The organism is Methylobacterium sp. 1030 (genome assembly GCF_040544715.1).
Taxonomy (GTDB): Bacteria; Pseudomonadota; Alphaproteobacteria; order Rhizobiales; family Beijerinckiaceae; genus Methylobacterium.
Genome location: NZ_JBEPKM010000005.1, coordinates 278,800 through 335,435, shown reverse-complemented (window position 1 = coordinate 335,435; position 56,636 = coordinate 278,800). Strand labels below are relative to the sequence as shown.

Here is a 56,636-nt window from a genome sequence, read left to right as displayed (position 1 = left end):
CGCGACCGGGTAGGCGACCGGCCCCGGCAGATTGCCGGCCAGGGCGTCGAGGGCGTCGCAGGGCCACGCGCCGCGCGTCGCGTCGAGGAAGCTGCGGCCCTGCTGGCTCGTCTCCAGGTGCAGCTCGCGCGACGGCGCCAGGGCCAGGGCGAGGTCGTTGACGGCGACCAGCGCGGCGCCGTCCGCGGACAGCGCCGCCGCGTGGGCGTGGGCGGCCAGGATCAGGTCGTTGCGCAGGGCGCCGCGCTCGCAGACGTCCCGGAGCCACGCGGTCAGGCTCGCCTCGTCGCGGACGTCGCCCGCTTCGACCGCCCATTCGAGCCCGTGCGAGTAGGCGTAGGCCCCGACCGGGTAGCCGGGCGACAGCCACGCCATCAGGCGCAGCGCCTCCAGGGCGTCAGCCCGCGGCATGGTGGTGCTGGTGGCCGCCATGCGGGTGGTCGTGCCCGTGGTCGTGCCCGTGGCCGCCGGAATAGGCGCCGCCCTCGGGCCGGAACGGGCGCACCACCGGCTCGGCGGTGCCGCCGAGGCCCCGGACCATCTCGGCGAGGACGTGGTCGTGCGCGATCCAGACCGCGTCCGGGCCGATCTCGGCGGCGATGTGCCGGTTGCCGATGTGCCAGATCAGGCGCTTGAGGGCGTGATCGCCGGCGGCCCGGATCTCGAGCAGGCGCTCCGGCGCGGCCTCGACCCAGACGAGGCGTCCGTCCTGCAGGACCAGGGCGTCGCCGTCCTCCAGCACGGTCGGCTCCGGAAGGTCCAGCAGGAAGCTCAGTCCCCCGGCGCCGCGCATGGCGACGCGGCGGCGGTGGCGGTCGCCGTGATCGAGGACGACGCGGTCGACGATCTCGCCACCTGACAGGGCGTCGCGGCGGAGGATGCGGGTGGCGCGGATCATGGTTGACGGATCGGGCTGGATACTCGGGCGCGGTCAGACAACGTCCGTCTCCGGCGTGCCCGGATAGAAGCCGAGCTCACGGATCTGCTCGATCGCGTAGGGACAGGATTTCGGAAAGACGGATCCGGGCAAGCCCGTCTCGCTCGCGGCCCCGAGGACAGCGACGGAATAGGCCTTCGCGAGCACCGCATCCGGCCAGGACTGGAGGCTGGGGCTCATGTCGATCAGGTCATCGATCCGGATGCGCTGCTCGAGGATGGTCGCGCGCCAGCCGTACTTCCGCTTCTCCGGCTGGAATTCCCACTTCAGCAGGTGCAGCAGCAGGATGGCGAGACGGCTCCGGATCTCGGCTTTCTGGGATCCGCCCAAGCTCTCGATCTCCTCGGCGACGTTGGCGCGGTCCAGATCCGGCCAGCGCCCGGCCCGGAGCAGGGCTGCCTGCTCCTCGGTCCAGAGGCAGAGATCGGTCGTGTAGAGGTCGTCCCTCGCCGGAAGCTGGGCGATCTTCGTCATCGCGGCTCTCCTGCCACCGAGCCCATCCTATCTCAGAACAGGAAGTAGCGCTGCGCCATCGGCAGCACCTCGGCCGGCTCGCAGACCAGCAGCTCGCCGTCGGCGCGCACGTCGTAGGTCTCCGGATCGACCTCGATGACCGGCGTGGCGTCGTTCAGCACCATGCTCTTCTTCGAGATGCCGCCGCGGACGTTCTCAACGGCGACCAGCTCCTTCTGCACGCCCAGCCGCTCCCGCAGGCCGTCCTCCACCGCCGCCCGCGAGACGAAGGTGAGGGCGGTGGCGAAGGGCGCCCGGCCGTAGGCGCCGAACATCGGCCGGTAATGCACCGGCTGCGGCGTCGGGATCGAGGCGTTCGGGTCGCCCATGGGCGCGGCCGCGATGCTGCCGCCCTTCAGCACGAGGTCGGGCTTCACGCCGAAGAAGGCCGGCGTCCACAGCACGAGGTCGGCGAGCTTGCCGGGCTCCACCGAGCCGATGTGCCGGGAGATGCCGTGCGCGATGGCCGGGTTGATCGTGTACTTGGCGACGTAGCGGCGCGCGCGCAGGTTGTCGGTGCCGGACGCGTCGCCCGGCAGGGCGCCCCGCTGGCGCTTCATCTTGTCGGCGGTCTGCCACGTGCGGATGATGACCTCGCCGACCCGGCCCATCGCCTGGCTGTCGGAGGACATCATCGAGAGCGCGCCGATGTCGTGCAGGATGTCCTCGGCCGCGATGGTCTCGCGCCGGATCCGGCTCTCCGCGAAGGCGAGATCCTCGGGGATCGACGGGTCGAGGTGGTGGCACACCATGAGCATGTCGAGATGCTCGTCGATCGTGTTCCACGTGTAGGGCCGCGTCGGGTTGGTGGACGACGGCAGCACGTTCGGCAGCCCGGCCACCTTGATGATGTCCGGCGCGTGGCCGCCGCCCGCGCCCTCGGTGTGGAAGGCGTGGATGGTCCGGCCCTTGAAGGCCGCGATCGTGTCCTCGACGAAGCCCGATTCGTTGAGCGTGTCGGTGTGGATCATGACCTGGATGTCGTGGGCGTCCGCCACCGACAGGCAGGTATCGATCGCCGCGGGCGTGGTGCCCCAGTCCTCGTGCAGCTTCAGCGCGCAGGCACCCGCCCGCACCATCTCGACGAGGCTCTCCGGACGGGACGCGTTGCCCTTCCCGGCGAAGGCGAGGTTCATCGGGAAGGAATCCGCCGCCTCGATCATCCGGGCGATGTGCCAGGGGCCCGGCGTGCAGGTGGTGGCGAAGGTGCCGTGCGCCGGGCCGGTGCCGCCGCCGAGCATCGTGGTGACCCCCGAGCAGAGCGCCTCCTCGATCTGCTGCGGGCAGATGAAGTGGATGTGGCTGTCGAAGCCGCCCGCCGTCAGGATCTTGCCCTCGCCGGCGATGACCTCGGTGCCCGGCCCGACCACGATGTCGACCCCCGGCTGCACATCCGGGTTGCCGGCCTTGCCGAGCCGGAAGATCCGGCCGCGCACGATGCCGACATCGCACTTCACGATGCCCCAGTGGTCGAGGACCACCGCGTTGGTGATCACCGTGTCGACGGCGCCGTCGGCGTTGGTGGCCTGGCTCTGGCCCATGCCGTCGCGGATGACCTTGCCGCCGCCGAACTTCACCTCCTCGCCGTAGGTGGTGAAGTCGCGCTCGACCGTGATCTCCAGGCTCGTGTCCGCGAGCCTGATGCGGTCGCCGACGGTCGGGCCGAACATGTCGGCGTAGGCCGAGCGCGGCAGGCTGGCGGGCTTGGGCGTGTTGGCCATGGTCAGAGCTTGCCCATCACGTCGCCGCGGAACCCGTAGACGGTGCGCCCGCCGGAGAGCGGCACCAGCGCCACTTCCCGCGTCGATCCCGGCTCGAACCGCACGGCGGTGCCCGGCGCGATGTCGAGGCGCTTGCCGCGGGCCTGCTCCCGCGGGAACACGAGGCCCGGATTGACCTCGAAGAAGTGATAGTGCGAGCCGACCTGAATCGGCCGGTCCCCGACATTGGCGACCTCGATCACGGTCCGCTCGGCGCCGGGGTTGAACACGATCTCGCCGGGCAGCGTCGTCACCGCGCCGGGGATGTCGGACGAGGCCGCGCCCCGAATCGGGTGATGCACGGTGACGAGCTTGGTGCCGTCCGGGAAGGTCGCCTCCACCTGGATGTCGTGGATCATCTCGGGCACGCCCTCCATGACCTGATCGGCGGTCAGCACGGAGGCGCCGGCCTGCATCAGGTCGGCCACGGTGCGGCCGTCCCGGGCGCCCTCGACCACGAAGTCGGTGATCAGCGCCACCGATTCCGGATGGTTGAGCTTCACGCCGCGGGCGAGGCGGTTGCGCGCCACCTGCGCCGCCATGGCGATGAGCAACTTGTCCTTCTCACGGGGCGTCAGCAGCACGGGCAACCTCGTCGTCGCGGCGGCCGGAGCAAGGATCATGCGCGCGGCGCGGTCAAGGGCGGGCGTCGGCCGTTGCAGAACCCGGACCAGCGGCCGTCGCGGGCCGCCTGAATCAGGGAGGCGTCACGGCGTCATGGCGATGAAGCCGGCGAACAGGTCGGGGAGGGCCGCGCCCTTCACCGCACCCGGCAGGTCGCGGGGATGGATGAACTCGTCGCGGAACCAGGGATAGCGCTTCGGATCGAAGGAGGCCCGCAGCCAGTCGATCGTCCGCCGCACGCGGGTGATCCGCTCGGCGTCCGGGTGATAGGTCAGCCAGATGTCGACGCTGAAGCGGCCGAGATTGTCGACCGGGACGACCTGGGCGCCGATCGCGCTGGCATAGGTCGGCAACAGGCCGATCCCGGCCCCCTTGGCGATGGCCCAGTAATACGCGCTGCTGACGTTGATCTTCAGGGTGATCGGGACCTTCGCGGGGAAGCCCGGCACCGTGCGCACGTAATCCTCGAGGGCGACGGTCTGGCCGCCGTCCTGCACCACGATCCGGTGGCGCTCCAGGTCTTCGGGGCGCGCCGGGAGCCCGTAGGTCTCCTCGTAGCTCCGCGCGGCGTAGGGCACCATGTGGATCCGGCCGAGCTTGACGATGCGCAGGTCCGGGCTGGTCGGCCGCGTCAGCTGGATCGCGACGTCGGCCTCCAGCCGCAGGACGTCGGCGGATTCCATCGCGCAGCGCAGGTCGACTGTCAGGCGCGGGTTGGCGCGCTGGAACTCGACGAGCCGCGGCGCGAGCCAGAAGGCGCCCAGCCCCTCCGTCACGGCGATCCGCACCTCGCCGGTCTCGGCGAAGGGCGCGCCCTCGCCGGTGCGCACGAGGCTGAAGGCGGCCGCCTCCATGCGGCCGGCGGCCTCGAGGATCGCGTGGCCCTCGGCGGTGAGGCGGATGCCGTCGACGTGGCGGGTCAGCAGCGGCGCGCCGATCAGCGCCTCGAGATCGTCGATCCGGCGCCGCACCGAGTTCACCGACAGGCCGAGCTTCGTCGCCGCCGAGCGGAAGCTGCCGGACCGCTGGAGCGCCAGGAAGACCCGGATGCTCTGCCAGTCGGGCATCGGGTCCCGGATCGCCTCCGCCTGTTCCATCGACGGAACACCCCTGTTTCAAATTTTGCACATACAGCCAGAGCGCTAGATGCGAAGTGCTTAACCGTCAATCCGTACCCGAATGTCAGGTCATCCGATGACGGTGCACATTGCTCGCGCGCAGTTCGTGGCCAAGGACGCCGATCAACTCGGTACAGCGCTAGTCTCTCCCGAGCCGCGGCACGCGCTGAATGCGCTCGAGGTCGGCCGAATTGCCCGGCACCTCGTCATCTTCACGCCGACCCCGGACGATCTGGCGCGGCTGATCGCGTCGGCGCGCGCGGATCTGCCCGATCTCGCGCCCCTGCGCACCGTCCAGCGGGTGATGTCGATCAATCCCGACAGCGTCCTGGCGATCGCCCAGCGCCACCGGTTCGACGCCGCGGATCCGCGGGGCGAGGGGTTCGTGGCCTGCCTGATGCTGAACGCCGACGGCCTGGCGGCGCTCAAGGCCGGGACGCTCGACGCGTCCGATCCGCCCGCCGCGATGCTGGCCGGCCAGCACGAACGCCCGGCCGGGATCTACGTCTGGGCCGTCTACGCGCGGCGGCGCCTCTCCGGCGGCGTCGGCCTCGTCTTCGACCGTCTGTCGAGCCCGACCTACCGGGGCGTCGACTTCTACGCCCGCGCGGCCACCCCCGAGGGGGCCGACCTCCTGACGACTCTCGGCTTCACGGCACAGACCTCCGCCCGCGGCGCCCTGTACCATTTCGCCCGCGCGCCGAAGGCGGAGCCGGCGCCCCCGTACGACACCCACCGGTCCGGCGGGACCGGCATCAGCGTCGCGGTCGCGCGGAACATGGAGGACCTGTCCCGCGTGATCGCCCTGCGCGCCGCCGTCTACATGGCGGAGCAGGCCTGCCCGTACGAGGAGGAATTCGACGGCAACGACCTCTCGGCGACGCACCTGATCGGCTACGTCGGCGACGAGCCGGCGGGCTGCCTGCGCATCCGGTTCTTCGCGGATTTCGCCAAGATCGAGCGCCTCGCGGTCCGGGCCGAGTTCCGCAACACGCGCCTGTCCTTCGCGCTGGTCCGCGCCGGGATCGAGCTGGCCCGGGTCAAGGGCTACCGCCAGCTCTACGGCCACGCCCAGAAGCGCCTCGTCGGCTTCTGGAGCCGCTTCGGCTTCCGCGTCTTCGAGGGCGCGCAGGAGCTGGTCTTCTCGGATTTCGACTACGTCGAGATGCTGATGGAGGCGGAGCCGCACCCGCAGGCGATCGGCCTCGGCGCCGACCCCTACGTCATCATCCGGCCGGAGGGGCGCTGGCACCGGGCGGGCGCCCTCGACCGCTCGCGGAGCCGCGCCGTGACCCGCCCGTCCGTCGACCGGGCGGTGGCCGCGCGATGAACCGGCCGATCAACCCGGCGCTGTATCGCCGGCCGCGCAGCGTCCCCGCCCTGGTGCTGGTGGACATGCAGCAGGAATACGAGATCGCGGGCCGCCCGCTCGCCCTGGCGGGGATCGAGCCCGCGCTCTCCAACTGCCGGCGCGCCCTCGCGCATGCCCGCGCGAGCGGCATGCAGGTCGTGTACGTCCGCTGGATCGGCGCGCCGCTGTTCCAGGCGGGCAGCCGCTTCGTCCGCTGGATCGAGGGGTTCGAGCCGCACGGCTGCGACATGATCTTCGACCGGGACCGCCCGTCCTGCTACGCCAGCCCCGCCTTCGCGGACGCGATGGAGCGGGGATCGCCGCCGCTCGTCATCGCGGGCTTCGCCGGCGAGTCGTCCTGCCTCGCGACGGCGGTCGACGGCTTCCACCGCGGCCAGGACGTGACCTTCCTGTCCGACGCCTCCGCGAGCCACGACCTCGACGGGATCTCCGCCGACGAGATCCACCGGTCGGTGAGCGCGGTGATGCGGGTGTTCGGCGACGTCACCGACACGCAATCCTGGATCGCGGCCTCGGCGCCTTTCAGGCCCCTGCCCACAGCTTCGAGACCCACGCACGCCAATGACTGACCGAAGCCAGAATCACGGGATTCCGGAGGGGGTCCCGGCCGGCGACGATGTGGACCTGCGCCTTGGCCGGCACGCGATCGAGCTGCTGCAGGCGGCGCGCGAGGCCGGCGAGCCGACGCTGATCGCGCAGGCCGAGGCCATGGCGATGGCGGTCGGCTTCGTGCTGGCGAGCCGGCTGCCGGGCGGCGCGCCGGAGACCGCGTGATCAGTCGGCGCCGTCCTCGCCGCCGATGAGGCGCATCGCGCGCAGGCGCGCGGTCCGCTCGTCCTGGGCGCGCCGGTCCGCGGCGAGCGCCCGCCAGAGCACGACGAGCTCATGCTCGAGAGGCGAATCGACGGTTTCGTCGGCATCGCGCGCGATATTGGCGTGATCGAAGGCGTCCATGTTCGAGGTTCCGCGCCTTGAGATGCGGTCCGCTAACAGGACAGGATCGCGATCGTCCAGCCCGAAAGTTGAGCAGATCCTGTACAAGCCGACGGGATCGTCACGCGCGGCGCAATCCATCGCCGGCAAACCGAACACCGGATCGTAGATCGGCGCGGATGGGGAGGCTGACGGCGGTCGATCGACCGGGGCGATGATCCGGCTGGACCGAATTGCATCCGGAGCCGCTGTTTCGGCGCCTGCCCGGACATGAATTCAATAATCTATTGACGATAATCGATGAATACGCGACCGGCCACGCAGCCCGCCGCCTCGAACAGTGTCCGCACGGGGCCGCGCACGCCGCGAGCCCTCAGAAACATCTCGGACACCGAACTGTGACAATCCCGACCGGTATCGGCCAGGGCCCGGGCACCGCACGGGTGCGTCCGATCGGACCGCGAGCACCTCAGGCCCGGGTTCGCGTCAGCGCGGCGATGATGGATTCGACCACCACGATCTGCTCCTGCACGGCGACCAGCCGCGGCCCGGCATCCGCGCCGTCGCCCAGCACGAAGGTGCCCTTCTGCCGCCGCGCGTCGCGCAGCTTGCGCACCGACGCGACGATGATCTGCCGCTCCTCGATCAGCGCGTCGCGCAGTTCGTTCAGGCCGTCCAGTTCCAGGGTCGAGGCCATGCGGCGTCCCGGTCTCACATCCTCGGCGCGGCGTCGGCGGCCGTCCCGCGCGGGCACGCCGGGCGCCTGTCGTCCGCGCGGGGCGTCGGGCCCCGCGGCGCGGCCCACTCTCGGCGGCGGTAGCACGCTTTCCGCTCACGGAACATTGCCGCGATCCGGGGAGCGCCGCGATGTCCGGCGCGGCCATTGTATGCTATTGAATGCAAAATTATCCCGGCCCGCGAAGCGGTCGGATCAACGGGCGGATAGCGGCGCATGCTGAGTGAGGACGTGCACGACCGCGACGGGTCTCGCGCGGACGAGACGGTCACGGACCGGCGCCACGGCGACGCGCGTCGCGCCGCGACCAAACCGGCGAAGAAGCGCTCGGGCGCGGCCGGCCTGATCCTCCTGCTGCTCGCCGTCGCGGGCGGCGGCGCCTACGGCTACACGCGCCTGAATCAGCCCGCGGTGAAGTCCCGGGCGGCGGCCCCGCTGCCGGTGCCCGTCACCCTCGGCACGGTCGAGCAGGGGCCGTTCGCCCTCGTGTCGAACGGTCTCGGCACCGTCCAGGCGTACAACACCGTTCAGGTGCGCACGCGCGTCGACGGCGAGATCCAGCAGGTCGCGTTCCGCGAGGGTCAGACCGTCCGCAAGGGCGACGTGCTCGTGCAGATCGACCCGCGGCCCTACCAGGCGGCGCTGGATCAGGCGAAGGCCAAGAAGGAGCAGGACACGGCCAACCTCGGCAACGCGAAGGCGGACCTCGTCCGCTACACCGGGCTGGGCGCCTTCGCCTCCCGGCAGCAGACCGAGACGCAGACGGCCCTGGTCGCCCAGCTCACCGCGCAGGTGGCGTCCGACCAGGCGGCCATCGACAACGCCACGACGCAGCTCGGCTACGCCACGATCCGCGCGCCCATCGACGGCGTCACGGGCTTCCGGCAGGTCGATATCGGCAACATCGTCAACGCGGCCGGCCAGACCCCGATCGTGACGATCACCCAGGTCGAGCCGATCTTCGTGGTGTTCACGGCCCCGGAGGATCAGCTGCCCGCCATCACCGCGGCCCTCAAGGCCGGTGACGTGCCGGTGGAGGCCTGGACGTCGGACGGGCTGACCAAGCTCGCCGACGGCAAGCTCGCCCTGTTCAACAATCAGGTCGACACCGCGACGGGCACGATCCGCCTCAAGGCCGTCTACGAGAACAAGAACCACGCGCTGTGGCCGGGCCTGTCGGTCTCGACCAAGATGCGGGTCGGCACGGTCGCGGTCGCCACGACGGTGCCGGACGACGCGATCCAGCACGGGCCCGACGGGCTGTTCGCCTTCGTGGTGGACGATGCCAGCCGGGCGCATCAGCGCGCGCTGAAGGCGGGCCGCTCGGATTCGGGGCGGACGCGCGTTCTCAGCGGCGACCTCCGGCCCGGCGAGCGGGTGATCGTCGCCGGCCAGTACAAGGTGCAGGACGGCAGCCTCGTGGCCGATCCGCACGCGGCCCACACCGCGCAGGCGGAGGCGGTCCAGTGACGCGCGCCGGACGCCTCACGGCGGGCGCGTCCCCGCGCGGGGCCCGGCCATGAAGGGCGGCATCTCGGCACCGTTCATCCGGTTCCCGGTGGCGACCACGCTGATCATGGTCGGCATCCTGTTCCTCGGGATCGTGGCCTATCCGCTGCTGGGCGTCGCGCCGCTGCCGCAGGTGGATTTCCCGACCATCCAGGTGACCGCGCAGCTCCCCGGGGCCAGCCCGGAGACGATGGCCTCGTCGGTGGCGCAGCCCCTCGAGCGGCAGTTCTCGCAGATTCCCGGCGTGTCGCAGATGACCTCGACGAGCTCCCTCGGGATCTCGACGGTCACGGTCCAGTTCGACCTCAACCGCAACATCGACGGCGCCGCGAGCGACATCCAGGCGGCGATCAATGCCGCCAGCGGCCAGCTCCCGAAGAACCTCCCGACCCCGCCGACCTACCGCAAGGTCAATCCGGCCGATTCGCCGATCCTGCTGCTCTCGGCCACCTCCGACAGCATGCCGCTGATCGACGTCGACGACGCGGTCGACGTCCAGCTCGCCCAGCGGATCAGCCAGATCTCGGGCGTCGCGCAGGTCTTCATCGGCGGCCAGCAGAAGCCCGCCGTGCGGATCCAGATCGACCCGGCCAAGCTCGTGGCCAAGGGCCTGTCGCTGGAGGACGTGCGCGCGCAGCTCACCCTCACCACGGTCAACAACCCGAAGGGCAGCATCGACGGCGGCAGCCACAGCTACACCATCTACGCCAACGACCAGCTCACCGCAGCCCACAACTGGAACGACGTCATCGTCGCCTATCGCGACGGCGCGCCGCTGCGCGTCCGCGACATCGGACAGGCGGTCGCCGGCCCCGAGGACACCAAGCAGGCCGGCTGGACCAACGGCAAGCGCGGCATCTTCCTGGTCGTGTTCAAGCAGCCCGGCGCCAACGTCATCGACACGGTCGACAGCATCAAGGCCCAGCTGCCCCGCCTGACCGCCACACTGCCGGCCGCCATCAAGGTCGGCATCCTGAGCGACCGCACGCAGACCATCCGCGCCTCGGTCGAGGACGTGCAGTTCACCCTGCTGCTGACGATCGTGCTGGTCGTCGGGGTGATCTTCGTCTTCCTGCGCAGCTTCTGGGCGACCGTGATCCCGAGCGTGACCGTGCCGCTCGCGCTGCTCGGCGCCTGCGCGCTGATGTGGATGGCGGGCTACACCCTCGACAACCTCTCGCTGATGGCCCTGACGATTTCGGTCGGCTTCGTGGTCGACGACGCCATCGTCGTGCTGGAGAACATCAGCCGCTACGTCGAGGAGGGGATGCGGCCCATGGAGGCCGCTTTCAAGGGCGCGGGCGAGATCGGCTTCACCATCGTGTCGATCTCGGTGTCGCTGATCGCCGTGCTGATCCCGCTCCTGCTGATGGGCGGCATCATCGGAAGGCTGTTCCGCGAGTTCGCCGTGGTGCTGTCGATGACCATCGCGGTCTCGGCCTTCGTGTCTCTGACGCTGACCCCGATGATGGCCTCGCGGCTGCTGAAGTCCCACGACGCCGAGCGCCACGGCCGCCTCTACCGCATGAGCGAGGCCGCCTTCGACTGGCTGCTCGCGGTCTACGCCGACGCCCTCGACGTCGCGCTGCGCTTCCGCCGCGTCACGCTGCTGGTCTTCTTCGCCACGCTGGCGCTGACCGGCTACCTGTTCGTCGCCATCCCGAAGGGCTTCTTCCCGCAGCAGGACACCGGTTTCATGATCGGCGTCACCGAGGCGTCGCAGGACATCTCCTTCTCGGCGATGAAGGCGCTGCAGGAGAAGGTCGGCGCGATCGTCCAGGCCGATCCCGCGGTCGCCACCGTCGGCATGTCGCTCGGCGGCAACGGCCAAGCGCTCAATTCCGGGCGCATGTACATCACGCTGAAGCCCCGCGACGAGCGCGACGTCAACGCCTTCCAGGTGATCGGCCGGCTGCGCCCCAAACTGGAACGCGTCGAGGGCATCCGGACCTTCATCCAGGCGACCCAGGACGTGCGCACCGGCGGCCGCACCTCGCGGACGCAGTTCGAGTACACCCTCCAGGACCCGGACATCGCCGAGCTGAACACCTGGGCGCCGCGCATCCTCGACAAGATGAAGACGCTGCCGGAGCTGCGCGACGTCGCCACCGACCAGCAGACCCGCGGCACGACGCTGACGCTGTCGATCGACCGGGACGCCGCCTCGCGCTACGGCATCACGCCCCAGCTCATCGACGACACGCTCTACGACGCGTTCGGCCAGCGCCAGATCGCGCAGTACTTCACGCAGCTCAACAGCTACCACGTCGTCCTGGAGGTTCTGCCGGCGCTGCAGGGCAGCGTCGAGAGCCTCGACAAGATCTACATCAAGGCGCCGATCGGCGGCGGGCAGGTGCCGCTCGCGGCCTTCGCCCGCTGGACGACGGTTCCGGTGGCGCCGCTGGCCGTGAACCACCAGGGGCAGTTCCCGGCGGTGACGATCAGCTTCAACCTCGCCCCCGACGTCGCCCTCGGGCAGGCCACAGAGGCGATCGGCCGGGCGATGCGGGAGCTGCAGGTCCCGCCGACCGTGGTGAGCGGCTTCCAGGGCACCGCCCAGGCCTTCCAGCAATCGCTCTCGACGGTGCCGCTGCTGATCCTGGCGGCCCTGTTCGTGGTCTACCTGATCCTCGGCATCCTCTACGAGAGCTTCATCCACCCGATCACCATCCTGTCGACGCTGCCCTCGGCCGGCGTCGGCGCCCTGGCGGTGCTGATGTGGGCGGGGTTCGACTTCAGCCTGATCGCGCTGATCGGCATCATCCTCCTCATCGGCATCGTGAAGAAGAACGGCATCATGCTGGTCGACTTCGCCATCGTCGCCGAGCGGGAGGAGGGTCTCTCGCCCGAGGTCGCGATCCGGAAGGCCGCGCTGCTGCGCTTCCGGCCGATCCTCATGACCACGATGGCGGCCCTGCTCGGCGGCATCCCGCTGATGGTCGCCACCGGGACCGGCTCGGAAATCCGGCAGCCCTTGGGCTACGCCATGGTGGGCGGCCTCGCGGTCAGCCAGGTGCTGACGCTGTTCACCACGCCGGTGATCTACATCTACCTCGACCGGCTGGCGCACCGCTTCTCGTTCCGCGACAAGCCGCGGGCGGTGGACGGGGCGCTCGATGACCCCGAGCCGCTGGAGGAGGTCCGCGGCCCGCCAACGCTGCGCGCGGCGGAGTGAGGCCGACCGCCGTCTCTGCGAGCGGAGCGAAGCGATCCAGATACGCCGCGCTCGCCGACGTCGCGCTTCCCTGGATTGCTTCGCTCCGCTCGCAAAGACGCTGAGCGCGGCGAAAGCGACGTCCCGAAGCCAATGGCCGGGCAGCCCTGTCACCGCGGCCCGCTTGGCGGGGCTTCTCGCCGTTCCAGTTCATGCGGCACCGGCCCTCTGAGACCGCGGGAAGCCGAAGGATGCGGATGAGCCAGAACCTGCCGCTGCGAGGGCTGACCGTGCTCGCCCTGGAGCAGGCCGTCGCCGCGCCCTACTGCACCTCGCGGCTCGCCGATGCCGGGGCCCGGGTCATCAAGATCGAGCGGCCGGAGGGGGATTTCGCCCGCGGCTACGACGCGGCGGTCAACGGGCTGGCGAGCTACTTCGTCTGGCTCAACCGCGGCAAGGAGAGCCTCGTCGCCGACATCAAGGATCCGGCCGACGCCCGCCTGCTGCACGCGATCCTCGCCCAGGCCGACGTGTTCGTGCAGAACCTCGCCCCCGGCGCGGCGGCCCGGGCGGGCTTCGGCTCGGCGGAGCTGCGCGCGCGCTACCCCCGGCTGATCACCGTCGACATCTCCGGCTACGGCGCCGGCAACGCCTACAGCGACATGAAGGCCTACGACCTGCTGGTCCAGGCCGAGAGCGGGCTCACCGGGATCACCGGCCACCCGGCGGGGCCCGGCCGCGTCGGCGTCTCCGTCTGCGACGTCGCCTGCGGGATGGACGCCCACGCCGCGGTCCTCGAGGCGCTGATCGCCCGCGGGATCACCGGGCAGGGCTGCGCCCTGGAGGTCAGCCTGTTCAGCGGCGCCGCCGACTGGATGAACGTGCCGCTGCTCTACTTCGAGGGGACCGGCAAGGCGCCCCAGCGGGTCGGCCTCGCGCACCCGTCGATCTGTCCCTACGGCGCCTTCCCCACGGCCGACGGCAGCCTCGTGCTGATCTCGATCCAGAACGAGCGCGAGTGGGCGAATTTCTGCGCCGGCGTGCTCCGGGAGCCGGAGCTCGCCCGGGCCGAGGGCTTCGCGTCCAACAACGCCCGTGTGGCCAACCGCGCCGCGGTCGACCTGCGCATCGGCGCCGCGCTGGTGCGGCTGACCCGCGACGCGGCCGCCGCCCGGCTGAAGGCGGCGGGCACCGCCTACGGTTTCGTCAACACGCTGGCGGACCTCGCCACGCACCCCGCGCTGATCCGCGCGGAGGTCCGGACGCCTTCGGGGCCGGCCCGGATCGTGGCGCCGCCGGTGCTGATCGACGGCGCGGTCCGCGCCCTCGGACCGGTCCCGGCCATCGACGAGCACGGGGCGCGGATCCGCGCGGAATTCGCGCCCCGGGCTCGAGGACAGTGATCTGACAGCGCATCGGAATGGGCGGGAGGAGACGATGAGACTGGACGGCAAGATCGCGCTCGTGACGGGGGCCGGCAGCGGCTTCGGGGCCGGGATCGCCCAGCGCTTCGCCGCGGAGGGCGCCAAGGTGGCCTGCGTGGACATCGACGGCGCGGCGGCCGGGCGCGTCGCGGCGGCGCTCGGCGACAACGCCATCGCGATCGCCGCCGATGTCGGGCTGGCCGCTGACGTCGCCGCCAGCGTCGCCGAGACGCGGCAGCGCTTCGGCGTGCCGAGCATTCTCGTCAACAACGCCGGCACCACCCACCGCAACAAGCCGCTGATGGAGGTGACGGAGGAGGATTTCGACCGGGTCTTCCGGGTCAACGTGAAGTCGATCTTCCACTACGTCCGGGAAGTCGCCCCGCTGATGCGCGACGCGGGCGGCGGCGCGATCCTCAACGTCAGCTCGACGGCGGCGCTGCGGCCGCGCCCGGGTCTGACGTGGTACAACGCCTCCAAGGGCGCGGCGAGCCTCGCCTCGAAGTCGCTGGCCCTGGAGCTGGCGCCCTGGAAGATCCGTGTGAACGCCCTCTGCCCGGTCATGGGCGCCACGGGGCTCCTCGAGCACTTCATGGGCGTCCTCGACACGCCCGAGAACCGCGACCGCTTCATCGCCACGATCCCGCTCGGGCGCCTGTCGGAGGCGAGCGACATCGCCGCCGCCGCCCTGTTCCTCGCCTCCGACGAGGCGGCGTTCATCACCGGCGTCGATCTCCCCGTCGACGGCGGCCGCACGGCCTGAGGAGCCCCCGATGGAAGCCTATACCGAGATCCGCGAGGCGGTCGCCAAGCTCTGCGCCGGCTTCCCGGGACCGTACTGGCGGGCCCTCGACCGGGAGATGGCCTACCCGATTGAATTCGTGAACGCGCTGAACGAGAGCGGCTACCTGTCGGTGCTGATTCCCGAGGCGTACGGCGGCTCCGGCCTGCCGCTCTCGGCGGCCGCCGCGATCCTCGAGGAGGTGCAGCGGGCGGGCTGCAACGGCGGCGCCTGCCACGCCCAGATGTACACGATGGGCACGCTGCTGCGGCACGGCTCGGAGGCGCAGAAGGCCGAGTACCTGCCGGGCATCGCGGAGGGCCGCCTGCGGCTCCAAGCCTTCGGCGTGACCGAGCCGACCTCCGGCACCGATACCGGCAGCCTGAAGACGACGGCCCGCCTGGAGGGCGACCACTACGTCGTCAACGGCCAGAAGATCTGGACCAGCCGCGCCGAGCATTCGGACCTGATGCTGCTCCTCGCCCGCACCACGCCGCGGGCCGAGGGCATGAAGCGCACGGACGGGCTGTCGGTGCTGCTCGTCGACATGCGCGCGGCCAAGGGCAACGGCCTGACGATCCGGCCGATCCGCACGATGATGAACCACGCCACCACGGAGGTGTTCTTCGACAATCTCCGCGTTCCGGCGCAGAACCTCATCGGCGAGGAGGGCAAAGGCTTCCGCTACATCCTGTCCGGCATGAACGCGGAGCGGATCCTGATCGCCGCCGAGTGCGTCGGCGACGCCAAGTGGTTCATCGACAGGGCCCGGGCCTATGCCGGCGAGCGGACCGTCTTCGGCCGGCCGATCGGTGCCAACCAGGGCGTGCAGTTCCCCATCGCGAAGGCCTACGCGAACATGCGCGCGGCCGAGCTGATGGTCCGCGAGGCGCTGACCCTCTACGAGGGCGGGGCCAATCCCGGGGCCGAGGCCAACATGGCCAAGATGCTCGCCGCCGACGCGTCCTTCGAGGCGGCGAACGCCTGCATCCAGACCCACGGCGGCTTCGGATTCGCCGAGGAGTACGACGTGGAGCGCAAGTTCCGCGAGACGCGCCTCTATCAGGTCGCGCCGATCTCCACGAACCTGATCCTCGCCTACCTGTCCGAGCACGTGCTCGGCCTGCCGCGCTCGTACTGACATGACCGATCTCAGCGCCTGGATCGGCCGCGCGCGGGACGCGTCCGACCTCGTCACGCCGCGCCTCCTCGCCGAGTTCCGCGCGACCTTCGCGCCGCACCTGGCGCCGGTCGCCGACGGGATCGCGCCGCCGGCCCTGCACTGGTGCCTCGCGCCCGAGACGCCGACGGCCGACTCCCTCGGGCCCGACGGCCACGCCGCCAAGGGCGGCTTCCTGCCCCCGGTGCCGCTGCCCCGGCGGATGTGGGCGGGGGGCGAGATCGAGACGCTCTCGGACCTGCGCGCGGGGGACACGGTCACGCGCACCGAGACCGTGCGGGACGTCGCCTTCAAGAGCGGGCGGAGCGGGAGCCTGTGCTTCGTCACCGTCGACCACACGGTCTCGACAGAACGGGGCGTCGCGATCCGCGACCGGCAGGATATCGTCTACCGCGAGGCGGCGGGCGCACAGACGGGAAGCGGCGCCGCGCCCGAGCGCGACGGTTCCGAATCCTACGCGGTGATCTGGGAGGTGCCGGCGACGCCGACGCTGCTGTTCCGCTACTCGGCGATGACCTTCAACGGCCACCGCTTCCACTACGACCAGCCCTACGCGACGCGGGTGGAAGGCTACGCCGACCTCGTCGTGCACGGCCCGATGCAGGCGACGCTGCTGATGAACCTCGCCGCGACGCTCCTCGGACGCGTGCCGCGGACATTCACGTATCGTGCGGTCGCGCCGATGACGGCGAACCAGGTGTTTCGGGTCTGCGGGCGGGTCGCCGGGACGGCGTTCGAGGGCGTGACCCTCGACGCGGGGGGGCATGTCTGCATGCGGGCCCGGGCCGACGGGTGAGCGGCCGCGGACGCTCGGTCCGCATCCGAGATTGGGCCGGGATCGGCACCGCCGTCGCGTTGCGCGCGAAAAAAGCGGCCCGCGGACGCGTCCGCGGGCCGGCCCCGGGCGGGATCAGGCCAGCTTCAGGCCGACGTTGACGTTGCCGCGGGTCGCATTGGAGTAAGGGCAGACCTGATGGGCGGCGTCGACGAGCTTCTGCGCGTCGGCGCGGTCCAGGCCCGGGAGGCTGATGGTCAGGTCGGCGGTGATGCCGAAGCCGCCCTCGGAGCGCGGGCCGATGCCGACATCGGCGGTGACGGTGGTCTCGGCCGGGACCTTCAGCTGCAGCGACGGCGCGACGGCCTTCATGGCGCCGAGGAAGCAGGCCGAGTAGCCGGACGCGAAGAGCTGCTCCGGGTTCGCGCCCGGACCGCCCGCGCCGCCGAGCTCCTTCGGGGTCGAGAGCTTGACCTCGAAGCTGCCGTCGGCAGTCCGGGCGGCGCCGTCGCGGCCGCCGGTGGCCGTGGCGGTGGTACGGTACTTCACGTCTACGGGCATGGGACTCTCCGGTTTGGGGATGCCGCCGGCATGTAGGCGCCGACTCGCCTCCGCACAGCCCATTTAGATTGCGCGCAATCTAATTTCAAGGATCGATCAGCGCGAAGCGGTCGACATCGACGAGCCCTCGATCGGTGATCTTCAGGTGGGGGATCACCGGCAGGGGCAGGAAGGCCACCTGCAGGAAGGGTTCCGGGAGGACGACCTCCAGGCTTCGCGCCGCGTCGCGCAAGGTTACGAGCGAGCGGCGGATGGCGTCGAACGGCATGAGACTCATGAGCCCGGCGACCGGCAGCGCGATCTCGGCCAGCACCCGGCCGCCCTCGACCACCACGAAGCCGCCCTCGATCGCGCCGAGCCGGTTTACCGCCACGGCCATGTCGGCATCGTCCGCCCCGACCACCGTGATGTTGTGGCTGTCGTGCCCGACCGACGAAGCGATGGCGCCGCGCTTGAGGCCGAACCCCTTCACGAACGCGACCCCGACGCCGCGCGCGCCCGGCTGTGTCCGGCCGTGGCGCTCGACCACCGCGACCTTGATGACGTCCTGGTCGAGGTCGATCCGGCGCTCGCCGCCGGAATAGGGCAGGGTCAGGTCGTGCCGCAGGGTGATGATCTTGCCGGGCACGACGCCGATCACCGGCGTCGACGGCCCGGAGCCCGGAGCGGCGAAGTCGGCGGCCGTCACGTGCCGCGCCCGCACGCTCCGGCGGCCGATCGGCTCGATCGACGCGCGCGCGTCGAAGAGCGCGGCGTCCACCGGCCGGCCCGCGCTGAGGACTTGCGACACGGCACAGGCGGCGAGATCGTCGAGCACCACGAGGTCGGCGCGCTGGCCGGGCGCGACGAGGCCCCGGTCGTGCAGCCCGAAGGCGCGGGCCGCCGACCAGGAGGCCGCCCGGTAGGCGGCCAGCGGCGGCACGCCGAGGGCGATGGCCGTGCGGATGACGAAGTCGAGGTGCCCCTCCTCGGCGATGTCGAGGGGATTCCGGTCGTCGGTGCAGAAGGCCAGGAACGGCGCCGTCCGCTCGGTCAGGATCGGCGCGAGGGCGTGCAGGTCCTTGCACACCGAGCCCTCGCGGATCAGCACGGTCATGCCCTTCGACAGCTTCTCGCGGGCCTCCTCGGGCGATGTCGCCTCGTGCTCGGTGCGGATGCCCGCCGCGATGTAGCCGTTGAGCGCGAGGCCGCGCAGGAGCGGCGCGTGCCCGTCGATGTGCCGCCCCTGGAAGGCCGCGAGCTTGTCCAGCACGCCCGCATCGCCCGCCAGCACGCCCGGGAAGTTCATGAACTCGGCGAGGCCGATCACCTTCGGGTGCGTCGCGAAGGGCAGGAGATCCTGCGCCTCGATCCGGGCGCCCGAGGTCTCCAGGTGGTCGGTGGCCGGCACGCAGGACGAGAGCTGCACCCGCAGATCCATCGCCAGCGTCTCGGAGGATCTGAGGAACCACGTGAAGGCGTCGGTGCCGAGCACGTTGGCCATCTCGTGCGGGTCGCAGATCCCGGTGGTGACGCCGTGCGGCAGGACGCACCGCTCGTATTCCTGCGGCGGCATCAGCGACGACTCGACGTGGAAATGCGTGTCGATGAAGCCCGGCACCACGACCTTGCCGGACACGTCGATCTCCCGGGTGCCGCGATACCGCCCGAAGGTCCCGACGATCCAGTCGCCGCAGATCGCGATGTCGGAGGCGACGAGGTCGCCGGTGACGAGGTCGAGGAAGTGGCCGCCCTTCAGGACCAGATCGGCTTCGGCCCGGCCCTGACCCTGCGCGATCGCGCGCCGGAGGAAATCCACCTGTGTCATCGCGATCCGCCCCTCCCTCCTGCCATCCGCCAGAAGCATGCCACGGGTGCCGGTCTCCCGGCGACGCTTGCGGATGCGCGGGCGCGGGCGCAGAAGCCCTTCACCTTTGAACCAGTCGAAGCTCTCGATGCCTGCCTATCGCTCACGCACCACCACCCACGGCCGCAATATGGCCGGTGCCCGCGGCCTCTGGCGCGCCACCGGCATGAAGGATTCGGATTTCGGCAAGCCGATCATCGCGGTGGTGAACTCCTTCACGCAGTTCGTGCCGGGCCACGTCCACCTGAAGGACCTCGGCCAGTTCGTCGCCCGGGAGATCGAGGCGGCCGGCGGCGTCGCCAAGGAGTTCAACACCATCGCGGTCGATGACGGGATCGCGATGGGCCACGATGGGATGCTGTACTCGCTGCCGTCCCGCGAGCTGATCGCCGATTCCGTCGAGTACATGGTCAACGCGCACTGCGCCGACGCGATGGTGTGCATCTCGAACTGCGACAAGATCACCCCCGGCATGCTGATGGCGACGCTGCGCCTCAACATCCCGACCGTCTTCGTCTCGGGCGGCCCAATGGAGGCCGGCAAGGTGCAGCTGCCGGGCATCGCCAGGAAGGTCGACCTCGTCGACGCGATGATCGCGGCGGCCGACGACCGGATCTCCGACGAGGACGTCGCCGTCATCGAGCGCTCCGCCTGCCCGACCTGCGGCTCCTGCTCGGGCATGTTCACGGCGAACTCGATGAACTGCCTCACCGAGGCGCTGGGTCTGGCGCTGCCGGGCAACGGCTCGGTGCTCGCCACCCACGCCGACCGCAAGCGCCTCTTCGTCGAGGCCGGCCATCTGATCGTCGATCTGGCCCGCCGCCACTACGAGCAGGACGACGCCAGCGTGCTGCCGCGCGCGGTCGCGAGCTTCCAGGCGTTCGAGAACGCCATGACCCTCGACATCGCCATGGGCGGCTCGACCAACACGGTGCTGCACCTGCTGGCCGCCGCCCACGAGGGCGAGGTGCCCTTCACCATGGCCGATATCGACCGGCTGTCCCGGCGGGTGCCGGTGCTGTGCAAGGTCGCCCCGGCGGTAGCCAACGTCCACATGGAGGACGTCCACCGGGCGGGCGGCATCATGGGGATCCTGGGCGAGCTCGACCGGGCCGGCCTGATCGACACCGGCGTCGGAAACGTCTCGGCCGGAACGCTCGGCGGGGCGCTCGCCCGCTGGGACGTGCGCGGCGAACCGGCCGCCTCGGTCCAGACCTTCTACCGCGCGGCCCCGGGCGGCGTGCCGACCCAGGTGGCGTTCAGCCAGGAATCGCGCTTCGACGCGCTCGACCTCGACCGGGAGGGCGGCGTCATCCGCGACGCGGCGCACGCCTACTCGCAGGATGGCGGCCTCGCCGTGCTCTACGGCAATCTCGCCGAGCAGGGCTGCATCGTGAAGACCGCGGGCGTCGACGCCTCGATCCTGACCTTCACGGGCACCGCCCGCGTGTTCGAGAGCCAGGACGCGGCCGTCGACGGCATCCTCAACGGCAAGGTCACAGCCGGCGAGGTGGTGCTGATCCGCTACGAGGGCCCCCGCGGCGGCCCCGGCATGCAGGAGATGCTGTACCCGACGAGCTACCTGAAATCGAAGGGACTGGGTAAGGCCTGCGCCCTCGTCACCGACGGGCGGTTCTCCGGCGGGTCGTCGGGCCTGTCCATCGGGCACGTCTCGCCCGAGGCGGCCGAGGGCGGCCTCATCGGCCTCGTGCGGGACGGCGACCGGATCGCCATCGACATCCCGAACCGGCGCATCCACCTCGATGTCGAGACGGCGGAGCTCGACCAGCGGCGGGCCGCTCAGGAGGCGGCGGGCTGGCAGCCGGCGAAGCCGCGCAAGCGGAAGGTGAGCACGGCCCTGCGCGCCTACGCCATGCTCACGACGAGCGCGGCGCACGGCGCGGTGCGCCGGGTCTGATCAGCGGAGTTCGAGGACCAGGGCGGCGATGGCGGCCAACAGGGCCGCCGCCGCCACCGCGGCGCCGATGAGGCGCGCGCGGACGGACCGGGCCGTGTTCGCGGGCGAACCGTTCACCGACAGGGCAGGGGCGGATGGGGCATCCGGGATGCGCCCCAGCGCCCGGAGCATCAACGGCTCGATCGCCGCGTATCCGGCCGGGCTCAGGTGGAGCCCGTCCGTCCCGTAATCCGGCCGGAGCCCACCGGACTCGGACACCAGCACGGCGTGGTAATCGACGAACGTCGCGCCGTGCTCGTGGGCGTGGTCCCGGAGCCACGCGTTGACCGCAGCGATCATGGCGGGGGCGTCCCGCACCTCCGGGTTCCACGGGATGCCGTCCACCGGCGTGAGCGAGCCGATCCAGGCCTTCACGCCCAGGGCGCGGGCCTCGTCGAGCATGCCGGCGAGCGTGCGGCAGATCTCCTCGACCGGGACGAAGACACCCTCGTTGCGGCCGATATCGTTGACGCCGCACAGGAGATGCACGCCCCGGGCGCCGGTCTCCGCGAGGTCGCGGGCGAACCGCATGGTGATCCAGCGCGCCGTCTGGCCGGAGCCGCCACGGGGGATGAGGCCGTAGGCCTCGAAAGTGCCGGCCCGGTGGAAGCCCCAGAGCTCCGTGATCGAGTCGCCGACGAAGACGATCGGTTCGGCCATGGCTCAGGCGGCCGTCGCCGCCCCGACCGTCTCGACCACCTCCGCCTGGAGACGGTCGGCCATCACTTGGCGCCCCTCCGAAGTCACGTGGACGATGTCGGTGAACAGGGCACGGGTGTCGGCCTCGAACAGCCGGCTCAGGTTCCGCGCCGCGAAGGCCCGGTCGGCCGTGTCCAGCCGCCCGAGGACATTCTCGAAGCGCTCGTACTGGCGGTCGAGATAGGCGAGGAACGCGCCGGACGCGGCGCCGGCCTCCGCACCCGCGAGCGTCCCCTTGCGGACGACCGTCGGCTGCAGGAGAAACCGGACCGGCGCGCCGATCCCGGGCGCGAGCCGCGCGAGGCGCCTGAGCGCCAGCTCGAACTGCCGCACCCCCTCCCATTCCCAGATGTCGGACTGCCAGTTCGTGAGCGCGCGCAGGTTCTCGAGGCGATTGAAGATCATCGCCTGCAAGCCGTCATACGACAGGTCCTCCGCGTCCTCGGCGGATTTCCTCGGGTCGAAGAAGTAGTCGTAGAGGCTCTCGTTCGCGAAGTGATTGTAGGGAACGCCGGCCCGCGGATCGAAGCTCCAAGGCTGGAAGATGTCGGTCGCGCCGCCGACGACCAGGATGACGTCGGGCTGCAGGTCCATCAGCCGCGTCGTGATCAGGGCGATCATCTGGTTGAGACAGGCCGAGACCGCGCCGAAATTGTAGACCCGCGCGCCGGGTCCGTGCACCTGCTTCAGCCCGGTCTCCAGCCGTCCGGGCACGGTGTCGGCGAAGACCTGGCCGTCGATCAGCGTGCTGTCGCCGACGACGAAGACCCGCAGCGTTTCGGAGGGCGGCCGCGCGTCCGCGTGCGCGTCGTTGCGATACCCGAGGGCGTCGTAGCGCCAGCCCTGACCGGACGCCTCGGTCAGCGGCTTCCCGGCGAACTGCGCGTAGGGCGCGGGAAACCGGCTGTTCGCGTCGAAATTCTGGAAGCTCTGCAGGAACTTCCGCCGTCGCGCGTCCGCGCTGTCGTCGGGCGGCCGGTGGGCCATGGTCCGTCTCCTCGCCGGGCGGATGCCCGGTGGCTGTGCGATGGTCGGTGAGCCGGGCGGCGCGACGGCGGGCCCGGTCAGCTCCGCAGCGTCGCGTGGTTCTCCAGGAACCAGCCGTAGGTCTGGCGCAGGCCGTCCTCGAGGGCGATCTCCGGCCGCCAGCCCATCGCCCGCAGCCGCGACACGTCCATCAGCTTGCGCGGCGTCCCGTCGGGCTTGGTCGCATCGAACGCGAGTTCGCCCGCGTAGCCGATCACCCGCGCGAGCGCCTCGGCGAGCTGACGGATGGTGCAGTCCTCACCCGTCCCGACGTTGATGTGCGACAGGTCGGGGCGCGTGTTCGCGGCGTAGACCGCGTCGTCCATCTCCATCACGTAGACGCTGGCCCGTGCCATGTCGTCGACGTGCAGGAACTCGCGCATCGCCCGGCCGGTGCCCCAGACCGTGACCTTCGCCAGACCCTCCCGCTTCGCCTCGTGGAAGCGGCGCATCAGCGCCGGCAGCACGTGGGCGTTCTCGGGATGGAAGTTGTCGTTCGGGCCGTAGAGGTTGGTCGGCATCACGCTGCGATAGCGGCGCCCGTACTGCCGGTTGTAGCTCTCGCACATCTTGATCCCCGCGATCTTGGCGATCGCGTAGGGCTCGTTGGTCGGCTCGAGCAGCCCGGTCAGCAGGGCGTCCTCGCGCATCGGCTGGGGCGCGAGCTTCGGGTAGATGCAGGACGAGCCCAGGAACAGCAGCCGGTCGACGCCGTGCGTGTGCGCGGCGTCGATCAGGTTCGACTGGATCAGCAGGTTCTCGTGGATGAACTCGGCCGGGTAGGTGTTGTTGGCGTGGATGCCGCCGACGCGCGCGGCGGCGAGGTAGACCTGGTCGATGCGGTTCTCGGCGAAGAAGCGCCGGACCGCGGCCTGATCGAGGAGGTCGAGGGTTCGGCGGTCGGCCGTGAGGATCCGCTCGTGACCGAGCTCACGCAGGCGACGCACGATCGCCGAGCCCACCATGCCGCGATGGCCCGCCACGAAAATGGTCTGACCTCGACCGTCCATCACGCGTCCGTTCCCTGCCGAAAGCTCGGATTTCCAAGCCCCTATAGCCCCTTTGCGGCGCGATATCGCCGCGCAAACACGCGTTTTCTGAGGCGGGCCACGGGGCGCACGCCGGCCTCCGCGAACCGCGTCATTGTACGGGAAACGACGAAACCAAATACAACTGAAAGTTAGCGTTAATCATTCTACCAGAAGCTGCATCTCGTTCCTGCTTGCCGACCAACGGGTTGCAGGGCCGGATCGGAATCGCTCCCCGGCCGCGCAGCAATGGAGTTCCAGATGCGTCCCTTGACCGTCGTCCCGGTTACGCCGCGGACTGCGACGATCGCTGTCCTCCGTCCGGGCGCCGCCCGCGCGATCCCGATCGCGGCCGGGCTCCTGCTCTGCACGGCCCTGGCGACACCCGCCCAGGCGCAGCTCCTGCGCGGCGCGCTGGATACAACCACGAATGGCATCCTCGGCACCGGGCTCACGATCGGCACGAGCAGCCCCGGCAGCGGCGTGCTCGGAACCGGCCTCAATGTCGGCACGACCAATGGCGGGCTTCTCGGCACGGGCGTCACGGTCGGCACCACCAATCCCGGGACCGGCGTCCTCGGGACCGGCGTCAATGTCGGGACCACGACCGGCGGCAGCGTGCTCGGCACCGGCGTGACGGTCGGCACCACCGCTCCCGGGACCGGCGTCCTCGGAACGGGGCTCAACGTCGGGACCACCGGCGGGGGTGTGCTCGGGACCGGCGTGCTCGTCGGCACGACCGGTCCGGGAGACGGGCTGCTCGGCACCGGTCTGACCCTGGGAACCGCGGGAGGGACCGGAACGGGCGGCTGCGGCACATGCGGCGGCACCGGCGGGGGTGGGACCGGCGGAGGCGGAACCGGTGGTGGTGGTACTGGTGGCGGGTCCAATCAGGGCATCTACATCATCACCGGCAACGTGACGCAGTCCCAGGGGCAGACCGTCATCAACGAGCTGAGGCTCTCGCAGCTCACGAGCGTCACGGGCGTCGCCGCGAACAACACCAGCAACCAGGCCGCGCCGATCGCCGTCGGCAGCGACGCGCTGGCGGTGGGCTACGGTTCGAGCGCGGCCGGGACGGCCTCGACCGCGGTCGGCACGGGCGCCAGCGCGGCCAACACCGGCAGCGTCGCCCTCGGCTACGCGGCCAGCGCGCAGGGCCTCGGCGGAACGGCGATCGGCACGGCCTCCGCGGCGTCCGGAGCCGGCAGCACCGCCTTGGGCTTCGTCGCCGGCGCGACCGGGACCGGATCCACCGCCATCGGTGCGGCCGCCTCGGCGGCCGGCAACAACAGCGTCGCGCTCGGCAACGGGGCGGCCGCCAATCAGGCCAACACGATCGCGATCGGCGCGAACGTGAAGACGACCCAGGCCAACCAGGTGGCGATCGGCAATTCCGCGAACACCTACACGCTGGCCGGCATCGCCTCGCAGGCGAGCGCCGCCGCCCAGAGCGGAGCGACGGCCTTCGTGACCACGGACGCGAACGGTAACCTCGCGGCCTCGGCCTACGGACCGTCGACGATCGCCGGCCTCGGCAACCGGATCGATTCGGTGCAGGCGCAGGTCAACAACCTGGAAGCCAAGACCGACTCGGTCCAGCGCTACGCCATCCAGACCCGCAAGGAGGCCCGGCAGGGCGTCGCCATGGCCATCGCGATGGCGACCGCGCCGATGCCGTCGGCGCCGGGCAAGACGACCTGGGCCACCAACGGAGCGACCTACCGGGGCGAGTGGGCCGGCGGTCTCGCTGTGGCGCACCGGTTGCCGACCTGCTGCGTCCCGATCGCGGTGACCGCGGGCGTGGCCTACGGCGGCGACAACGCCGTCGGTGTCCGCGCCGGCCTCGCGGGCGAATTCTGACAGGGCCATCATCACCAGGGACGCGCCTGATTTCGTCCTTGCGCAGCGTGAAAGGACCGCGATAGTGTCAAGCAATGCTGACACTCGCGGTCGACCATCGGGTTGCGCAAGAGATCGATCGGCGCCCGCACGCCGTCGTGGTCGGCTCGGGCTTCGGCGGTCTCGCCGCGGCGGTCCGGCTGGGCGCGCGCGGCTATCGCGTCACCGTCTTGGAGCGCCTCGCGCAGCCCGGGGGACGGGCCCGCGTCCACCGGCAGGACGGCTTCACCTTCGACGCCGGTCCGACCATCGTCACCGCGCCCCAGCTCTTCGAGGAGTTGTGGCAGCTCGCCGGCCGCAGGCTCGCCGACGACGTGACGCTGGTGCCGATGGATCCCTTCTACCGGATCCGCTTCGCCGACGGCACGTCCTTCGCCTACAGCGGCGACGTGGACCGGATGCGCGCCGAGGTGGCCCGCTTCGCGCCGGACGACGTCGCGGGGTACGAGCGCTTCATGGCGCACAGCCGCGCCGTCTGCCGGATCGGGTTCGAGCAGCTCGGACACGTGCCGTTCGGCAGCGTCGGCGCGATGCTCAAGATCGCGCCCGACCTGCTGCGCCTCTCGGGACACCGCTCGGTGCACGACGTGGTGGCGCGCTTCATCCGCGACGAGCGGCTGCGCACGGTCTTCAGCTTCCATCCGCTCCTGATCGGCGGCAACCCGTTCCGGGCCAGCGCCATCTACTGCCTGATCGCCGACCTCGAGCGGCGCTGGGGCGTTCACTTCGCGATGGGCGGTACGGGGCAGCTGGTCGACGGGCTGGTGCGGCTGATCCGGTCGCAGGGCGGCCGCCTGCGCCTCGGCGTCGAGGTCGCGCGCATCCGGGTCGAGGCGGGGGCGGCCACCGGCGTCGACCTGACCAGCGGCGAGACGATCGCGGCCGACGTCGTGGTGTCCAACGCCGATTCGGCCGTGACGCACGCGCGCCTGCTTCCGGAGGCGCAGCGCTGGAGCCCGGGGCGGTTCCAGCGAGCCCGCTCGTCGATGGGACTATTCGTCTGGTACTTCGGCACCAAGCGGCGCTACCCGGCGGTGGATCACCACACGATCCTGCTCGGGCCCCGATACCGCGGCCTGCTCGCCGACATCTTCGACCGCAAGGTGCTGGCCGAGGACGCGAGCCTCTACCTGCATCGTCCGACCGCCACCGATCCGAGCCTCGCCCCACCGGGATGCGACGCCTTCTACGTGCTGGCCCCGGTGCCGAACCTCGCCGGCGGCCAGGATTGGCAGACCCTCGCCGAACCGTACCGGCGCCGGATCGCCGCCCTGCTCGAGGCGAGCGTGATGCCTGGCCTGTCGGAGGCCATCGTGACCTCGAAGGTGACGACGCCGCTGGATTTCCAGGACGATTTCCTGAGCTACCGGGGCTCCGGATTCGGCCTGGAGCCGGTGCTGACGCAATCGGCCTGGTTCCGTCCGCACAACCGGTCGAGCGCAGTCCGCAACCTCTACCTCGTGGGCGCCGGCACGCATCCGGGGGCCGGCCTCCCCGGGGTGCTGTCCTCCGCCCGCATCCTCGACAGCGTGGTCCCCGATGCCCGCGTTACCGCCTGAATTCGCCGCCGCGGCCGACCGGACCGCCTGCCGGATGGCGATCCGGGCCGGTTCGAAGAGCTTCTTCGCGGCCGGCCAGCTGCTGCCGGCCGACATGCGCGAGGCGGCTTACGGCCTCTACGCCTTCTGCCGGCTGTCCGACGATCTCGTCGACGATGCGGCGAGCCCGGCCGACCGGCGCGGCGCCGTGGCGCGTCTCGAGGCCCGGATCGGTCAGGCCTATGCGGGCCGTCCCGCCGACGCCCCGGCGGACCGCGCCTTCGCGGAGATCGTCGCGGCCCACGCGATTCCGGAAGCGCTGCCGCGCGCGCTGATCGAGGGCTTCGCCTGGGACGCCGAGGGCCGGCGCTACGCCGATCTCGGGGCGCTCCACGCCTACGCTGCCCGGGTCGCGGGCTCGGTCGGGGCGATGATGTCCCTGATCATGGGGACCCGCTGTCCCGACGCGCTGGCCCGCGCCTGCGATCTCGGCGCCGCGATGCAGCTCACCAACATCGCGCGCGACGTCGGCGAGGACGCGCGGATGGGCCGCCTCTACCTGCCACTGGACTGGATGCGGGAGGCGGGGCTCGATCCGGACGCGTTCCTCGCCGATCCGCGGCCGAGCCCGGCCCTGGCCGGCGTGGTGGCCCGCCTCCTCGCCGAGGCGGACAGCCTCTACGCGCGCGCCGAGGCGGGCATCGCGGTGCTGCCACGCGGCTGCCGGCCCTCGATCCGGGCGGCGGGGCTGATCTACGCCGAGATCGGCCGGGTCGTCGCGGCGCAGGGCTACGATTCGGTCCGCCACCGCGCCCGGGTCACGACGGCGCGGAAGCTCGCCCTGATCGTCCGCGCGATCCGAACGCCCGCGGACGCGGCCGGCCTCGGCGCGGCCCCGCTTCCCGAGACGGCGTTCCTGATCGAGGCCGTGGCGGCCGAGCCGGTCCTGCCGATGCGCGCGCGCCCGGCGCTGCGGCCCTGGTGGGACGTCGGCGGCCGGGTCGTGCACGTCCTCGACCTGATCGAGCGGATGCGCGAGCGCGAGGCGTTCGGCCGCTCCGCACCGTCCTGATCGACGCGGCGGAGGCTCATCGGTGCGCGACGGGCTGTTCGCCGCCCTCGATATCGGACTCGTCTTCGCCCTGGCGCTGGGTGTCGGGGTCTGGCAGCTCATCGCGGTCCGCCGCAGCATCCGCCGCGACCGGGACGGCAAGGCGGATTGAGGCCACGGTTACCGACGGCGGCCTCCGGGCCGTGACGGCGCGGTGAGCCACTACCCCGCGATCCGGCCGCCCTCATCCGTCGCGGTCACGCGGTCGGCGGATTCGGCGAGCGCGACGTCGCCCTCCAGCAGGCACCCGACCGGGCGGCCGTCCACGAAGCCGAGCCGCACCCGGATCTCGGACAGGCGGCCCATAGCCCGACCCTGCAGGATCCGGATCGGACGGTCGTCCGGCTCGATGAGGCCGTCCTGCAACAGCCCGAAGGCCAGGGCTGCGGCCGCGATGCCCGTGGCGGCGTCCTCGGGATAGCCGGAGGCGCGGGGAAACTGCCGCGCCTCGAACAGCCGGGCCGGGCCGTCGAGCACGGCGTAGGGGTAGAGCCCGGTCGACCCGATCCGCGTGCAGGCAGCCTCGACGGCATCGCTTGCGGGCGCGAGGGCGTTCAGCGCCGCCGAGTCGCGCATCGGCACGAGCGTCTTGATCCGGGACGTCACAGCGTTGTGGACCGGCCGCGCAGCGAGGGCGTCGCGCCCGATTCCGAGCGCCGCTTGAGCTGCGGCGATCTGCTCGTCCGTCAGGGGCCGCACGCGGCCGACCGACTGCGTGATCGCGACGCTCCAAGCATCCGCGCCGCGCGGGCTGACGAACCCCGTTACGGAACCGCTGCCGGTGGCGATGCGGACCGACCCGTCCGGGAGGCGCCCCTCGCGGGCGAGCACCCACAGGACGCCGATCGTGGCGTGGGCGCACATCTCCATCTCGTGGTTCGGCACGAAGAAGCGGAGGTGCAGATCGTGGGCCGGGTCATCGGCCGGCAGCGCGAAGCCCGATTCGTGGCCGTACCGCCGGGCGACGCCCCGCATGGCCTCCGCGTCGAGGGCCCGCGCGTCGGAGACGACGGGACAGGGATTGCCGCCCGTGCCGGCGTGCGTGAAGACGTCGACCACAGTCACGCGGGGCATCGGCCGGCCCTCACTGGAGGTGGCGGGTATAGGTGTCGCCGGCCGCCGCCTTGAGGGCCGCGCCCGCCTCGCGGCCGATCCGCTCCGCCTCCGCGACGGGTCCCTGCCGGGACGCCGCCCAGTGGCGGCTGCCGTCGGGCAGGAACAGCAGCCCGTCGATCCGCAGAGTGTCCCCGTCGATCTGCGCCAGGGCGGCGATGGGCGTCCGGCAGGATCCGTCGAGTTCCGCGAGCAGCGCCCGCTCGGCCGAGACCGCGATGGTGGTCCGCGCGCAGGCGATGGGCGCCAGGAGGTCGCGGATCGCCGCGTCGTCCGAGCGGCACTCGATGCCCAGGGCGCCCTGCGCCACGGCCGGCAGCATCTCCTCGACCGACAGGACGCTGCGCGCCATGCTCTCCAGGCCGAGGCGCTCCAGGCCCGCGATGGCGAGGAGCGTCGCGTCGCACTCGCCGGCCTCGAGTTTGCGCATCCGGGTGTTGGCGTTGCCCCGCAGCGGGACCACTCGGAGATCGGGCCGTCGCATCAGCACCTGCGCGCCGCGGCGGAGCGACGAGGTCCCGACCCGGGCGCCGGCCGGCAGCCCCGCCAGTCCGTCGGCGTGCGGCGACAGGAACGCGTCCCGCGGGTCGTCGCGCGCGAGGATGCAGGCGATGGTGAGACCGTCGGGGAGCCAGGTCTCCACATCCTTCATCGAATGCACGGCGACGTCGACCTCGCCGGCGAACAGGGCCTGCTCGAGTTCCTTGGTGAACAGGCCCTTGCCGCCGATCTCGGACAGGGGCCGGTCCAGGATCTTGTCGGCCACGGTGGTCACGACCACCAGCTCGGTCTCGAGGCCCGGATTGGCCGCCACGATCCGGTCGCGCACCATCCCGGTCTGCGCGAGCGCCATCGGAGAGCCGCGGGTGCCGATGCGCAGGGGGCGGTTCAACATCTGTTCCGGATCGCTTCGCTGGACGAGACACTGCCTTATAGACCGAGCGCGGCGGCAGGCCACATTCCGTCAACCGGTTTCGGGCCAGGGTCTCGCGGCCGTGAAGGCGGCCCGCCCCGCTTTCGCCGGACTGCGCGCCTAGCGGGACCCCGGCGGGTTCTGGAGCCTACAGGTCTTATCGCGATGCTGATCATGCCGAGCCGCCGGCAGTTCCTGACCGGGCTCGGCGTGGGCGCCGGCCTCACCGCCGCGACGGGCGTCTACGCCTTCGACGTCGAGCCGCTGCACCGGCTCGTGGTCACGTCCTACGCGCCGTCCCTGCCGCGCTGGGATCCGGCGCTGCGCCTGCGGGTGGCGGTGCTGGCGGATTTCCACATCTGCGAGCCGTACATGCCGTTCGACCGGGTGGCGGAGATCGTCGCGGCCACCAACGCCCTCGCGCCCGATCTGGTCCTGCTGCTCGGCGACTACCCGGCCGGGCGCATCGCGTGGCGCAAGCTGCCGCTCGACCAGTTCGCCCGGATGATGACGGAGCTGAAGGCGCCCCTCGGCACGCACGCGATCCTCGGCAACCACGATTGGTGGGACGACCACGCCGTCCAGCGGGCCGGCCGCGGCGTTCCGGCGGTGCGGCGCCTGCTGGAGGCGCAGGGCATCCCGGTCCTGGAGAATCAGGCCGTGCGCCTCGTGAAGGACGGGCGGCCGTTCTGGCTGGCCGGGCTCGGCGACCAGCTGCCGTTCCTCAACGCGTGGAGCACGTTCAGCCTGGCCGACCTGCCGCGAACGCTGCGAGCGGTCACGGACTCGGCGCCCGTGATCCTGATGGCCCACGAACCCGACATCTTCGTCTCCGTGCCCGACCGCGTCTCGCTGACCCTCGCCGGCCACACCCATGGCGGCCAGGTCCGGCTGTTCGGCCACGCCCCCGCCATCCGGAAGGTGCGCGGCCACGATTACTCCTACGGCCACATCGTCCAGGACGGCCGCCACATGATCGTCTCGGGCGGTTTCGGGATGAGCCGGATCCCAGTGCGGATGGGCGTCCCTCCGGAGATCGTCCTCCTCGAGCTCGGCACGTCGGACGCGTCCGCGACCGCCAGCTGAGCACGCGAGCGCGTCACGCGGACGCCGACGGTCGCCGCATCGGTGAAGTAGATCCGGGTCGCGCACAATGGATGTGTCGCCTGCGCGCGCGATCTTGCAAGTCACAGCGGTCATTCGCAGGCATTGACGCGGGTTTGACACACCGAGATGTGCGTGAGAGCGTCCCGCGTCGATTCGATCTGGGGACGCTCATGCCGATCCTGCTCGGCCTCATCGGGATCATCGTCGCGGGACTGTTCTGGATCTTGCGGACGCACGGAGCCGTCAAGGGCCTGCAGGAGGTCAACCGGGACACGAAGGGGCTTCAGCGCCGCGCCGTCTCGACCTTCCAGAACCTCGTGGGGACGCCGTTGCAGCGCGTCCGCGACCCGCGCCTGGCGGCGGTGATCCTGATGATTCAGCTGGTCCGGACCGGCAGCCCCCTCACCGCCAGCGAGAAGACGCGGATCCTCGAATACATGGAGCGTCCGCTCGAGGTGGATCGGATCTCGGCCACCTTCGAGCGGGCCTGGGGCTACACGCAGGCGCGTCTCCCGTTCTCGCAGGTCGCCGACGCCCTGGCGCCGCTTCTGCGCGACGCGCTGACGGTGGCCGAGCGGGGCGAGCTGATCGCGATGCTGACCCAGGTGGCCAGCGCGCATTCCCCGCCCAGCGAGTTGCAGCGGGAGGGCATCGCCCGCCTCAAGCGGCGCCTGCTCGTCGGCGAGGGACCCGTCCTGGTCAGGGGACGAGGCGAATCCGCCTGATCCGCATCGGGGTGGGGCAAGGCGCGCCGGAACGCCGCGCCGCTCGCCTTTCCGGACCGCTGCGCTACCTCGCGGGCATGCGCGCGCTTCTGCCTCTCCTCGTCTTCACCGCCCTTTCGGCCGGCGCCGGCCCCGTCCGGGCACAGTCCTGCAACGCGCTCGTCGACAAGGTCACGGCCGAGACGGCGGCCAAGACGGCCGAGCGCCGGAGCGACTACGCGAGCTTCACGGCCGGTCCGGACATGACCCTGACGCTGGCCTGCGGCGGGCCAGACTTGTCCTCTGTGGGCGCGCAGTTTCGCGGGGCGAACCCGCCCGACCGCTACTACGACCTGTTCGGGCAGGCCGGGCACGCGGTGACCGGCATCGATGCCGCCGTGATCACCGAGGCCGCGCACCGGGCCCAGGCGACGGCCACGAAGCTCAGGCACAGCAACGTCGATCTCGGCGGGGCCCGGGTCACCTGCTCGGCGATGGTGTCGCCCGACAAGGGCCCGCTGACGCTGTGCGCGGTGATCGAGAACAGCAACCGCAGCTGAGACCGGCGGCGGCGCGGCCGCCGGCCCGTCCGCCCGCCTCAGAGCGGGATGTTGTCGTGCTTCTTCCAGGGCTGCTCCATCTTCTTGGTGCGGAGCATCCCGAGGGCCTTGGCGATCCGGCGGCGGGTCGAGTGCGGCATGATCACCTCGTCGATGTAGCCGCGCTCGGCCGCCACGAAGGGCGAGAGGAACCGGTCCTCGTACTCGCCGGTGCGCGCCGCGATCTTCTCCGGGTCGCCGATCTCACTGCGGAAGATGATCTCGACCGCGCCCTTCGCGCCCATCACGGCGATCTGCGCCGTCGGCCACGCGTAGTTCACGTCCGCGCCGACGTGCTTCGACGCCATGACGTCGTAGGCGCCGCCGAAGGCCTTGCGGGTGATGATCGTGACCAGCGGCACCGTCGCCTGTGAGTAGGCGAAGAGCAGCTTGGCGCCGTGCTTGATCAGGCCGCCGTATTCCTGCGCCGTGCCCGGCAGGAAGCCCGGCACGTCCACGAAGGTGACGATCGGGATGCCGAAGGCGTCGCAGTAGCGCACGAAGCGCGCGGCCTTCCGCGAGGCGTCCGAATCGAGCACGCCCGCGAGCACCAGCGGCTGGTTGGCCACGAAACCGACGGTCCGGCCCTCGATCCGGCCGAACCCGGTGATGATGTTGCGCGCGTAGGCGGACTGGATCTCGAAGAAGTCGCCCTCGTCCACCACGCGGCGGATCAGCTCGCCCATGTCGTAGGGCTTGTTCGGGTTGTCGGGGATCAGCGTGTCGAGGGACGCGTCGATCCGGTTGACGTCGTCGAAGCTCTCCAGCTCCGGCACGCCGTCGATGTTGTTCGCCGGGAGGAAGTCGAGGAGGCGGCGGATCTGGAGGATCGCCTCGACGTCGTTCTCGAAGGACCCGTCGGCGATCGACGACTTGGTCGTGTGGACCTTGGCGCCCCCGAGTTCCTCGGCGGTCACGACCTCGTTGGTGACGGTCTTCACCACGTCGGGGCCGGTCACGAACATGTAGCTCGTGTCGCGAACCATGAAGATGAAGTCGGTCATGGCCGGCGAGTAGACGTCGCCGCCCGCGCAGGGACCCATGATCACCGAGATCTGCGGGATGACGCCCGAGGCCATGACGTTGCGGCGGAACACCTCGCCGTAGCCGCCGAGCGCCGCGACGCCCTCCTGGATGCGCGCGCCGCCGGCGTCGAAGATACCGATGATCGGGGCGCGCATCTTCAGCGCCATGTCCTGAACCTTCACGATCTTCTGGGCATGCGCCTCGGACAGCGAGCCGCCGAAAACCGTGAAGTCCTTCGAGAAGAGGAAGACCGTGCGGCCGTTGATCGTGCCCCAGCCGGTCACGACGCCGTCGCCGGGGATCTTCTGCTTCTCCATGCCGAAATCGGTGGAGCGGTGCTGCACGAACATGTCGAACTCCTCGAACGACCCGTGGTCGAGGAGGAGTTCGATGCGCTCGCGCGCCGTGAGCTTGCCGCGCTTGTGCTGGGCCTCGACGCGCTTCTCACCGCCGCCGAGCCGGGCCTGCGCCCGCCGCTCTTCGAGCTTGTCGAGGATGTCCTTCATGGCTGTTCCCGCCCTTCCCCTGCCTGTGACCTGCGACCCGGATCGGGCCGGGTCCAAGCTTATGCGTTCACCGATCGAGCGCCCTTAGCACGCGCTTTTCGGGTGGCAAACCGACGCGGGGAGCCGCGGGATCAGACCTTCGGGGGATAGGGATGATGGTGGACGGTGCAGGGATCGAACCTGCGACCTTTCCCGTGTGAAGGGAACGCACTACCGCTGTGCTAACCGTCCGTACCGGCGTGCTGCCTGAGCGCACGCCATCGCCGCTCGCCCGTGGGGGCGCCGCGACCCGGTGGCGGGCCTTCTAGAGCGCGGCGGGCCGCGACGTCAAGCGCGGCCGGCGATGTTGGCTGACAGCCGGACGAGCGTTCGAGCAGGCGTCCAGATACGCACCGCACTCGGCGGAGCGCCGCCGTCGCCGGCCCGGGGCACGCCGACGTGCGCGTGCGTGAGGTTGACAAGGGCGCCGGCCGGGTGCGCTGTGCGGGCATGCACGATGGGCCAGCGGGCGCGAAGCCCGGCAGCGACGTGACGGTGGAGGGCGCGGCGAGGCCAGGACGGCCGCGCGTCGCGATCACGTACTGCACCCAATGCAACTGGCTGCTGCGCTCCGCCTGGATGGCGCAGGAACTCCTCTCGACGTTTCGCGATGATCTGGGCGAGGTCGCCCTCGTCCCGGCCACGGGGGGCGCTTTCAACATCCAACTGGACGGGGTGCTCCTGTGGGAACGGGTGCGCGACGGCGGTTTCCCGGACGTGAAGGCGCTGAAGCAGCGCGTGCGCGACCACCTCGACCCGACACGCGATCTCGGTCATATCGACCGGTCATGAGGCGAGGGAACGGCGACGAGCCCGCGTGGCACCGCGGGCCGGGGACGGACCCCGCTTGAGTCCGGACCATCACGCCGAGGGCGCGGGCGTCCCCGCGGTGATTCCCGCGCGCCGTTCCTGGCTGTCGCGGCGGCTGCACCGCTTCGGGCGAAACGGCTTCTCGACCCAGGTCTACCTGATCGCGCTGGTGATCGCGCTGATCGGCCCCGGCCTGCTGTTCACCAGCATCCTGCTGATGCGCTACGCCTCCGCCGAGCGGGCACGGTTCGAGCAGGACGCCCGCGAGAACGTGCGCGGCATCGGCCTGTCCCTGGACCGCGACACCGCCGGTCTCGTGTCGGTGCTGCAGACTCTGGCGACCTCACCGCGGATCCGGCAGGGCGACTTCGAGGCGTTCGACGCCCAGGCGCGCCTCGTCCGCGAATCGATCGACCTGGACGTGCTCCTGCGCCGGCCCAACGGGCAGGAGATGGTGAATACCGGCGTGCCGCGCGGTGCGCCGATGCCGGTCGTGACGCTACCCTTCGACCAGGATCTGGCCCGCGGGACGCAGCGCGCCATGGTGAGCGGCTACGTGCCGGGCCCGACGCCGAGCGAGGCCACCTACGCGGTCGGCGTGCCCGTGATGGTCGACGGCGAGGTCGGCTATATCCTGAGCTTCACCGTCCCCCTGTCGCGCCTGCAGGGCATCCTGTCCCGGGAGGTCGTCCCGGGCTGGACGACGGGGATCAGCGACAGGTCGGGCATCGTCCTGGCGCGCCTGCCCGATCCCGAGGCGGTGGTCGGCAAGCAGCGCCTCGCCAGCCTCCGCCAGGTGCAGTCGTCGACGCCCGGGGTCTGGGAGGGCCAGGATCGCCAGCACAAGCCGGTGGTGGTGATCGAGGCGCGCTCGCGGCTCACCGGCTGGATGGTCGCGACCAGCATCCCGCAGGCCCTCGTCGACGCGCGGGTGCGGCGCTGGATCTGGGCCTTCGCGGGCTTCGGCCTGCTGGTGCTGGCCACCTCGTCGCTCCTGGCGGTGAACCTCTGGTCGCGGGTCTCGCGCCCCCTCCGGCTGCTGGCCGCTTCGGGGCCTGCCCTGGCCCGGGGCGAGGCGATCCCGCGCGTGTCGTCGCCGGTCCACGAGATCCAGCGGCTCGGCGTCGTGCTGTCGGAGGCGTCTCTCCGGCTGCGCACCCGGGAGGAGGAGCGCGACCGGGCGCTCGCCGAGACAAAGCGCGGTCTGAGCGCCCTGAGCGAGTCCGAGGCGCGCTTCCGGCACATGGCCGATTCGGCGCCGGCCCTGATCTGGATGACCGACGAGACCGGCGCGGTCAGCTTCGCCAACCTCCATTTCGAGCACCTGTTCGGGCTGCCGGCCGCACGGTTCAACGACGACGGCTGGCACCAGATCGTGCATCCCGACGACCTGAAGAATTTCCGCAGCGCCTTCACGGAGGCGTTCGAGGCCCGGATCCCGTTCCGCACGGAGGCGCGGGTGATCGACCGGACGGGCGCGGTGCGCTGGCTCCAGTGCGAGGGCGTGCCGCGGCTCGACGACGCCCAGAACTTCCTGGGCTACACCGGCTGCAACATCGACATCACCGACACGAAGAACGCCGAGGAGCACCTCCTGCTCCTGATCCACGAGTTGAACCACCGGGTGAAGAACACCCTGGCGACGGTGCAGTCGATCGCGGCCCAGTCGCTGCGCGGGCTGGAAGGCGCCGAGGCCGACGCGGCGCGCGCCGCCTTCGAGGCGCGCCTCCTCGCCCTGGCGCGGGTGCACGACGTGCTGACCCGGGAGAGCTGGGAGGGGGCGGAACTCTCAGCCGTCGTGGCGGACGCGATCCGGCCGCTGGAGGCCGGCGACGGCCGGGCCTCGCGGTTCCAGGTTCAGGGACCGGCCCTGCGGCTGCCGCCGCGGCTCGCGCTGTCCATCGCCATGGCCCTGCACGAGCTCGGCACGAACGCCGTGAAGTACGGCGCGCTCTCGACCGAGGGCGGCACGGTCGAGATCGCCTGGACGGTGCGGCGCCTGGACGAGATGCAGCTCTCGCTCCGCTGGTCCGAGCGCGGCGGCCCGCCGGTGAAGAAGCCGACGCGGACCGGATTCGGCTCGCGCCTGATCGAGCGCAGTCTGGCGCGCGAGCTCGCCGGCGAGGTGGTGCTGAGCTACGAGCCGACCGGCGTGGTGTGCACCATCGACGCCCCGGTGCCGCCGCCGGGCCTCCTCGAGCGCAAGGGCGTCGCCGCCCCGACGCGGATCGCGCCGCTGCCGCTCGCCGGGTAGGCCACACGGCGCGGCGCGCGCCCGTCAGTGGTACGGATCGGCAGCGTCGCGCAGGCCGTCGCCCATGAAGTTGAAGGCGAGCACCGTCACCAGCACGGGCAGGACCGGCAGGAGCAGCCAGGGGTAGAGCTGCACCGCCGCGAGATTCTGCGCCTCGTTGAGCAGCACGCCCCAGCTGGTCACCGGCGGTCTGAGTCCGAGGCCCAGGAACGACAGGGCGGTCTCGCCGAGGATCATGGTCGGGATCGACAGCGTCGCCGACGCGATCAGGTGGCTCATGAAGTTCGGGATCAGGTGGCGGCCGATCACCCGGGTCGGCGAGGCGCCCATCAGCTCGGCGGCCTGGACGAAATCCTCCTCCCGCAGCGCCAGGAGCTTGCCGCGCACCGCCCGCGCGAGCCCCGGCCAGTCGAGCAGGCCGAGGATCACCGTGATGCCGAAGAAGATCAGCAGCGGGCTCCAGTTCGGCGGCAGCGCCGCCGACAGGGCGAGCCAGAGCGGCAGCTCCGGCAGGGAGCGCACCACCTCGATCAGCCGCTGCACCCCGGCATCGACGACGCCGCCGAAATAGCCCGCGATGCCGCCGAAGAAGAGCCCGAGCGCGAACGAGATGGCGACGCCCACGAGGCCGATGGTGAGGGAGATTCGGGCCCCGTAGATCATGCGCGAGAACAGGTCACGCCCGAGCTTGTCGGTGCCGAGGAGGAACAGCGTGCCGTTCTCCGGCGGGCAGACGAGGTGCAGGTCGGTGCGGACGAGCCCCAGCCAGTCGTAGCCGTCGCCCCGGCAGAGGAAGCGCAGCGGCTGCGGGGCGGCGGCGTCCACCTTGTAGTCCCGGCGGAACGTGTCGAGGTCGAGATGGGCCCGGTAGGGGTAGACGAACGGCCCGACGAAGCGGCCCTCGTGGAACAGGTGCACGCCCTGTGGCGGCGCGTAGAGGAAGTCGCCGTTGCGGCGGGCCTGTCCATAGGGCGCGAGCTGCTCGACGAACGGCACGGTCGCGTAGAGCGCGAGCAGGATCAGGGCCGAGGCCACGGCGAGGCGGTGGCGCAGGAACTTGCGGAGGATGAGCCGCCACGCGGAGGCCGTGGCGACCGGGCTCTCGGTCCGGGCCTCCGGCTCGAAGGGCGCCGGATCGACGAAGTGTCCGGATGCGGGCAGCGCGTCGGTCATCGCGGGGCGAGTCATCGCAGGCCCATGCGGATGCGCGGATCGAGCCAGACCAGGATCAGGTCCGAGATCAGCATGCCGACGAGGGTGAGGGCCGCGACGAACATCAGGATGAACCCGGCCATGAACTGGTCCTGGCTGCGCAGGGCCTCGAGAAGCAGCGGCCCGACGGTCGGCAGGCTGAGCACCAGGGAGACCAGCACCGACCCCGAGACGAGGTGCGGGAGCAGGTTGCCGATATCCGCGACGAACGGGTTGAGCGACATCCGGAACGGGTATTTCAGCAGCGCCTGCAGGGGCGGCAGGCCCTTGGCGCGGGCGGTCACCGTGTAGGGCTTGGCCAGCTCGTCGAGCAGGTTGGCGCGCATGCGCCGGATCATGGCCGCGGTGCCGCCGAGGCCGATCACCAGCGTCGGCACGATTAGGTGCGCCATGAGCGAGCGGACCTTCTCCCAGGTCCAGGGCTGGTTGGTGAGGGCCGAATCGTAGAGGCCGCCGATCGACAGCCCGAACCACCGGTTGGCGTAGAACAGCAGGATCAGGGCGAGCAGGAAGCCCGGCACCGCGAGGCCGACATAGCCCAGCAGGGTGACGACGGCGTCGCCGAGCGTGTTCCGGTGCGTCGCGGAGTAGATCGCCGCCGGGATCGCCACGAGGTGGACGAACACCACCGCCGTCAGGTTGATCAGCAGGGTCAGCCACAGGGCGTCGCCGACGACGTCCGCCACCGGCTTGTCGTACTCGAACGACCAGCCCCAGTCGCCCTGGAGCAGCCCGGAGAACCCGACCGATCCGGGCAGCACGCCGATCCACATCAGGTACTGCTGCCAGACCGGCCGATCGAGCCCGTACTGCTTGATGAGCAGCTCGGCCTTCGCCACGGAGCTCGCGTCGCCGGTGGCCCGCAGCTCCATGATCCGGTTGGTCAGGTAGTCGCCCGGCGGCAGCTTGATGATCACGAAGACGAGCGCCGAGATGACCAGCAGCGTCACCGCCATCGTGACGACGCGGCGGAGGATCTGGACGATCACCGGGCCTCCGCGCGCTTGTCGGCGCCGGTTTCAGTGCCCGTGTCCCAGAACAGCTCGTCGAGGCGCTGCACGCCGATCATCGCGGTGGGCTCCCAGGAATAGAGGGCGCGCTTCGGGAGGTTGATCAGGCGATCGGCGCCGACCACCGGCTGGAGCGCGCCCGCCACCGTGCCGATCACCCAGGTGTTGTGCGCGTGGTTCATCAGCATCTCGCGCCAGATCGCGGCCTGCCGGCCGGCATCGTCGGTGTGGCGCCACTCCCGGTCGAGCTCGATGAGGCGCTGGACCTCCGGTACGTCGCAGGGCTCGCCGCTCTTGCCGCGGCTCTCGACGTTCATGCTCCACAGCGGCCAGGAATAATGCTCCGGCTGGGCCGGACTCAGCTCGGTCGGGGGCATGATCGCGGTCGGGACGGCGAGGTCGAGGCCCTGGGCGGCGACCATGACGGTCACGCCCGCGATCGAGCGCCGGTGCAGGTTCGTGCGCTCCTGCGGCTTGGTGATCAGGCGGATCCCGACCTCGCGCCAGAACTCCGTGATGAGCAGCAGCGCGTCGAGGACCATCTCGGCCTCGCCGTCGCTCTCCACCACCAGTTCCAGGGCGCGACCGCCGGGGAGCAGCCGCGTGCCAGAACCGTCGCGGGCCGTCAGCCCGATCTCGTCCAGAAGCTTGGCGGCCCGGGCCGGGTCGTAGGCGGCGTTGAGGATCCGCATCTCGGGCTCGAACAGCGCGCTCTCCGGCACGATCGTGTCGTTGCCCTCGGTGCCCAGGCCGAACAGGAGCGTGTTGTTGAGGGTGCGCCGATCGATGGCGAGCGACAAGGCGTGCCGGTAACGCACGTCGCGGTTGAGCTGCCGCCACGCCGGATCCGTCGTGGTCAGGTTCGGGTAGAGCGCGATCTCCGAGCCGCGGGCCACGGGCCACAGGTTGGTGCGGTAGCGATGCGCCGCCTCACCCTCCTTGAGGCTCGGGATGTCGGGCATCATCAGGCCGCGGAACATCAGGTCGGCCTCGCCGGCATTGGTCTTGGCGACCAGGAGGCCCTGCGAGGCCACGTCCATCACGATGGAATCGACGTAGGGGAGCTGCGTGCCGGCCGTGTCGACCCGGTGGTAGCTGCGGTTGCGCTCGAACCGGAACCGGGTGGCCGGCGAGCGGGTCCGCGGGACCCAGCCCTGCAGGGTCGGGCAGTCCGGGTTGTTGAGCTCGTAATTGTCGTCGAGGCGATTGTGCAGGGCCGCCCAGCTGCGGAGCTTCAGCGCCTTGGCCTTCGCGTCGGCCGCCTCCTTGCCGACGTAGCGGGCGTGGTACGGCTTGAGATAGTGCGACGGCCGGTAGATCAGCGGGTCGCGCGGCGCCGCCAGGGCCGGCAGGAACATCGGGTTCGGCCGGTCCCAGCTGTAGCGGACGGTGACCGGATCGAGGAATTCCACCTCCGGGAGCTTGCCGTCGACCCGGAAGAAGGCCGCGGGCCCGTCGGGGCTCAGGGCCTTCTCGTTGGCGACATCCTCCCAGTAGTAGCGGAAATCCTCCGCGGTGAACGGGTGCCCGTCCGACCAGCGGTGGCCCTGGCGGAGCGTGAACGTGAAGCGGCCGCCCTCGACGTCGACGCGCTCCAGCACGTCGGGCCGCAGGTTGAGGTCGGAATCGTAGCCGACGAGGCGGGTGTAGCCGTAGACCGACAGGTAGCGGACGTCCCGCGCCTTGGCGATCAGGGTGCGGATCGTGCCGCCCGCGCTGCCGAGGCGGCGTCCGTGGGCGGCGAGGTCGGCCACGTAGGGGGTGGTCGGCGGGCCAGGCGCGTCGGCCGGCGGGGTGTCGGCGAAGGCCCGCGACGGCGCGCGCGACCAGATCAGGCTGGCGCCGAGCCCGGCGAGCAGGGCGCGGCGGGACACGGTGCTGTCGTTCCCGCCCCGCAGCGGGAGAGCGGACGGGGTGCCGTCCTGAATGTCCCAGGCCTTCATGAGCTGCCCCGCAACGTCACGGAGGTGAGCCGGGCGGGCGAGTAGCCGGTCGCCCTGTGCAGGTCGTCGAAGGCGTGGGACCGGGCGATCAACCCGGCGGCCTGCCGCACCAGGGCGTCGTCGGCCGGCTGCTCGAAATGGCGGCCGTTCCGCGTCCACCGGATCGGCTCCGGGTTGCGCTCGGGCCCGGTGATCATCGCGATGGTCGGGTGCGCGGGGCCGCCATGGGCGTGGATCCGGTGCCCGGCCGCGTCGTCGTCGAACAGCAGCCGGGTCAGACCGCGCGCCCGCGCCTCCACGACCCGCCGGCCCTGGGCGACGTGGTCGTCGAAGAACGCCACCGTCCGCGCCGGGTCGAGCATGGACCAGTCGGCGGTCGACCAATCCGCCGTGCTGTAGCGGGCCTGCCGGTCGCGGTACTGCAGGCCCGACAGGTCCGGATCGTGGCAGAAGATCTGCGCCTGCGGGCGGGCCTGCCGGATCACCCAGGTCGTGAGCCCGCGGAACACGCCCGATTCGATCACGAAGTCGGGCTTCAGCGCCCGCATGGCGACGTAGAGCTGCAGCGCGCCGTTGAAGCCGCTGCCGCCGCGCCGCTGCCGGACGGGGGCGGTGGGTATCAGCGCCCAGAACGCCCGGACCTGCTCCAGCACGTCGCCGTCGGGGACGAGGCCGGCGGCGGCGAGATCGCGTTCCAGGATGGCGGCGGCCGATTCGAGCAGGGTGGCGACTTCCCGCGGCGAGGTCGGCCGGTGGGTCCAGTCGGGGGCGGCCGGTACGAGGTCGTAGCCCAGGCGGTCGAAGAACGGCGACAGCACCTTGCGGCGCAGGCGCTCCAGCATCACGGGCGGCCGGGCCTGCATCACGCGGCCTCCGCACTGTGGGCGGCGCTGAAGCGCACCCGGTGTCCGGTCTCGACCGGGCGCATCGCCCCGGCCTCGTCGGGGGCCAAGCGGAACGGCTCCTCCCAGCGGGTCGGGTCATTGCGGTCGGAGGCGACGGCCGCGAAGTCGAGGGGATGGTCCAGGCTCGGATCGGGCACGGCGGCGAGCAGCGCCCGCGTGTAGGGATGGACGGGCCGGCGGAACAGGGCCGCGCGGGGCGCCTCCTCGACGATGCGGCCCCGGCACATCACGCTGATCGTGTCCGCCATGTAGTCGATCACTGCCAGATTGTGGGAAACGATGAGGTAGGAGAGGCCCAGGGCGGCCTGGAGATCCTTGAGCAGGTTCAGGATCTGCGCCTGGACCGAGACGTCGAGGGCCGAGACCGGCTCGTCGAGCACCAGCAGCCGCGGCTTCGGGGCGAGCGCCCGGGCGATCCCGATGCGCTGCCGCTGCCCGCCCGAGAAGGCGTGCGGGTACCGGCCGAGACCGCTGGGCTCCAGGCCGACCATCGCCATAAGGGCGCGGCAGCGCTCCCGCCGCTCCGCCGCCGGGACGCCGTGGATCTCCATCGGCTCCGACAGGATCTGCCGGACGGTCATGCGCGGATCGAGGGACGCGTAGGGGTCCTGGAACACGAACTGGACCGTGCGGCGATAGGCGAAGAGGGCGTCGCCGCTCAGGCCGTGGACGTCCCGCGGGCCGCTGCCGTCGTCGAACAGGATCCGCCCGGAATCCGGCCGGAGCGCCCGCATGATCATCTTCGAGACCGTGGTCTTGCCCGACCCGGACTCGCCGACGAGCCCCAGCGTCTGGCCCGCCGCCAAACTCAAGGAGACGTCGGACACGGCGTGGACGATCCGCGGCTTCTGCCACAGCCGACCGGCGCGCAGCGTGAAGCTCTTGCTCACCCCCTCCACCTGCAGGATCGGCCCGGCCAGGGGCGCGGGCGCCTGGCCGGGCGGGATCTCGGCCTTGGCCGGGCGGATCGGCGTGAGCCGCTCGCCGGGCGCCATGTCGAAGCGCGGCACCGCGTGGAGGAGCGCGCGGAGATAGGCGTGGCCCGGCGCGCGCATCACCGTGTCGCGCGGGCCCGCCTCGACGAGGCGTCCGCGATAGAGGACGGCGACGTCGTGGGCGATGTTGGCGACCACGCCGAGGTCGTGGGTGATCAGCAGGATCGCCATCCCGGTCTCCTCCTGGAGCCGGGCCAGCAGGGCGAGGATCTGGGCCTGGGTGGTGACGTCGAGCGCGGTGGTCGGCTCGTCGGCGACGAGGAGGGCGGGTTTCAGGATCAGCGCCATGGCGATCATGGCGCGCTGGCGCAGGCCGCCGGACAACTCGAACGGGTAGGTCCGCAGGGCGCGGTGCGGGTCCGGGAAGCCGACCCGGGCCAGCGCCCCCTCGGTCCGGGCATCGGCCTCCTTGCGGTCGGCCCCGGTGTGGATGCGCAGCGCCTCGCCGATCTGGTCGCCCACCGTGTGGAGCGGTGACAGGCAGGTCATGGGCTCCTGGAAGATCATGGCGATGCGCTGGCCACGGATCGCCCGCATCGCCTCGCCCTCGGAGGGGAGCCGCGCGATGTCGGCCTCGACCTCGCCGTCCCGGAACAGGATCTGACCGCGGGTGATGGCGGCGGAGGGCGGCAGGATCCGCAGAATCGCCTGGGCGGTCACCGACTTGCCCGAACCGGACTCGCCGACCAGGGCGAGGGTGCGGCCGCGGTGAACGTCGAGGGACAGGCCGTGCAGCGCCTCGAACGGACCGCTCTCCGTGCGGAACGCGACCGCGAGGTCGCGGATGGACAATAGCGGGCTCAACCCGTCCTCGCGATCTGTGAGACCTGAGACTTAGATGCCGCCGGCCCCTTGTCCATCGCGGACGCGCCGAAGTGCGCCCGAACATCCACGACCTGTATCGCCGGGTGCCGCAGGAGGTTGGCCACGAGGGCGCCGGCGAAGTCCCAGACGGCCTCGTCGTGGACGCGGTGGTGCGTCAGCAGGCCGAGCGGCCGCTCCGGCGCGCCCGCGATGTCGGCGGCGAGGCCGCGCAGCAGGGCTTCCGGATCGCGCAGGGACCGGCTGCCCCGCCAGTCGATCGGATCGAGGGTGGCATCGAGCCGGCGCAAACCCGGGATCGACGGGCCGGGCACGGCCGAGAGGCCGCGATAGCCGAGATCCGGCAGGGCGGCGGCGAGCTCCGGCGCGACGCGGTTCCACGGCGGTACGAAGACAGGCAGCAGCGAGCCTTCCGGCAGACGCTGCCGGGCGATCCGGAGACCGGCAGCGGCGTCGGCGACCAGGGTTTCGAGCGGGCGGTGCGCGCCGAACTCGGCCCGCTTCTCGCCCGGCGGGGCGTGGTTGTGGTGGGCGAGGCCGTGGACGGCGACGGATACACCGGCAGCCGCTTCGAGCCGCCGCGGCAGCGAGGCGTCGATGCCGGCCGGGATCGCGGCGAGGAGCAGCGGGACGCCATGGTGCTCGGCGAGACCGATGAGGCGGTCGAGGTCCGGACCGCCCGCGACCGCGTCGTCGTCGCGCCAGAACAGCGGCACGCGCAGGCCCCGCGCCGCGACGGCGTCGAGAGCACGGCGGAGAGCGTCGAGGGCCGGCTCGGCCGGCTTAGCCCGGACGGGGCGCGATCGCTCGCCCCCGCGGAGGGATTCGACCAGCGCGACCGTGCGCGCTGCGCCGTCCCGATCGATCCCGGGATCGCCGGGCGCGGGGAGGACGCCCCGCGACGCGATGGCCTCCACCAGGGTCCCGGGCGTCAGCTCCGATTCCGGCAGCACCCGGGCGAGTCCCCGGGTGGCGAGGCGCTCGGCGCGCAGGCGCTGCTCGGTCTCGCCGCCGGCCTCGAAGGGCACGAGGACAGCGGGTGTGCCGGTGGCGAGGAGATCGACGGCCGTGTTGTAGCCGCACTGGCTGACCGACAGGGCGGCGCCGGCCAGGAGCGCGCGATAGTCCGGCTGGGCGCGACCGAGGATGCCGGGCGCGAGACCGTGACCGATCTCGGACAGCTCGGCCTCGGGGACGCCGTGGCCGGCCAGGATCCGCCAGCCGAGATCCGGCCGAAGCCGGGCCGCGCCTGCGGCCGCGCGCAGCAGGACCAGCCCGGCCGGTCCGGATCCGGCGGCGACCACCACGCCGGAGCGGCGCGAGGCCGGCGCGGGCACGGTCCCCTCGTCCACGTAGCCGGTGTAACGCACCTTCGCGGCGGTGGCCGCGTCGAGGGGCCACGAGGCCTCGAGAGGGATCAGGGCCGGGTCGCCGTGCACCAGCACGGCGTCGTAGAGGTCCGCCACACGCGCGTGCGCCTGGGCGATCCGCTCCGGCTTGGTCGAGGCCACGAGGACGTCGCGCACGGAGGCGAGGACGAGCGGGCGCGGGCGCCGGGCGCGGGCCGCGTCCACCAGGGCGAGGAACTCGGCCGCCAGGGCGCGCCGGCCGAACGGGAACAGCTCGGTGATCACCGCGTCAGGCTCGAAGGCCGCCAGGGTATCGACCATCAGGGCTCGGCGGCGTTCGAGGAGCGCCGGCCCGGCCGGGCCTCCGTCGGGGTCCAGCAGCGTCGAGAAGTCCGTGCCGGCGATCCGGAGCGGCGGCAGCTGCACGCGGCGCAACCCGTCCTGTCGGACCATCGGTGCCGGGACGCCGCCCGAGACCAGCATCGTCTCGTGGCCGGCCGCCGCGAAGGCGCGGGCGATGGCGGCCGCGCGGGTGAGGTGCCCCGCGCCGAGCAGATGCGTGACCGCGATCAGGACGCGCACGCGGACAACTCCGATTCGCGGGCGACCGCGCCCTGCGGCAGACCCGCGGACGCGCGCAGCCGGCCGGCGATCAGCGCGATCGCCGCTTCCTCGGAGAAGTCCTGCACGAGCCGGGCCAGGGCCGCCGCGCCGAGCCGCTGACGGAGGCCCGGATCGCCCGCGAGACGGACCAGGGCCTCGGCCAGCGCCGCCGGCTCGCCGGGCGGCGTCAGGACGCCGTGGACACCGTCGGTGATGAATTCCGGCGTGCCGGCGAAGGCGGTCGCCAGGATCGGGAGCGCTTGGCTCGCGGCCTCCATCAGCACGTTCGGCAGGCCGTCGCGGTCGCCGCCAGGGGCGGGCTTCGTCGGCAGGACGAAGAGGTCCGCCGCGCGCATGGCCTCAATCACCGCGGGCTGCGCCAGGGCGCCGCGGAAGCGGACCCGCTCCGCCAGGCCGCAGGCAGCGACCCGGGCCTCCAGGGCTTCGCGCCGCTCGCCACTGCCGATCAGGTCGAGCCACCAGTGCAGGTGCGCGGGCAGGGCGGCGAGGGCGTCGATGAGGTCGTCGTGCCCCTTCTTGGCGACGAGCCGGCCGACACAGAGGAGCCGGAGGGCGCGGTCCGGGTCCGTCCCGTCGCGCGGCTCGCGCGGCGGCGGCGCGTCGGGGAACCGGGCGAGATCGAGCCCGTGATAGGCGAGGAGCGTCCGGCCCGGGGCGAGGCTGTCGAGCCGGGCGAGGCCGTCACGGGTGCAGGTCACGCCCCATTCGGCGTCGCGCAGCTTCTCGGCCAGTTCCCAGTCGGGCGTGGTCCAGATGTCCTTGGCATGCGCCGAGAAGCTCCACCGGCGCCCGGTCAGGAGCGCGGCGTAGCGGGCGACGCTGGCCGGCGTGTGCAGGAAGTGCACGTGGATATGGGCGACCTCGGCCGGCAATTCCCGGGCGAGGACCAGGGCCTGCCCGAGGCGCCGCAGCCGCGACGCCGTCGGGTCGCGCCGGAGATCGCGGGCGAACAGCGCCAGGAGCGCGGGCAGGTTCGGCCGCCGGAGCGCGGCGCCGACGCCCCGGGACACCCGCAGCGGCGCGTCGCGCAGGTACTCGGGCAGGTAGGCGGCCTCCGCGCGGATCTGCGCGTGCATCGGATGGCGGGCCCGATCGGTCGGGCGCCGGAGGGACCAGATCTCGAGAGCCAGGCCGCACCGTTCCAGCGCCAGCAACTCCTGCGCGATGAAGGTCTCGGAGAGCCGCGGATAGCCCTTCAGCACCACGGCGACCCGTTTGGCGCTCACGAATAGGCCTGCAGGTACGGCCGGGCCGGGACGTTCGCGCCGCCGCGGGCGGTCAGCGCCCGGACGCGGCGCGCGACCGCGTCGAGGCCGTCCAGGAGACCCGGCACCAGAACCCGCGACGGCGGGTCCTGTCCCGGCAGGTCGCGGAGCGCCGCCGCCATGCGCCCGGGCGCCCGGCCTTCCGCCTCCATCAGCACCCGCGCGAGGCCGAGCCGCTCGGCCGCCAGCGCCCGGATCGCCTGTTCCCGCCGCGGCTCGGTCCGGGGCACGAGGATCGCCCGGCGGTCGAAGGACAGGATCTCGCAGAACGTGTTGTAGCCCCCCATGGCGACGACGCCGGCGGCCTTGCGCATCAGGAACTCGATCTCGCTGTCGAAGGTGATGGCCGCGATCCGGTCGCCGAGGCGGCGGATGCGCGCCATGAACCCGTCGCGGATGCCGGCGTCGAGGAAGGGACCGAAGGCGATGAGCGCGGGCAGGGGGATCGCGGGATCGGCCTCGTAGGCGGCGATCACCCAGTCGATCAGGGCCGCCCCGTCGCCGCCGCCGCCCGGCGTCACCAGGATGAAGGGGCCGTTCGCGATCGGGGGCTCCTCGCGGCCGGCGCGGCGCTCCGGGAGGTCGCGGCGGAGATAGCCGGTGTAGATCAGGCGCCCGTCGATGCGGGCGGCCATCTCGGGCTCCATCGGCAGCGCCGCCAGGGGCTCGTGGATCCGGCTCAGCCCGTACACCCAGATCTCGTCGTAGAAGCGCGCCATCGTCTCGGCCGCGCCCTTGCGCTCCCATTCGGGGACGAGGCGGTCGGCGTCGTCGAGGACGTCGCGCAGGCCCAGGACGAGGCGGATGTCGCGGGCCGCGGCCTTCTCCAGCACCGGCAGCAACTCGCCGTGGAAGCCGGCCGGTTCCTTGTCGACGATGATCAGGTCGGGTCGGAAGGCGTCGCAGGCCTGGGCGATGATCGCGGAACGCTGCGCGACGGTGCGCGCCAGCGGGGTCGCGCCGTCGAGGCTGGCATAGCCGCCGTCGGCGAACTTGGTCACCGGCGGCAGCCTGACCGTCCGGACGCCCGCGGCGAAGGCGAAGCGGTCGACCACCGGGGAGCCCGAGACGATCATCGCCCGGGCGCCGCGGTTGCACGCCACGATCGCGTTGGCGATCGCCCGCGAGCGGCGCAGATGGCCGAGCCCGAAGGTATCGTGGCTGTAGATCAGGACGCGCGGGGCCGGAGACGCCTCGTCCAGTCGCATCGATGTGATCGCCCCGGTTTGACGGCGCGAGGATCGCAGCCGCCGCCCTCTTGCACAAGCCGGGCCGGGCCGCAAACACCCCTGTTAACGGGCCCGGAACCGCGCGCGCCTAGGCTGCTGCGGAATCCGGACGCGGAAATCCTCCGTCATGCCAGCGCCCATCGAGACCCGCGTGCCGGGCTCACCGACAGCACGCGCCGCCGCGCTCCGGTCGGATCTCGCGCATCTCCTGAGCAGCGATGACCGGCTGTTCGCCTTCGGCAGGCGGGCGGCCTGGGTGCTGCTGCCGCTCGGCCTCGCCATGGTCCTCCTCGTCTACGGGACCGGCCCGGACCCGCGGCGCAACTGGTACGGCGACCCCCTCGGCAACGACTTCGTCCAGGTCTGGGTGGCGGGCCGCTCGGCGCTGGAGGGGCGGGGGGCGGACCCCTACGACCTGCCGGTGCACCTGGCGAACCTGAAGGCGGCCTGCGGGCAGGCGTGCCGGTTCGCGTGGCACTATCCCCCGGTGTTCCTCCTGCCGGCGGCCGCGATGGCACTGCTGGATCTGCAGCCGGCCTACCTGCTGTGGACCGCGCTCTCCCTCGCCCTGTTCGCGCTCGCGATGCGGGTCGCGGCCGGCCGGCGGGACGCGGCCCTCGTCGCGCTCGCGCACCCGCTCGTGCTCTGCAACCTCGTCTACGGCCAGAACGGCCTGTTCACCGCGTCGCTGCTCACCCTCGGCGCGGTGCTCGTCGATCGCCGACCGAGGCTCGCCGGGCTCTGCTTCGGCCTGCTGGCCTACAAGCCGCACTTCGCGGCGCTCGCCCCCCTGCTCCTGCTCGTGACGGGACGGCGCGCATGCCTGGCCGCCTGCGCGTCGACGGTGCTGGCCCTCTGCCTCGCGTCGCTGGCGCTGTTCGGGACGGCGCCCTGGACCGGCTTCCTCGGCACGCTCGGGGACACGAACCGGATCATCCTGCAGAACGCGGCGGCGAGCCTCAACCTCAACGCCAGCGCGTTCGGCGCGGTGCGCCTGCTCGACGGCTCGATGGCCGCCGCCTGGACGGCGCAGGGTCTCGTCGCCGTACTGGCGCTCGGCCTCGCCTGCCGCGCCTGGTCCCGGCCCACAGACCCGACGCTGCGCGCGGCCGCGCTCCTCGTCTCCGCGCCGCTGCTGTCACCGTACCTCCCAGTCTACGACCTGGCGCCCCTCGTGCCGGCCGTGCTCCTCCTGGCGCTCGCCGCGCACCGCGCGGGCGGCCTGCGGCCGCGCGAGCGGGCCCTGCTATGCGCGGTGCCGCTCTTCGCGGTCGTCCGGGAGGCGGCCGCGCTGACCGGCTTCCCCCTCGGCCTCGTGCTGAGCATGGCGACCTTCGCCTGCATCGCGGGGCGCGTCATGCCGCAAAGCGTCACCCCGAGCCGACGGCGATCCGGGACGGGGGGCGCCGAGGCCCTCACGGAGCCAGCGGCCGCGGGATCCGGAAGGGCAGCATGAGTCGCACCATCGGGTTGCGGAACCGGTCGAGCGACAGGCTCTCGTGCACGGCCCGGACCGGCTCGCCGCCCAGAGTCGAGGCGAGCAGCGAGCGGGCGTAGAACGGCGTGTCCTCGTAGGTCGCGAGCACCCGCGAGCGGCCGCCGTCGCTGCGGGTCTCGCGCGGCATCCGCCAGAAGCGCGTCGCCGGGAGCGCCGCGCCGGGCGGCGGCCGGATCTCGCGGCGGCTGCCGTCCGCGGAGAACCGGAGCGACAGGTTCTGGCCACCGCCGTCGCGGTGATGGACGTCGTAGAGGATCGCCGCGCCGTCCGGCAGGTCAGCCCGGCACCATGTCCACCGCGAGAAGGCGGCCTCCAGCGGTTCGTCGCCGTCGTTGGTGTCGAAGTAGCCGCTCCCGCTCCAGCGAAGGTCCGGCGCGTCGAAATCGACCTCGACCCGCGAGGACGGCGACATCGGCCACCAGCGGTGGCGCCCGGCCCGGTCGAGATGGAACGGGCCGCCCGTGAACCCGCGCGGCTCGAGACGCACGGTGCCGCGGATCCTCCGGGGCAGGGGCGCGCCGCGCTCGTCGATCCGCACCGTCAGCGCCGTGCCGTCCCAGTGCATGGCGCTGGGTCCGACGGCGATGTGGTCGGCGCTGCGCGACAGGCTGGTTGCGCGGCGCTCGGTCATGGCGAAGCGGCCGCGGTCGCCGTAGAGCACCACGTTCATGGCGCAGTGGGCGAAGGGGTCCTTCTCGGCGCTCCAGGCGTAGTAGGGCGAGAACACGCTGCCGATGAACGCGATGATCGTGAGGCCCTGGCGGCCGTCGTCGCTCACCGCATCGACGTACCACCACGCGTAGCCGCCCCGCGCGACCGCGCCATCGAATCGCGGTCGTCCAGGATCGCTGCCGCTGCCAGCCGCCCCGACTGCGCCGCCATCGGCACGCCCGGGCCGGGATGGATCGAGCCCCCCGCGAGATAGAGGCCCGGCACCGCCGTCCGCGCGCCCGCGCGCTTGAAGGTCGTCGCCCATCCCTGTGCCGCCCGACCGTAGAGGGCTCCGCCCGTCCCGGGGAAGAGGGCGTCGAAGTCCCGCGGCGTCGTCGTGACCGCCGACGACGTGAAGTCCAGGGTGAGCCCGCAGGCCTCCAGCCGGCGGATCAGGTTCCTCTCGCATCTCTCGATCTCCGGCGGCTGAAGGGGGCGCTCCCGGCCATCCGCCGGAGCGTTGACGAGCAGGAGCAGGCGTTCTGGCCCCCGCGGCGCGGCGCCCGCCGCGTCCCGGTCCTGGGCACAGACGTAGACGGTCGGGTCGTCGGGCAGGCGGCGGGCGCGCAGGAGCGCGTCGAACTCGGCCCGGTAGTCGCGCGAGAAGAACACCGTGTGGTGCGCCAGCGGGAAACCCGCCGGCACCGCCTCCGCGCAGAGCGTGACCGCGGAGAGCGAGCGCTCGCCGGGCGCGAGCCGCTCGCCGGCGGCGGCCGCATCGGGCCCGAGCAGCCCCGCCCCCAGGGCCGCGCAGTCCGCGTTGCAGACGACGTAGTCGGCGGCCACGGTCGTGCCGTCGCTCAGGCGCACGCCGGTGACGCGGCCGCCGTCCGCGAGGATTTGCGCGACCTCCGCGCCGTACCGGAAGGTCGCGCCGCGCTCCGCCGCCAGATCGGCCACCGCCCGCGCGAGGCCGCTGAGCCCTCCCGCGACGGTCCAGACGCCGGCCTGCTCCACGTGGGCGACGAGCATCAGCGTCGCCGGTGCCGTGAAGGGCGAGGCGCCGCAATAGGTGGCGTAGCGGCCGAACAGCTGGAGCAGCCGCGGGTCGCGAAAGTACGCCCCCAGCGCCGACCAGAGCGTCGTGAAGGGCTGGATTCGCCAGAGATCGCCGAGGCCCGAGAGCCCGACCCGCTGCGCGAGGCCGGCGGGACCCGTCCGGCCCTCGCGGATGAAGGGCCCTTCGAGGGTGCGGTAGACCTCGGCCGAGCGGGCGCAGAAGCGCCGGTAGCCGTCCGCCTCGCGCGGTCCCGCGAAGGCCGCGATCGCGTCCGCCGACGCGTCGATATCGGCGAAGAGGTCGAGACGCTCGTCCCGGCTCCAGGCGTGACGGGCGAGGAGCCTTGCCGGTGACAGGGCGACCCGGTCGCCGAGATCCGCCCCGCAGTCGGCGAACAGCTCCTCGAGAACCCAGCGCATCGTGAAGACGGTCGGACCGGCCTCGACGGCGCGGTCCCCGACCGGGACGGCGCGCATCTTCCCGCCGGGCTGCGGCGCGCGCTCGAGGATTGTCGTCTCGAAGCCGGCATGGGCGAGCCGCAGGGCGGCGGCGAGGCCACCGATCCCGGCACCGATCACGACGACGCGCTCCTGCGCCACGGCCGCTCCGAACTCCCCCACCACGGGATTGATCTCCCCTCCGCAAAGTGTCAATAAGAAATGACACCTGTTGCTGACAACCGCATACAACACGGGAGGCAACGATATGGAGTCCGGTCGGCGGATCGAGATGGCGCTGGATCGCGCCGTTGCGCACGCGGAGGCGCCCGGCGCCCCGCCCCTTCTGGCGGAGGCTCTCCGCTACGCGGTGTTTCCCGGCGGCCATCGGATCCGGCCGCGCCTGTGCCTCTCGGTGGCCCGCGCCTGCGGCGACGACGACCCGGCGGGGTCCGTGGCGGCCGCCGCCTCTATCGAGCTCCTGCACTGCGCCTCGCTGGTCCACGACGACCTGCCGTGCTTCGACGATGCGCCGATGCGGCGGCAGAAGCCCTCCGTCCACGTCGCCTTCGGCGAGCCGATCGCAGTCCTGACCGGCGACGCCCTGATCGTCCTCGCCTTCGAGACCCTCGCGCGGTCCGTCGGGCCTTATCCGGCGCGCCTCGGGCGCCTCGTCGGACTCCTCGGCCGCGCCGCGGGGTCGCCGTCCGGCATCGCGGCCGGGCAGGCCTGGGAATCGGAGGCGCATATCAGCCTCAGCGACTATCAGCAGGCGAAGACGGGCGCCCTGTTCGCCGCCGCCACCGTGGCCGGTGCCGCGGCGGCGGGGGCGGAGCCTGAACCCTGGCGCCGCCTCGGCGAGTGCCTCGGCGAGGCCTATCAGGTCGCCGACGACCTGCGCGACGTCGCCTGCCGGCAGGAGGAGATCGGCAAGCCCGCCGGGCGCGACGCGACGCTGGGCCGCCCCAACGCCGCCGCCCTGCTGGGTACCGGCGGCGCGATGGAGCGCTTGTCCCGGCTGACCCGCGAGGCGATCGCGGCGATCCCGCCCTGTCCGGGCGTGGCCGCGCTCACCGCCGAGATCGAGGCGCAGGCGCGGCTGTTCCTGCCCGCGAGCCTGCGCGCGGTGGCGGTCTGAGCGCCGGATCGCTCCCCGGAACCGGCACGGTGCCGCCCGTTCCGCCCGCGTGGGCGGACAGGTGGCTCGCGTGGCGCAACCGCCTCGTCGCCAGCCCCCGGTTCCAGCGCTGGGCGGCGGGTTTTCCGCTGACGCGCCGCATCGCGCAGCGCAACACGCGCGCGCTGTTCGACCTCTGTGCCGGCTTCGTCTACGCGCAGGTCCTGACCGCCTGCATCCGCCTCGACCTGTTCGCGATCCTCGCGGATGGCCCGCAGACGGTCGACGCGCTGGCGCGGCGGCTCGACCTCACGCCCGACGCGGCACGACGCCTGCTGCGCGCCGCCGAGTCCCTCGGTCTGCTGCGCGCCCTGTCGAATGACCGATTCGGGATTGCCGACCTGGGCGCGGCCCTGGTCGGCAATCCCGGCATCGCCGCCATGATCGAGCATCACGCGCTGCTCTACGCGGATCTCGCGGATCCGGTCGCCCTGCTGCGCGGACAGGCCCAGCCGACCCGCCTCGCGGGCTACTGGCCCTACGCGGCCGGGGCGACGGGCGACGCGCGCACGGTGGCTCCCTACAGCGGCCTGATGGGTGCCTCGCAGGCGCTGATCGCCGAGGATGTGCTCGACGCCTGCGACCTGTCGCGCGTCCGGCACCTCATGGATGTCGGCGGCGGCGAGGGCGCCTTCCTGCAGGCCGTGGCGGCGCGGCACGCCGGCCCCCGCATGACCCTGTTCGACCTGCCGGCCGTCGCCGACCGCGCCCGAGCGCGCCTCGACCAATCGGGCCTCGGCGACAGGATCGCCTGCCGCGGAGGCGACTTCCACGGCGGGCTGCCCGCGGGCGCCGACACGATCACCCTGGTGCGGATCGTCCACGATCACGACGACGCGCCGGCCCAGGCACTGCTGCGGGCGGCCTACGCGGCGCTGCCGCCGGGCGGCACGCTGCTCATCGCGGAGCCGATGGCCGGGACGCCCGGCGCGGAGCCGGTCGGCGACGCCTATTTCGGCTTCTACCTCCTGGCGATGGGCTCCGGCCGGCCGCGCCGGGCCGAGGAGCTGCGCGCGATGCTCGCGGCCGCAGGTTTCACCGCCACGCACGAGCATCCGACACGTCGCCCCCTGCTCGCGCGGGTGCTGAGAGCTCAAAAAACAGGCCCAGCCAAGTAAGTGTGACTTGACGCTGACCTGTGTCTATCTAGGATGACACATAGCGGCTTCGCACCAGAGAGAGTCGCAACGCAAAGGGTGGACACTTCCAGCCATGGACGCTCTGGCCGTCATTCTGGAAAACCCGGAGCACCTGTCGGTTCAGCGCCTGGCCCTGACGCCGCCCACTGACGCGGACGCGGTCGTGGCGGTGTCCTGGAGCGGGATCAGCACCGGCACCGAGCGCCTGCTCTGGTCGGGGCGGATGCCGCCCTTCCCGGGCATGGGCTACCCCCTGGTGCCGGGCTACGAATCCGTCGGGACGGTCGTGGAGGCGGATGCCGGCGCTTCGGTCCGGGTCGGCCAGACCGTCTACGTCCCGGGGGCCCGCTGCTTCGGCGCCGTTCGCGGCCTGTTCGGAGGCGCCGCGTCCCATCTGGTCGCACCGGCCGCCCGCCTCGTGCCGGTGGACGAGGCCCTCGGCGAGCAGGCCTGCCTCCTGGCCCTCGCGGCGACTGCCCATCGCGCCCTCGGGCGCCTCGCTCTCGGCGCGGCTCCGCTCATCGTCGGGCACGGCGTCCTCGGCCGGCTGCTCGCGCGGCTGACCCTGGCTGCGGGCGCCGCGCCCACCGTCTGGGAGACGGACCCCGTGCGCGCAGCCGGCGAGCACGGATACACCGTCGTCGCGCCCGACGCGGATCCCCGGCGCGACTACGCGACGATCACGGATGTCAGCGGCAACGCCGCCGGCCTCGACGACCTGATCGCCCGGCTCGCACCGGGGGGCGAGATCGTCCTCGCCGGGTTCTACGAGGCGCCCCTCAGCTTCGCTTTCCCGCCCGCGTTCATGCGCGAGGCCCGGATCCGGATCTCGGCCGAGTTCAGGCCCGAGGACACGGTGGCGGTGACGCGGATGATCGAGAGCGGCCGGCTCTCCCTCGACGGTCTGATTACCCACCGTGCCCCGGCGGCACAGGCCCAGGACGCCTACCGCACCGCGTTCGCGGATCCGGGCTGCCTGAAGATGATCCTCGACTGGAGGGACGCCGCGTGAACGTTCAGCTCAACAAGGCTGCCCTGTCCCAGGCGACTCAGCTCCGCGCCGAGGCCGCGATCGAGCCCGATGCCGTGTCCACCGCACCGGCGAAGAAAGAAACGCAGATCATCGCGATCTACGGCAAGGGCGGCATCGGCAAGTCGTTCACCCTCGCCAATCTCAGCTACATGATGGCCCAGCAGGGCAAGAAGGTCCTGCTGATCGGCTGCGACCCGAAGAGCGATACGACCTCGCTCCTCTTCGGCGGCAAGGCCTGCCCGACCATCATCGAGACGTCGACCAGGAAGAAGCTCGCGGGCGAGTCGGTCGCGATCGGCGACGTCTGCTTCAAGCGCGACGGCGTCTACGCAATGGAGCTCGGCGGTCCCGAAGTCGGGCGCGGCTGCGGCGGCCGCGGGATCATCCACGGCTTCGAGCTTCTGGAGAAGCTGGGCTTCCACGAGTGGGGCTTCGACTTCGTCCTCCTCGACTTCCTCGGCGACGTGGTCTGCGGGGGCTTCGGCCTGCCGATCGCCCGGGACATGTGCCAGAAGGTCATCGTCGTCGGCTCGAACGACCTGCAGTCGCTCTACGTCGCCAACAACGTCTGCTCGGCGGTGGAGTATTTCCGCAAGCTCGGGGGCAATGTCGGCGTCGGCGGACTCGTGATCAACAAGGACGACGGCACCGGCGAGGCCCAGGCCTTCGCGGAGGCGGCCGGCATCCCGGTCCTGGCCTCGATCCCGGCCGACGAGGACATCCGCCGCAAGA

General features: G+C 71.9%; 50 protein-coding genes and 1 tRNA gene (2 of these 51 only partly in view). 24 read left to right on the top strand and 27 right to left on the bottom strand.

Going from position 1 to position 56,636, the window contains the following annotated elements:
- From ABIC30_RS09650 to ABIC30_RS09625, 6 genes are all read right to left on the bottom strand, one after another.
- On the bottom strand, positions 1-432 hold the 5' portion of the coding sequence (locus tag ABIC30_RS09650) for an urease accessory protein UreF (RefSeq protein ID WP_020091940.1). 279 nt of this gene lie to the left of the window's left edge; the window shows 432 of its 711 coding nt (coding positions 1-432); the start codon lies at positions 430-432; its stop codon lies beyond the left edge, outside the window.
- Complete coding sequence (locus ABIC30_RS09645) at positions 398-898, bottom strand: urease accessory protein UreE (protein ID WP_020091941.1); 501 nt, start codon at positions 896-898, stop codon at positions 398-400. The genes ABIC30_RS09650 and ABIC30_RS09645 overlap by 35 nt, the downstream gene beginning before the upstream one ends.
- A 33-nt stretch (positions 899-931) precedes the next feature.
- The gene (locus ABIC30_RS09640) at positions 932-1,411 is read right to left on the bottom strand and encodes a DUF29 domain-containing protein (RefSeq protein WP_020091942.1); all 480 of its coding nucleotides are present in this window, start codon (positions 1,409-1,411) and stop codon (positions 932-934) included.
- A 32-nt stretch (positions 1,412-1,443) separates the two neighbouring features.
- Positions 1,444-3,171 carry an urease subunit alpha gene (ureC, locus tag ABIC30_RS09635; RefSeq protein ID WP_020091943.1) on the bottom strand — a complete coding sequence of 576 codons (1,728 nt, stop codon included), beginning with the start codon at positions 3,169-3,171 and terminating at the stop codon, positions 1,444-1,446.
- Between the two features lie 2 nt (positions 3,172-3,173).
- On the bottom strand, positions 3,174-3,794 hold the full coding sequence (locus ABIC30_RS09630) for an urease subunit gamma (protein ID WP_020091944.1): 621 nt from the start codon (positions 3,792-3,794) through the stop codon (positions 3,174-3,176).
- A 123-nt stretch (positions 3,795-3,917) separates the two neighbouring features.
- Complete coding sequence (locus tag ABIC30_RS09625; protein ID WP_020091945.1) at positions 3,918-4,931, bottom strand: LysR family transcriptional regulator; 1,014 nt, start codon at positions 4,929-4,931, stop codon at positions 3,918-3,920.
- A 97-nt stretch (positions 4,932-5,028) separates the two neighbouring features.
- On the opposite strand from ABIC30_RS09625, the gene ABIC30_RS09620 reads away from it, so the two are divergent.
- Genes ABIC30_RS09620 through ABIC30_RS09610 form a run of 3 tightly spaced genes read left to right on the top strand, consistent with a single transcriptional unit; the run spans position 5,029 to position 7,098 of the window.
- A complete protein-coding gene (locus tag ABIC30_RS09620) occupies positions 5,029-6,282 on the top strand; it encodes a GNAT family N-acetyltransferase (RefSeq protein WP_103984788.1) in 1,254 nt (417 codons plus the stop codon).
- Complete coding sequence (locus ABIC30_RS09615) at positions 6,279-6,893, top strand: cysteine hydrolase family protein (RefSeq protein WP_020091947.1); 615 nt, start codon at positions 6,279-6,281, stop codon at positions 6,891-6,893. Before ABIC30_RS09620 ends, ABIC30_RS09615 begins: the two co-directional genes overlap by 4 nt.
- Before the next feature lie 49 nt (positions 6,894-6,942).
- Positions 6,943-7,098: a hypothetical protein gene (locus ABIC30_RS09610; protein WP_020091948.1), complete on the top strand. Its 156-nt coding sequence runs from the start codon at positions 6,943-6,945 to the stop codon at positions 7,096-7,098.
- Here ABIC30_RS09610 and ABIC30_RS09605 read toward each other — a convergent pair whose 3' ends face one another.
- Positions 7,099-7,278, bottom strand: coding sequence for a hypothetical protein (locus tag ABIC30_RS09605; protein ID WP_020091949.1), 180 nt, complete (start codon positions 7,276-7,278; stop codon positions 7,099-7,101). It lies immediately after the preceding gene.
- Between the two features lie 448 nt (positions 7,279-7,726).
- A complete protein-coding gene (locus ABIC30_RS09600) occupies positions 7,727-7,954 on the bottom strand; it encodes a hypothetical protein (protein ID WP_020091950.1) in 228 nt (75 codons plus the stop codon).
- 255 nt (positions 7,955-8,209) lie between these two features.
- On the opposite strand from ABIC30_RS09600, the gene ABIC30_RS09595 reads away from it, so the two are divergent.
- The 6 genes from ABIC30_RS09595 (at position 8,210) to ABIC30_RS09570 (ending at position 16,837) form a co-directional block, all read left to right on the top strand.
- Positions 8,210-9,463 carry an efflux RND transporter periplasmic adaptor subunit gene (locus ABIC30_RS09595; RefSeq protein ID WP_020091951.1) on the top strand — a complete coding sequence of 418 codons (1,254 nt, stop codon included), beginning with the start codon at positions 8,210-8,212 and terminating at the stop codon, positions 9,461-9,463.
- Positions 9,464-9,512: 49 nt separating this feature from the next.
- Positions 9,513-12,677: an efflux RND transporter permease subunit gene (locus tag ABIC30_RS09590; protein ID WP_020091952.1), complete on the top strand. Its 3,165-nt coding sequence runs from the start codon at positions 9,513-9,515 to the stop codon at positions 12,675-12,677.
- Between the two features lie 236 nt (positions 12,678-12,913).
- A complete protein-coding gene (locus ABIC30_RS09585) occupies positions 12,914-14,059 on the top strand; it encodes a CaiB/BaiF CoA transferase family protein (RefSeq protein ID WP_234082457.1) in 1,146 nt (381 codons plus the stop codon).
- 34 nt (positions 14,060-14,093) lie between these two features.
- Positions 14,094-14,843 carry an SDR family oxidoreductase gene (locus tag ABIC30_RS09580; RefSeq protein WP_020091954.1) on the top strand — a complete coding sequence of 250 codons (750 nt, stop codon included), beginning with the start codon at positions 14,094-14,096 and terminating at the stop codon, positions 14,841-14,843.
- Between the two features lie 10 nt (positions 14,844-14,853).
- Positions 14,854-16,002 carry an acyl-CoA dehydrogenase family protein gene (locus tag ABIC30_RS09575; protein WP_020091955.1) on the top strand — a complete coding sequence of 383 codons (1,149 nt, stop codon included), beginning with the start codon at positions 14,854-14,856 and terminating at the stop codon, positions 16,000-16,002.
- A gap of 1 nt (position 16,003) precedes the next feature.
- Entirely contained in the window at positions 16,004-16,837 is an 834-nt protein-coding gene (locus ABIC30_RS09570) for an HTD2 family dehydratase (protein WP_020091956.1), read from the top strand.
- 114 nt (positions 16,838-16,951) lie between these two features.
- On the opposite strand, the gene ABIC30_RS09565 is transcribed toward ABIC30_RS09570, so the two are convergent.
- Positions 16,952-17,377, bottom strand: coding sequence for an organic hydroperoxide resistance protein (locus ABIC30_RS09565; RefSeq protein WP_020091957.1), 426 nt, complete (start codon positions 17,375-17,377; stop codon positions 16,952-16,954).
- Between the two features lie 85 nt (positions 17,378-17,462).
- On the bottom strand, positions 17,463-19,184 hold the full coding sequence (ade, locus tag ABIC30_RS09560; protein WP_020091958.1) for an adenine deaminase: 1,722 nt from the start codon (positions 19,182-19,184) through the stop codon (positions 17,463-17,465).
- A gap of 127 nt (positions 19,185-19,311) precedes the next feature.
- On the opposite strand from ade, the gene ilvD reads away from it, so the two are divergent.
- Complete coding sequence (ilvD, locus tag ABIC30_RS09555) at positions 19,312-21,141, top strand: dihydroxy-acid dehydratase (RefSeq protein WP_354454773.1); 1,830 nt, start codon at positions 19,312-19,314, stop codon at positions 21,139-21,141.
- On the opposite strand, the gene ABIC30_RS09550 is transcribed toward ilvD, so the two are convergent.
- The 3 genes from ABIC30_RS09550 to fcl all read right to left on the bottom strand — a co-directional run bounded on the left by ABIC30_RS09550 (position 21,142) and on the right by fcl (position 23,915).
- Positions 21,142-21,840, bottom strand: a complete 699-nt coding sequence (locus ABIC30_RS09550; RefSeq protein ID WP_020091960.1) for a GDSL-type esterase/lipase family protein — start codon at positions 21,838-21,840, stop codon at positions 21,142-21,144.
- A gap of 3 nt (positions 21,841-21,843) precedes the next feature.
- Positions 21,844-22,866: an SGNH/GDSL hydrolase family protein gene (locus tag ABIC30_RS09545; protein ID WP_020091961.1), complete on the bottom strand. Its 1,023-nt coding sequence runs from the start codon at positions 22,864-22,866 to the stop codon at positions 21,844-21,846.
- Between the two features lie 77 nt (positions 22,867-22,943).
- Complete coding sequence (gene fcl / locus ABIC30_RS09540) at positions 22,944-23,915, bottom strand: GDP-L-fucose synthase (protein WP_020091962.1); 972 nt, start codon at positions 23,913-23,915, stop codon at positions 22,944-22,946.
- 279 nt (positions 23,916-24,194) lie between these two features.
- Between fcl and ABIC30_RS09535 the strand changes: the two genes are divergently transcribed.
- The 4 genes from ABIC30_RS09535 (at position 24,195) to ABIC30_RS09520 (ending at position 28,596) form a co-directional block, all read left to right on the top strand.
- A complete protein-coding gene (locus ABIC30_RS09535) occupies positions 24,195-25,796 on the top strand; it encodes a hypothetical protein (protein ID WP_106735906.1) in 1,602 nt (533 codons plus the stop codon).
- Between the two features lie 74 nt (positions 25,797-25,870).
- Complete coding sequence (locus ABIC30_RS09530; RefSeq protein ID WP_020091964.1) at positions 25,871-27,394, top strand: phytoene desaturase; 1,524 nt, start codon at positions 25,871-25,873, stop codon at positions 27,392-27,394.
- On the top strand, positions 27,375-28,445 hold the full coding sequence (locus ABIC30_RS09525; RefSeq protein ID WP_026604757.1) for a phytoene/squalene synthase family protein: 1,071 nt from the start codon (positions 27,375-27,377) through the stop codon (positions 28,443-28,445). Before ABIC30_RS09530 ends, ABIC30_RS09525 begins: the two co-directional genes overlap by 20 nt.
- A gap of 22 nt (positions 28,446-28,467) precedes the next feature.
- Complete coding sequence (locus ABIC30_RS09520) at positions 28,468-28,596, top strand: hypothetical protein (RefSeq protein ID WP_020091966.1); 129 nt, start codon at positions 28,468-28,470, stop codon at positions 28,594-28,596.
- Positions 28,597-28,646: 50 nt separating this feature from the next.
- Here ABIC30_RS09520 and ABIC30_RS09515 read toward each other — a convergent pair whose 3' ends face one another.
- Together ABIC30_RS09515 and hemC are read right to left on the bottom strand one after the other, a co-directional pair.
- Complete coding sequence (locus tag ABIC30_RS09515) at positions 28,647-29,558, bottom strand: PhzF family phenazine biosynthesis protein (RefSeq protein WP_051123722.1); 912 nt, start codon at positions 29,556-29,558, stop codon at positions 28,647-28,649.
- 10 nt (positions 29,559-29,568) lie between these two features.
- On the bottom strand, positions 29,569-30,492 hold the full coding sequence (hemC, locus tag ABIC30_RS09510) for a hydroxymethylbilane synthase (RefSeq protein WP_020091968.1): 924 nt from the start codon (positions 30,490-30,492) through the stop codon (positions 29,569-29,571).
- A 183-nt stretch (positions 30,493-30,675) separates the two neighbouring features.
- Here hemC and ABIC30_RS09505 point away from each other — a divergent pair, with 183 nt between their 5' ends.
- From ABIC30_RS09505 to ABIC30_RS09495, 3 genes are all read left to right on the top strand, one after another.
- Entirely contained in the window at positions 30,676-31,596 is a 921-nt protein-coding gene (locus ABIC30_RS09505; protein ID WP_020091969.1) for a metallophosphoesterase, read from the top strand.
- 191 nt (positions 31,597-31,787) lie between these two features.
- Positions 31,788-32,342, top strand: coding sequence for a tellurite resistance TerB family protein (locus ABIC30_RS09500; RefSeq protein ID WP_020091970.1), 555 nt, complete (start codon positions 31,788-31,790; stop codon positions 32,340-32,342).
- 77 nt (positions 32,343-32,419) lie between these two features.
- Positions 32,420-32,881, top strand: coding sequence for an ABC transporter ATPase (locus ABIC30_RS09495; protein ID WP_354454767.1), 462 nt, complete (start codon positions 32,420-32,422; stop codon positions 32,879-32,881).
- Positions 32,882-32,919: 38 nt separating this feature from the next.
- On the opposite strand, the gene ABIC30_RS09490 is transcribed toward ABIC30_RS09495, so the two are convergent.
- Both ABIC30_RS09490 and ABIC30_RS09485 read right to left on the bottom strand, forming a co-directional pair.
- Positions 32,920-34,452, bottom strand: a complete 1,533-nt coding sequence (locus ABIC30_RS09490; protein ID WP_020091972.1) for an acyl-CoA carboxylase subunit beta — start codon at positions 34,450-34,452, stop codon at positions 32,920-32,922.
- A 156-nt stretch (positions 34,453-34,608) separates the two neighbouring features.
- Positions 34,609-34,683: transfer RNA gene (locus ABIC30_RS09485), tRNA-Val, on the bottom strand.
- A 258-nt stretch (positions 34,684-34,941) separates the two neighbouring features.
- Here ABIC30_RS09485 and ABIC30_RS09480 point away from each other — a divergent pair.
- The gene (locus ABIC30_RS09480; protein WP_234082982.1) at positions 34,942-35,283 is read left to right on the top strand and encodes an Rdx family protein; all 342 of its coding nucleotides are present in this window, start codon (positions 34,942-34,944) and stop codon (positions 35,281-35,283) included.
- Positions 35,284-35,338: 55 nt separating this feature from the next.
- Positions 35,339-37,555, top strand: a complete 2,217-nt coding sequence (locus ABIC30_RS09475) for a sensor histidine kinase (RefSeq protein ID WP_020091974.1) — start codon at positions 35,339-35,341, stop codon at positions 37,553-37,555.
- A gap of 24 nt (positions 37,556-37,579) precedes the next feature.
- Here ABIC30_RS09475 and ABIC30_RS09470 read toward each other — a convergent pair whose 3' ends face one another.
- Genes ABIC30_RS09470 through ABIC30_RS09435 form a run of 8 tightly spaced genes read right to left on the bottom strand, consistent with a single transcriptional unit; the run spans position 37,580 to position 48,888 of the window.
- The gene (locus ABIC30_RS09470) at positions 37,580-38,728 is read right to left on the bottom strand and encodes an ABC transporter permease (RefSeq protein WP_020091975.1); all 1,149 of its coding nucleotides are present in this window, start codon (positions 38,726-38,728) and stop codon (positions 37,580-37,582) included.
- Positions 38,729-38,739: 11 nt separating this feature from the next.
- Positions 38,740-39,756, bottom strand: a complete 1,017-nt coding sequence (locus tag ABIC30_RS09465) for an ABC transporter permease (protein WP_020091976.1) — start codon at positions 39,754-39,756, stop codon at positions 38,740-38,742.
- Positions 39,753-41,720 (bottom strand): ABC transporter substrate-binding protein, encoded by a 1,968-nt coding sequence (locus ABIC30_RS09460; protein ID WP_354454764.1) that lies wholly within the window; start codon positions 41,718-41,720, stop codon positions 39,753-39,755. The genes ABIC30_RS09465 and ABIC30_RS09460 overlap by 4 nt, the downstream gene beginning before the upstream one ends.
- Complete coding sequence (locus ABIC30_RS09455; RefSeq protein WP_020091978.1) at positions 41,717-42,583, bottom strand: hypothetical protein; 867 nt, start codon at positions 42,581-42,583, stop codon at positions 41,717-41,719. Before ABIC30_RS09455 ends, ABIC30_RS09460 begins: the two co-directional genes overlap by 4 nt.
- Positions 42,583-44,424, bottom strand: a complete 1,842-nt coding sequence (locus ABIC30_RS09450; RefSeq protein WP_026604759.1) for an ABC transporter ATP-binding protein — start codon at positions 44,422-44,424, stop codon at positions 42,583-42,585. Before ABIC30_RS09450 ends, ABIC30_RS09455 begins: the two co-directional genes overlap by 1 nt.
- Positions 44,421-46,373: a glycosyltransferase gene (locus tag ABIC30_RS09445; RefSeq protein WP_020091980.1), complete on the bottom strand. Its 1,953-nt coding sequence runs from the start codon at positions 46,371-46,373 to the stop codon at positions 44,421-44,423. Before ABIC30_RS09445 ends, ABIC30_RS09450 begins: the two co-directional genes overlap by 4 nt.
- The gene (locus ABIC30_RS09440) at positions 46,361-47,641 is read right to left on the bottom strand and encodes a glycosyltransferase family 4 protein (RefSeq protein ID WP_020091981.1); all 1,281 of its coding nucleotides are present in this window, start codon (positions 47,639-47,641) and stop codon (positions 46,361-46,363) included. Before ABIC30_RS09440 ends, ABIC30_RS09445 begins: the two co-directional genes overlap by 13 nt.
- Positions 47,638-48,888 (bottom strand): glycosyltransferase family protein, encoded by a 1,251-nt coding sequence (locus tag ABIC30_RS09435; protein ID WP_020091982.1) that lies wholly within the window; start codon positions 48,886-48,888, stop codon positions 47,638-47,640. The genes ABIC30_RS09440 and ABIC30_RS09435 overlap by 4 nt, the downstream gene beginning before the upstream one ends.
- A 148-nt stretch (positions 48,889-49,036) precedes the next feature.
- On the opposite strand from ABIC30_RS09435, the gene ABIC30_RS09430 reads away from it, so the two are divergent.
- Positions 49,037-50,365 carry a glycosyltransferase family 87 protein gene (locus tag ABIC30_RS09430; protein WP_020091983.1) on the top strand — a complete coding sequence of 443 codons (1,329 nt, stop codon included), beginning with the start codon at positions 49,037-49,039 and terminating at the stop codon, positions 50,363-50,365.
- On the opposite strand, the gene ABIC30_RS09425 is transcribed toward ABIC30_RS09430, so the two are convergent.
- Positions 50,325-51,185 (bottom strand): carotenoid 1,2-hydratase, encoded by an 861-nt coding sequence (locus tag ABIC30_RS09425; RefSeq protein ID WP_020091984.1) that lies wholly within the window; start codon positions 51,183-51,185, stop codon positions 50,325-50,327. The two genes, ABIC30_RS09430 and ABIC30_RS09425, sit on opposite strands and share 41 nt — an antisense overlap.
- Positions 51,182-52,717, bottom strand: coding sequence for a 1-hydroxycarotenoid 3,4-desaturase CrtD (crtD, locus tag ABIC30_RS09420; RefSeq protein WP_043712296.1), 1,536 nt, complete (start codon positions 52,715-52,717; stop codon positions 51,182-51,184). The genes ABIC30_RS09425 and crtD overlap by 4 nt, the downstream gene beginning before the upstream one ends.
- Positions 52,718-52,823: 106 nt before the next feature.
- Between crtD and ABIC30_RS09415 the strand changes: the two genes are divergently transcribed.
- The 4 genes from ABIC30_RS09415 to ABIC30_RS09400 all read left to right on the top strand — a co-directional run.
- Positions 52,824-53,693 carry a polyprenyl synthetase family protein gene (locus tag ABIC30_RS09415; protein WP_020091986.1) on the top strand — a complete coding sequence of 290 codons (870 nt, stop codon included), beginning with the start codon at positions 52,824-52,826 and terminating at the stop codon, positions 53,691-53,693.
- A 29-nt stretch (positions 53,694-53,722) separates the two neighbouring features.
- Positions 53,723-54,850, top strand: a complete 1,128-nt coding sequence (locus ABIC30_RS09410) for a methyltransferase (protein WP_020091987.1) — start codon at positions 53,723-53,725, stop codon at positions 54,848-54,850.
- A 94-nt stretch (positions 54,851-54,944) separates the two neighbouring features.
- The gene (bchC, locus tag ABIC30_RS09405; protein WP_020091988.1) at positions 54,945-55,883 is read left to right on the top strand and encodes a chlorophyll synthesis pathway protein BchC; all 939 of its coding nucleotides are present in this window, start codon (positions 54,945-54,947) and stop codon (positions 55,881-55,883) included.
- On the top strand, positions 55,880-56,636 hold the 5' portion of the coding sequence (locus ABIC30_RS09400) for a chlorophyllide a reductase iron protein subunit X (protein WP_020091989.1). 248 nt of this gene lie beyond the right edge of the window; only the first 757 of its 1,005 coding nucleotides appear in the window; the start codon lies at positions 55,880-55,882; its stop codon lies off the right edge, out of view. The genes bchC and ABIC30_RS09400 overlap by 4 nt, the downstream gene beginning before the upstream one ends.

Coding starts and splice junctions, on each gene's coding strand:
- ABIC30_RS09645 (WP_020091941.1), bottom strand. CDS start 898: ATGATCCGCGCCACCCGCATCCTCCGCCGCGACGCCCTGTCAGGTGGC.
- ABIC30_RS09640 (WP_020091942.1), bottom strand. CDS start 1,411: ATGACGAAGATCGCCCAGCTTCCGGCGAGGGACGACCTCTACACGACC.
- ureC (WP_020091943.1), bottom strand. CDS start 3,171: ATGGCCAACACGCCCAAGCCCGCCAGCCTGCCGCGCTCGGCCTACGCC.
- ABIC30_RS09625 (WP_020091945.1), bottom strand. CDS start 4,931: ATGGAACAGGCGGAGGCGATCCGGGACCCGATGCCCGACTGGCAGAGC.
- ABIC30_RS09620 (WP_103984788.1), top strand. CDS start 5,029: ATGACGGTGCACATTGCTCGCGCGCAGTTCGTGGCCAAGGACGCCGAT.
- ABIC30_RS09615 (WP_020091947.1), top strand. CDS start 6,279: ATGAACCGGCCGATCAACCCGGCGCTGTATCGCCGGCCGCGCAGCGTC.
- ABIC30_RS09605 (WP_020091949.1), bottom strand. CDS start 7,278: ATGGACGCCTTCGATCACGCCAATATCGCGCGCGATGCCGACGAAACC.
- ABIC30_RS09600 (WP_020091950.1), bottom strand. CDS start 7,954: ATGGCCTCGACCCTGGAACTGGACGGCCTGAACGAACTGCGCGACGCG.
- ABIC30_RS09595 (WP_020091951.1), top strand. CDS start 8,210: ATGCTGAGTGAGGACGTGCACGACCGCGACGGGTCTCGCGCGGACGAG.
- ABIC30_RS09590 (WP_020091952.1), top strand. CDS start 9,513: ATGAAGGGCGGCATCTCGGCACCGTTCATCCGGTTCCCGGTGGCGACC.
- ABIC30_RS09585 (WP_234082457.1), top strand. CDS start 12,914: ATGAGCCAGAACCTGCCGCTGCGAGGGCTGACCGTGCTCGCCCTGGAG.
- ABIC30_RS09580 (WP_020091954.1), top strand. CDS start 14,094: ATGAGACTGGACGGCAAGATCGCGCTCGTGACGGGGGCCGGCAGCGGC.
- ABIC30_RS09575 (WP_020091955.1), top strand. CDS start 14,854: ATGGAAGCCTATACCGAGATCCGCGAGGCGGTCGCCAAGCTCTGCGCC.
- ABIC30_RS09570 (WP_020091956.1), top strand. CDS start 16,004: ATGACCGATCTCAGCGCCTGGATCGGCCGCGCGCGGGACGCGTCCGAC.
- ABIC30_RS09565 (WP_020091957.1), bottom strand. CDS start 17,377: ATGCCCGTAGACGTGAAGTACCGTACCACCGCCACGGCCACCGGCGGC.
- ade (WP_020091958.1), bottom strand. CDS start 19,184: ATGACACAGGTGGATTTCCTCCGGCGCGCGATCGCGCAGGGTCAGGGC.
- ilvD (WP_354454773.1), top strand. CDS start 19,312: ATGCCTGCCTATCGCTCACGCACCACCACCCACGGCCGCAATATGGCC.
- ABIC30_RS09550 (WP_020091960.1), bottom strand. CDS start 21,840: ATGGCCGAACCGATCGTCTTCGTCGGCGACTCGATCACGGAGCTCTGG.
- ABIC30_RS09545 (WP_020091961.1), bottom strand. CDS start 22,866: ATGGCCCACCGGCCGCCCGACGACAGCGCGGACGCGCGACGGCGGAAG.
- fcl (WP_020091962.1), bottom strand. CDS start 23,915: ATGGACGGTCGAGGTCAGACCATTTTCGTGGCGGGCCATCGCGGCATG.
- ABIC30_RS09535 (WP_106735906.1), top strand. CDS start 24,195: ATGCGTCCCTTGACCGTCGTCCCGGTTACGCCGCGGACTGCGACGATC.
- ABIC30_RS09530 (WP_020091964.1), top strand. CDS start 25,871: ATGCTGACACTCGCGGTCGACCATCGGGTTGCGCAAGAGATCGATCGG.
- ABIC30_RS09525 (WP_026604757.1), top strand. CDS start 27,375: ATGCCCGCGTTACCGCCTGAATTCGCCGCCGCGGCCGACCGGACCGCC.
- ABIC30_RS09515 (WP_051123722.1), bottom strand. CDS start 29,558: ATGCCCCGCGTGACTGTGGTCGACGTCTTCACGCACGCCGGCACGGGC.
- hemC (WP_020091968.1), bottom strand. CDS start 30,492: ATGTTGAACCGCCCCCTGCGCATCGGCACCCGCGGCTCTCCGATGGCG.
- ABIC30_RS09505 (WP_020091969.1), top strand. CDS start 30,676: ATGCTGATCATGCCGAGCCGCCGGCAGTTCCTGACCGGGCTCGGCGTG.
- ABIC30_RS09500 (WP_020091970.1), top strand. CDS start 31,788: ATGCCGATCCTGCTCGGCCTCATCGGGATCATCGTCGCGGGACTGTTC.
- ABIC30_RS09495 (WP_354454767.1), top strand. CDS start 32,420: ATGCGCGCGCTTCTGCCTCTCCTCGTCTTCACCGCCCTTTCGGCCGGC.
- ABIC30_RS09490 (WP_020091972.1), bottom strand. CDS start 34,452: ATGAAGGACATCCTCGACAAGCTCGAAGAGCGGCGGGCGCAGGCCCGG.
- ABIC30_RS09480 (WP_234082982.1), top strand. CDS start 34,942: ATGCACGATGGGCCAGCGGGCGCGAAGCCCGGCAGCGACGTGACGGTG.
- ABIC30_RS09470 (WP_020091975.1), bottom strand. CDS start 38,728: ATGACCGACGCGCTGCCCGCATCCGGACACTTCGTCGATCCGGCGCCC.
- ABIC30_RS09460 (WP_354454764.1), bottom strand. CDS start 41,720: ATGAAGGCCTGGGACATTCAGGACGGCACCCCGTCCGCTCTCCCGCTG.
- ABIC30_RS09455 (WP_020091978.1), bottom strand. CDS start 42,583: ATGCAGGCCCGGCCGCCCGTGATGCTGGAGCGCCTGCGCCGCAAGGTG.
- ABIC30_RS09435 (WP_020091982.1), bottom strand. CDS start 48,888: ATGCGACTGGACGAGGCGTCTCCGGCCCCGCGCGTCCTGATCTACAGC.
- ABIC30_RS09430 (WP_020091983.1), top strand. CDS start 49,037: ATGCCAGCGCCCATCGAGACCCGCGTGCCGGGCTCACCGACAGCACGC.
- ABIC30_RS09415 (WP_020091986.1), top strand. CDS start 52,824: ATGGAGTCCGGTCGGCGGATCGAGATGGCGCTGGATCGCGCCGTTGCG.
- bchC (WP_020091988.1), top strand. CDS start 54,945: ATGGACGCTCTGGCCGTCATTCTGGAAAACCCGGAGCACCTGTCGGTT.